The sequence below is a fragment of the Motilibacter aurantiacus genome (assembly GCF_011250645.1).
In the GTDB taxonomy this organism is placed as follows: domain Bacteria; phylum Actinomycetota; class Actinomycetes; order Motilibacterales; family Motilibacteraceae; genus Motilibacter_A; species Motilibacter_A aurantiacus.
On the sequence record NZ_JAANNO010000002.1, the window covers coordinates 155,081 to 212,467 of the forward strand.

Below are 57,387 nucleotides of genomic sequence, written 5' to 3' on the forward strand. Positions count from 1 at the left end.
CGTACAAGTTGACGGGCGGAGGGAAGTCCAGCCCCTTCCTTCATATCTCTGAGTGTGTTAGGGTAGGTAGTAACACGTGGACGCCGGAGCCGCTTATTTGAGTTCCGCCCATGAGAGACATCTGTGCTATACTAGTAGTTAGTTCGGAAGTGAGGACCAGTCACCAAGGAGAACCCGAGACTTACAAGTTTGCGATCCCCCGGAATTGGTTACTGGTCCTGACCTCTTCCCGGGGGATTTTTTTTGGGTGATTGAACGTGGTTGGCCGGGAGGCGTACCCACTATTAGACGCTAGTCCATAAGGGCAAGGACTGTAAGAAAGAGCACCTGGGTAGGCTTAACCCACGTACAACAGCCTCCACGTCAGCACTCGGCTATACCACTAGGGCCACTGTAGCGAGAATATGGGAGTGACACCCGCTGACGTGTCGGAAAGAAGCGCATGTTACATACAACCTCTGTAACACGAAAGCCTAACAGCCTGGAAAGCGATCTACTGTTGTTCCCCCCGCCCTCTCGGAAGTAATGCCCCGAGGCTCACGCTATTGAGCAGGTCCCTCAGAACATAGCCCAGTCTGTTGACTGGTTCTGAGGGAGGGGGGATTGAGGTGTATCTCAAACTAGAGAAGAGAGGGCAAGTAGAGTAGGTTCGCTTCGCTCACAACGACTCCCTACGGTCGTCGTCTGGTGAGGATGTCGCTGAGCAAAGGAAGAGCATACTCTTCATTGGAGAGTCTGTCGCGCCACCCACAGAAGTTAGGCTACTTCTCACCCCTTGCCCAGAGTAAAGGAAATCCCTCGATGAGACTCTATGACCCCGCACGGGTTGGATTTCTATTCGATTAGGTGGCTGTCCCCTTTGGTTAGTTACTTTCCGCCGGCGAGAATGTTAAAGTTGGTCGTGCATGCTTGATAGCTGCCTCATGCCTGCTCCGTCGGTAATTAGCGCGCCCATTTGAGGATCCTCCTTGGGCTACAGAACGTATCCATGCAACCAAGTGGGAGGTCTGTTGTCGGGACTCGACCTGATACGGAGTCGAACCCGACCAGACGTGCACACGGTCCGGCTCCTACCTTGGTTGTAGCAAACGGTCCTTTGCTATAAACTGAGAACATGCGTAAGCGGTCCGAGAGAGTCCTTGGTTACCTGCGAGTCTCCACTGAGGAACAGGCTGCTTCGGGCCTTGGTCTAGCTGACCAGCGCGCGGTCATCGAGACAGAGGCTCAGCGACGCGGTTGGCACGACCTTCATCTCCTCATGGACGACGGCTACAGCGCGAAGAACCTGCAACGTCCCGCCATCGGAGAGGCACTGGCAGCCCTTGCCAGCGGTGACGCCGGAATCTTGGTGGTCAGCAAGCTGGACCGTCTCTCCCGCTCTCTCCTGGACTTCGCCACGCTGATGGACCGTGCTCGGCGTGAGGGTTGGCAACTCGTAGTCCTAGACCTGGCGCTAGACACCACGACACCCAGCGGGCAACTCATGGCCAACGTCATGGCCTGCTTTGCCCAGTACGAACGGCAGTTGATCGGGCATCGAACTAGCGCTGCCCTGCAGCAGAAGAAGGCCCAAGGGGCACGCCTGGGGCGCCCTAGGAGCCTCCCCGCTTCCGTCGTGAGAAGAATTGTGGAGGAGCGTGCCGGCGGGGCGACGCTTACCGCTATCGCCGCTGGTCTAGACGCAGACCATGTCCCCACAGCCCAGGGCGGCGTTCGCTGGTACCCGGCAACCGTAGCTGCCGTGCTGCGCTCGCACAGCCTCGACGTCTATACGGCAGCGGCAGCGCCGGTTGGGGATGGCCAGGTAGATCAGACAACGGCGAGGTTGTGAGCTTGGTGGTGCCGCCGACGATGCAAGAGTGCCCTGTCAAGCACGCACACATGCGACTCTTGGATTGTCATGTGCAATGGCACGCGCTCGAGAACGCGTACATGACGCCCGATGACTTTCGACTGCAGTTGAACAATCTCATACAGAATCTCCGAAACGTCAGTTGGCTCGTCCAAAAACAGAAAAGCAGCTTCCCGGACTTCGGCTGGTACAACGCCTGGGTTGAGGCTATTGCAGACGACGCACTCATGAGGTGGGTCAAGAAGTCGAGAAATCGGATCGTGAAAGAGGCAGACTTAGAACTGCTTAGCCAGGCTAAAGCGTCGCTGATCCTAGATTGGCTGAACGAGGTGGTCGTCACTCTCGACGTGCCTCCCCGGAGGACGACCCAGGAGATACTAGCGCTGCTGCGAACGCGTTGGAATGGGATGCCCGGCGTGCTGACCGTCGAACGCCAATGGATCGACAAGGCGTTGCCAGGCATAGAACTCTTGCGAGCTACTGCGCATGCGTATGGTCAGTGCGCTCACCTGCTGGCAGCAGCGCACGTGAATAGTGGCGCCACTTCATGCAATGTGGCGGGTCGGACCCGTGAGTGCGTGACGGGGGGTGTACCTGACGGGGGATCGCCTGACTGCATGCTCAACGTCCCCGGGAGCCGGCGTCTACACGTCGCGCTGGCGACGGGAACAGAACTGGAAGAGTCGCACGTGCGAATAAGTGCTGAGTCGAAACCGACGGAAGATCCCTACGGAGCGCTAGACATTAGAGGCGACGCCATCAGAAGTCTTCCGGCGGTCTTCGAGTATGGCCAGAAGGTTCTCCGCAAGGACGGCTACCATCACACTTACGGCTGGATCTTCCGCGGGGACAGCGTCGTGTCGGTGGTTGCGCTAATGTTTGGGGACCAGAACGGCAAGTACCTCTCGTTTAGGGACCTTGCCGACGAGGTGAGGCTTCGAAGGGGCGACAGTGTGCTGGTAGTTGGCGAGACGTGGATGGCTCTACTTGACAATGCGCACACTGCTGGAATCCCTGCGCGGGAGCGTCCAGACAGGATTGAGGCCTTGGGGGCCACTGCTGTCAGCAGAGACGGCCGGGTTCTCTCCTGGACTCAACCGTTTTTCCGGGACGAGTCGGGAGAGATTATCTTCGAAGACCACACTGTCAAAAGCGACAGTATGCAGACAAACAGCCTGATGCCAGTGATCCGTATGTGGGAGCAGGGCTTGTAACTTCCTGTCACTGCCGCTACGCACAGTGACTCGACGCTTCGCTACCGGCCTCGTAGGATGAACCTCCACGCTAGATGGCGCTCGGAGTCGTGGACGTTCATCTGGCACCCGTAGGTGCGCACCTCGTACGTCCGGGCCACGATCCCCCAGGGTACGGCGCGGCGCGGCTCCGGCCGGCCCCGTCGCCAGGTTGATCGTGGGCTCGTGGCCGGTCGCTGCGGCGAGCCGGTCACCACGGGTGGGCACAGGCACGCCCCGCTGCGCAAGCGACACGCCGAGGGAAACCTCCAGTAATCCTCAAGAACATTGACCTCGGGCGACTTTCAGGCGTTGTGTCCCCTTCGTCCCGTCATAAGAACCAATGGAGGCTCTTGTGCGACGAAGGATCACCGTTCCCCTGACGCTCACGCTGGCCGCGGGCGTCCTCACCCCGGTCGGCGCGACCGCTGAGGAGCCCCTACCGACACCGGAGTCGGTCATCGGCTGGGCTCCCTGCGCCGACTACCGGATCACGACGTACGAGCGGACGATGGAGTACTTCCGCGCCCTCGACGCCGCGAGCGACCGCGTCCAGCTCGTCGACGTGGGGACCACCACCGAGGGCCGCCGTCAGCAGATGGCGATCATCTCCTCGGAGGAGAACCTCGCGAACATCGACGAGCACAAGGCGACCGCGGAGCGGCTCGCCCGGGCCGAGGACGTCGACGAGGCCGAGGCCAGGACGCTCTCCTCCGACGGCAAGGCCGTCGCCTGGGTCGACTTCGGCATCCACACGACCGAGATCGCCCCGCACCAGCTGGCGCCGCGGTTCGCGTACAACCTGGCCAACTCCGAGGCTGCCGACGTCCGCCGCATCCGCGACAACGTGATCACGATCGTCGTGCCGAGCATCAACCCGGACGGCCAGACCTACCTCGCCGACTGGTACGCCGCGAACCGCGGCCGGGCGTGGGAGATGCGGCTGCCCGAGCTGTACCAGCACTACGCCGGGCACGACAACAACCGCGACTGGTACATGTTCAACCTGGACGAGACGCGCAACATCGGCAACCAGCTCTTCAACGAGTGGTACCCGCAGGTCATGCACAACGCCCACCAGACGGCCCCGAACCCCGCGCGCATCTTCATCCCGCCGTTCGAGGACCCGGTCAACCCGAACATCGACCCGCGCGTGACGCGCGGCGTCAACCTCATCGGCAGCGCGATGTCGCGCCGGCTCGACGACGAGGGCAAGGCCGGCGCGGTGTCCAACGTGCAGTTCGACATGTGGTGGAACGGCGGGCTGCGCTCGACGCCGTACTACCACAACATGATCGGCATCCTCACCGAGACCGCGCACGCCAACCCGAACCCGGTGGTGAACAACCCGGCCAACTTCCCGGCGACGTTCGCCAACGGGGAGTCGACGCGGATCCCGTCGATCTTCTACCCGAGCCCCTACCTGGGCGGCGAGTGGCACCTGGCCGACAGCTGCGCGTACATCGAGTCCGCGACGCTCGGGATGCTCGACGTCGTGGGCGAGAAGCCCGACGAGTTCCTCTACAACATCTGGGCCATGGGGTCGAAGGCCATCGCCGACGGCTCCGACGAGCTCTACGTCATCCCGGCCGACCAGGCCGACACCGGCACCGCCGCCCGACTGGTGAACGTGCTGCGCCACGGCGGCATCGAGGTCGAGGCCGCCACCCGGGCCTTCACGCTGAACAACACGACCTATCCGCGGGGCAGCTGGATCGTCCGCGGCGCGCAGGCCTTCCGCGCGCACCTGACCGACATGCTCAACCCCCAGGAGTACCCGCTGCGGCGGACCGGCCCGGGCGGGCCGATCGACGCGCCGTACGACATCACCGGCTACACGCTGTCGTTCCAGATGGGCGTCGACGTCGACAAGATCGAGGGCGACATCAGCGGCGTGCGGATCCGCACCGAGCCGGTCGACGTGGCCGTCCCGCCCCCGGGCACCGTCGACGCCAACCCGGGCTTCGCCTGGGCGCTCGACCCGCGCGACAACGCGACCTTCACGGTGGTCAACCGGATGCTCGAGGCCGGCGAGACCGTACGCCGCGTCCCGACGCCGATCTCCACCTCGCTCGGCAGCTGGCCGGCCGGGGCCTTCCTCGTCGAGGAGGACCGCGGCACCCGCGGCCGGCTGCGCGCGGCGGTGCGCGAGCTCGGCGTGACCACGGCGAACGTCGCCACGGACCCCGGTGGCACCACCGTCGTCGAGAAGCCGCGCGTCGGGCTGTACCACGCGTGGGGCGGCAACATGGACGAGGGCTGGACGCGCTACCTGCTCGAGGACTTCGAGCTGGACTACACCCGGCTGCACGACGCCGCCGTCCGCGCCGGCAACCTGCGGGCGAGCTACGACGTCATCGTGCTGCCGGACGCGACGCTGTCGAGCATGCAGAACGGCCTCGCCGCCAACGCGATGCCGGCGCAGTACACCGGCGGCATGACGGCGGCCGGCGTGCAGAACCTGCGCACCTTCGTCGAGCAGGGCGGGACGCTGCTGACGTTCGACACGGCCTCGCAGCTGCCGATCCGGGCCTTCGGGCTCCCGGTCACCGACGTGACGACCGGCGTGGACGACGAGGAGCTCAACATCCCCGGCTCCGTCCTCGGGATCGACGTCGACAACACGCACCCGGTCGCGTACGGGATGCCGGCCGACGCGTCGGCCTTCTACGACGCGAGCCACGCGTTCACCTCGACCGACCCCTCGGTCCGCACGGTCGCGACGTACGCCCCGGCCGACGAGCTGCTGAGGAGCGGCTTCGCCATCGGCGGCGAGCTCGTCGCGGGCAAGGCCGCGGTCGTCGAGGCCTCGCTCGGCGAGGGCCAGGTCGTGATGCTCGGCTTCCGCGCCCAGCACCGCGCCCAGGCCCACGGCACGTTCAAGCTCATCTTCAACTCGCTCTACCGCTGAGCGGGCTGGACCGGCAGTGACACGGCTCGGGGCCGGGAGCGCCACGGCGGCGCTCCCGGCCCCGAGGCCGGTCAGGGGTGGGACGTCAGGGCGTGGTGCAGGTGGTCGTCGCCGTGGCGTTGACCGGGGAGTACAGCGCCCGCGTGTCGAGCAGCAGCGGGATGACCGAGGCCGACTCCTGGGCCATCGAGACCCGGGCGCCGCCGTTCTCCAGCGGGGTCACGGCGACGCCGTGCCGCTCGAGCAGGCCGCCAACCTCGGCCAGCTGCGCGCCCGTCAGGGTGTACGCGCAGGGCGGGGTGAGCGCGATCTCGTTGGTCGCCGGCAGCTCGTTGTCCGCGCCCGCGAAGGCGAACGCGTCGATGTTGCTCGCCCAGCGCGTGGTGGCGCTGGCCCGCGACAGGTCCGTGGCCGCGGTGATGTCGCGGCGGGTGCGGTTCTTCGCCACCATGGCCAGCGTGCCGTCGATCGCCCGCGCCTGGGTCTCCACCCGCCGCTTGCGGTTCAGCGTCGGGTCGGCCTGCTCGGCCGCGTTCTGGTTGGCGGTGTAGGACTCGACGAGGATGCCCAGCGCGTGGTGCAGGCCAGTCGCGTTGCGCAGGATGCGCTCGTCACCGTCCCCGGCGCTCTGCGCGACCTGCTTGCCGTTCTTCACCGTGATGCCGTACTGGTTCGTGGTGAAGCCGCCGGCCTCGACGCTCGGCGCGACCCACTCGACGTTGAGCTCGTGGGCCAAGTCGTGCACGGCCTCGTGCACGTTGCGGTTGCGCGGCCACATGTACGTGATGTCGGTCCGCGGCGCGCTGGAGTACTCGTGGGTGTCGTGCACGAGGTCGGGCTTGCGCTCGCGGAACAGCTTCGCGATCGTCTGGGCCTCGAGGCTCTCGAGCTCGAGGTGGTCGCGGTTGATGTCGATCCCGTCGGAGTTGGCCCGGGTGTTGGCGGCCCGGCCGTCCGGGTTCACGGTCGGGACGAACAGCACGGTGACGTCCTGCAGCATCTTCACGACCGCGGGGTCGTCGGCCAGCGCGAGGTCGCGCAGCTTGACCAGGCAGCCCTCACGGGCGGCGGGCTCGTTGCCGTGCTGCAGGCAGGTGAACAGGACCGTGGCGTGGTCCTTCATGCTGCTGTTCTTGGGCGTGCCCTTGATCTCCACCAGCTGGATCGGCCGGCCCTGCTTGGTCGTGCCGACCTGGCTGATGCTCGTGCGCGGGCTCGCCGCGTCGAGCGCGGAGAGGAAGGACTGCTCCTCGGCAAGGCTCGTCCAGTTGGTGGCCCCGTTGGCCTCGAACGGGGTCGGGTACTGGGCGGCGAGGGACGGGACGCTGAAGCTGGGCGCCGGCGTGTCCGCACTGCGGACGCCGTAGGCGACGCCGGTGCTGACCGAGGCGGCCAGGGTGGTTGCGAGCGCGGAGACGGCTAGGGCACGAGGTCGCACGGTTCCTCCGGAACAGGTCTGTGGATGGACGGCACGGACGGTCGGCGGAGCGGAGCACGATGAGGCCCACACGGCGGCGCCGCTGCGCGGGGATCGGCAGCGGCGTCGAGGGGCCGCCTCCCCCTCCGGTCGGCCAGGACGGCCCGGAGCGAGAGGCTGGGGCGGACGGTAGACCGGATAAATCCGGACTCCCACGAATCTGAGGAAAGCCTGAGGGTGGAAGCTGAGAGGATCGGCCCCGTGCCAGAGCCGCCGCGTGCCGCGCCCGGGGCGCGCCGGCTGCTCCGTCGCACCCTGCGGGGCGTGCGCCTCCACCCCGGCCGCACCGCCTTCCTGCTGCTGCCGCTCGCCCTGCTCGCGCTCGCGGTCCGGCTGCTCGTCCCCCCCTCGTCCCCGGAGGCCGGCGGGGCGCTCGTCATCGCCACCGGGGGCGTCAAGGGCGTCTACTTCGAGTACGGCCGGGCCGTCGCCGCTCTCGCCGAGTCCGAGCTGGACGGGGTGTCCGCGCGCGTGGAGCCCACGACCGGCTCGGTCGAGAACATCCGCGGGCTGGTGGCCGGGCGGTTCACCGTCGCGTTCAGCGCCTCGGACGTCGCGGCCGACGCCGTCCGCGGCCGCCCGCCCTTCACCGCGCCGCTGCCGCTGCAGGCGCTCGGCCGGATCTACGACGACTACGTCCACCTCGTCGTGCCGGCGTCGTCGCCCGCGCAGTCGGTGCGCGACCTGGTGGGCCAGCGCGTCTCGCTCGGGTCGCCGGGCTCCGGGACCGAGGTCATCGCCGACCGGGTGCTGGCCGCGGCGGGGCTCAGCCGGGACGACGTGCGCGAGCGCCACCTGAGCCTCAGCGACTCGGCGGACGCGCTGCGCGCCGGGAGGCTCGACGCCTTCTTCTGGTCCGGCGGCCTGCCCAGCGGCGGGGTGACCGAGCTGGCGGCCTCGCTGCCGATCCGGCTGCTCCCGCTCGGCGACGCCGCCGAGCAGCTGCGCGAGCGCTACGGGGCGTCCTACCGCACCGCCCGCACCCCCGCTGCGACCTACCGCGGGGTCGAGCCGGTCGAGACCATCGCCATCGCGAACTACCTGCTGACCCGGCCCGACGCCCCTGCCGGGCTCGTCGAGGGGCTGACCCGGCTGCTGTTCGACCTGCGCGACGACCTCGCCCGCGACGTCCCGCTCGCCGCGCGGCTCGACCGCGGCGCCGCGATCTTCACCGAGCCGGTCCCGCTGCACGCGGGGGCCGAGCGCTACTACCGGCGGGTCAAGGCCTGACCGGCCCGGCTGGGGACCGAGCTGCGAGCACCCCGGCCGGTGCCGCGTCCACCGACCGGCGGTGGCCGGGCACGGCGGGCGCCGCCGGCGCGTCGACCGTCACGGCCAGCCCGCCCTCGGGCCGGTTCGCCACCGTGAGCCGCCCGCCGGACCGCTCGAGCAGGGCCCGCGCGATCGCGAGGCCGAGCCCGGAGCCCGGCACGTTCTGGTGGCCCGGGCTGCGCCAGAACCGGTCGGTCGCCCGCCCGACCTCGTCCGCCGCGAGCCCCGGGCCCTCGTCGAGGACGGCGACCCCGCACCGGCCGCCCGCGCACTCCACCCGCAGCGTCACCGTCGCGCCCGCGGGGCTGAACTTCAGCGCGTTGTCGATGACGGCGTCGAGCGCACTGGCGAAGGCGGTCGGGTCGAGCACGGCGTACGCGTCGGCCTGCGTCCGCACGTCGATGCCCAGCTCGCGGGAGTCCGCGACGACCTGCCAGCAGTCGGCCCGGGCCGCGACCAGCGGCGCGAGCGCGACCGGCTCGGGCGCCGCGACGGAGCGTTCGGCTCGGGCCAGCGCCAGCAGGTCGTCGAGCAGCACGGTGAGCCGGCGCCCCTCGTCGCGGGCCTGCTCGAGGTCCTCCTGGCACCCCTCGGGCAGTTCGAGGCCGAGCCCCTCGATCCGCAGCAGCAGGGCGCTCAGCGGGTTGCGCAGCTGGTGCGAGGCGTCCGCGACGAACGCCCGCTGCTGCTCGACGTACGCCTCGACGTGGTCGGCCATGTCGTTGAACGCCAGCGCGAGCCGGCGCAGCTCGGGCGGGCCGTCGTGCGCCGGCGTGCGCGCGTCGAGCCGGCCGTTCGCGATGGCGTGCGCCACCCCGTCGAGCTCGTCGACCGGCCGCAGCACCCAGCGGGCGGCCCCCAGCGCCAGCCCGACGGCGACGACGAGCGCCGCGATCGCCCCCGCGGCCAGCGCGGCCCACGAGCGCAGCACCGCGGCGTCGGCCCGGCCGGTCGGGGCCACGACGACGACTGCGCCCACCGTGTCGCCCGCGTCGATGACCGGGGAGGCCACCACGATCGGACGGTCGTCCCACGGCCAGCGGAAGCCGACCCCCGCCGACGTGCGTCCGGACAGCGCGGCGTCCAGCGCCGGCCGGGCCACCTCGGCGTCGAGCACCGTGCCGGGCGCGGAGCCGATCGCCACGCGCCCGGCCGGGTCGACGACGGCGATCGTCCCCGCGTACACCTGCTCGTAGCGCTGCAGGTCGGCCGCGAGCGCCCGGGCGTCGGCGGGCGTGCGAGCCTCCCGGGCCAGGCTGACCACGCGGGCCACGTCGTACGAGCGGTCGAGGAACACCGCCTGCAGCGCGTTGTGCGCGAGACTGCGACCGAGCGCCACGCAGGGCACGACGAGGGCGCCGGCCAGCAGAGCCAGCAGGACCGCCAGGAGCCGGGCGCGCACCGTGGAGCCGGGTCAGGCCAGCACGCGGTAGCCGACCCCGCGGACCGTGACGATGGCCTCCGGGACGCCGAGCTTGGCCCGCAGCGAGGCCACGTGCACCTCCAGCGTCCGCTCGGTCCCCTTCCAGCTGGTGTTCCACACCGCGCCCATGAGCTGCTCGCGGCGCACGGCGATGCCGGGAGTGCGGGCCAGCACGGCCAGCACCTCGAACTCCTTGCGGGTGAGGAGCACGTCGCGCCCATCGACGCTGACCGTGCGCGCGTCGAAGTCGAGGACGATCCCGCCACCGAGGGTGACCGTCGCGGCGCGCGGCGTCGGGACGGCCGCGTGCTGCGCCCGCCGGGTGACCGCGTGGATGCGGGCGATCAGCTCGCGCAGGTCGTACGGCTTGGACAGGTAGTCGTCGGCGCCGATCGAGAGCCCCCGCAGCCGGTCGGCGACCTCGGACCGCGCGGTCACCATGATGATCGGCACGTCGCTGCGGTGGCGCAGCCGCTCCCCCACCACGAAGCCGTCGACGTCGGGCAGCCCGAGGTCGAGCAGCACGACGTCGGTGTCGGTGCCGGCGCCGAGCGCCTGCTCGCCGTTGCAGGCCCGCCGGACCTCGAACCCGTGCCGGGCGAGGACGCTGCACAGCGCTCCGGCGACACGGTCGTCGTCCTCCACCACCAGCACCCGCAACACGCCACCTCAAGTTCGGCTCAAACAGGTGACAGGAGCGTATAGCCGGGCTTAGCGTCCGTCAGCATGCTGAGCGGACAAAGCAGCGTGCGATGACGGCGCTCGAGAAGGAGCCCACCGTGGTGCCCGGCGCGCCGCCCCTCGTGACGCTTCGCGGGGTGCAGAAGCACTTCGGCGCGCTCCACGTCCTCAAGGACATCGAGCTGTCCGTGCAGCCCGGGGAGGTGGTCGTGGTCATCGGGCCGTCGGGCTCCGGCAAGTCGACCCTCTGCCGCACCATCAACCGGCTCGAGCCGATCGACGAGGGCACGATCGAGGTCGACGGGCGGCCGCTGCCGCAGGAGGGCAAGGAGCTCGCCCGGCTGCGCAGCGACGTCGGCATGGTCTTCCAGTCGTTCAACCTCTTCCCGCACAAGACGGTCCTGCAGAACGTGACGCTCGGGCCGGTCAAGGTGCGGCGGCGCAAGCAGGAGGAGGCAGAGCGGCGGGGGCGGGAGCTGCTCAAGCGCGTCGGGGTGGCCGACCAGGCCGACAAGTACCCGACGCAGCTCTCGGGCGGCCAGCAACAGCGTGTGGCGATCGCACGGGCCCTGGCCATGGAGCCGAAGGTGATGCTCTTCGACGAGCCCACCTCGGCGCTGGACCCCGAGATGGTCAACGAGGTCCTGGACGTCATGACCAGCCTCGCCCGCGAGGGCATGACCATGATCGTGGTCACCCACGAGATGGGCTTCGCCCGCCGGGCGGCCAACCGGGTCGTCTTCATGGACGCCGGGCGCATCGTCGAGGAAGCGCCACCGGAAGAGTTCTTCACCTCCCCCCGGTCGGACCGGGCACGCGACTTCCTCTCGAAGATCCTCACTCACTGACCCTCGCCGGCGGGCCGTGCGCCCGCCTCGACGTAGGAGGCACCACACCATGCGGATGCGCAGAATGGCCGTCCTGGCCATCGCGAGCGCGCTGGCCCTCTCGGCCTGCGGCAAGGACTCCGAGGAGGACGAGGGCGGCGCCGCGGCGCCGGCGCCCTCGGCCGCCACGGGCGTGACCCTCGAGGGCTCGCCGACGTTCGACAAGATGACCGCCGCCGGCAAGGTCGTCATCGGCGTCAAGGAGGACCAGCCGAACCTGGGCTTCAAGGACCCGACGACCGGCGAGTACTCCGGCTTCGACATCTCCGTCGCCAAGTACATCGCCTCCAAGCTCGGGTTCGGCGAGGACAAGATCGAGTTCACCGCTATCCCCTCGGCCAACCGCGAGACGGCGATCCAGGGCGGGCAGATCGACTACTACGTCGGCACCTACTCGATCACCGACAAGCGCAAGGAGCAGGTCTCCTTCGCCGGCCCGTACTTCATCGCCGGCCAGGACCTGCTCGTCCGCAAGGACGACACCTCGATCACCGGCCCGGACTCCCTCGACGGCAAGACCGTCTGCTCCGTCACCGGCTCCACCCCGCTGCAGCGGATCCGCGAGGAGTACGCGGGGGCCAAGACGATCGAGTTCCAGAAGTACTCCCAGTGCGTCGAGCAGATGCTCGCGGGCCAGGTCGACGCCATCACCACCGACGACGCCATCCTGCTCGGCTACGCGGCCCAGCAGCCCGACGAGCTCAAGGTCGTCGGCGCGCCGTTCAGCGAGGAGAAGTACGGCGTCGGGCTCGCGAAGGACGACAAGGTCCTGCGCGACAAGATCAACGACATCCTCGAGGAGATGGAGACGTCCGGGGAGTGGCAGCGCGCCTACGACGCCACGCTCGGCCAGTCCGGCTCCACGGCGACGCCGCCGGCACTCGAGCGCTACTGACCCCTCAGCAGCTGCGAGGCGTCCACGGGCGGGCCCACCTCTTGACGGAGGTGGGCCCGCCCTATGGCGCGAAGAACGCTTCTGTGTAGGCCATTTCGGCCATAGCTTCGCGAGAGGAGCCGCCCGGTGCTGGAGACCCTCACCGACAACTGGGACCTGTTCATCGAGGCGTTCCGCACCACGGTCGTGCTCCTGATCATCTCGGGAGCCATCGCGCTCGTGGCGGGCACGCTGCTGGGCGCCATGCGTGTGTCACCGGTCCCCGCGCTGCGCGCGGCCGGGACGGTGTACGTCACGCTGCTGCGCAACACCCCGCTGACGTTCGTGTTCTTCTTCGTCGCGTTCGGCTTCCCGCGGCTCGACATCCGGTTCAGCTACTTCGCCTTCGCGGTCATCGCGCTGTCGTCGTACACCTCGGCCTTCGTCTGCGAGGCGGTCCGCTCCGGCATCAACACCGTGCCGCTCGGGCAGGCCGAGGCGGCACGCGCCATCGGCATGACCTTCGGGCAGACGCTGCGCGAGGTCGTCCTGCCGCAGGCGCTGCGCAACGCAGTCCCGCCGCTGATGAGCGTGATCATCGCGCTGGCCAAGAACACGACGATCGCCTCCGGCTTCGGCGTCATGGAGGCGGGCGCCATCGGCGCCACTCTCAACGAGCGGGGCTATCCCGCCTTCGACGCGATGATCTGGGTGGCGGTCGGCTTCATCATCGTCGTGCTGCCGCTGTCGCTGACCCAACGCCGGCTCGAGCGGAAGGTGGTGCGGTCGCGATGAGCACCGTCCTGTACGACGCGGCCGGCCCGCGCGCCAAGTCGCGCTACCGGCTCTACGGGCTCCTGACCACGGTCCTCGTGGCGGCGGCCCTGGCCTACGTGGTCTGGAAGCTGCAGCAGACCGGGCAGTTCTCCGGCCGCAAGTGGTCGATCTTCCAGTACGAGCAGGTCCAGCGGACGCTGCTCAGCGGGCTCGGCAACACGCTCAAGGCCGCGGCGACCGGCGCCGTCCTCGCCCTCGCCTTCGGCATCGTGTTCGCCTTCGCCCGGCTCTCGGACCGGGCGTGGGTCCGGGTGCCGGCCGGGCTCGTCGTCGAGCTCTTCCGGGCGCTGCCGGTCGTCGTCATGATCTTCCTGATCTACTACGGCACCCTCGCCAACGCCGGGTCGGCCTCGACGTTCTGGTCCGTGGTCGCAGCGCTGACTGTCTACAACGGCTCGGTCCTGGCCGAGGTCTTCCGCGCCGGGCTGGAGGCCGTGCCGCGCGGGCAGTCCGAGGCGGCGTACGCGATCGGCCTGCGCAAATCCCAGGTGCTGCGCATGATCCTGCTGCCGCAGGCGGTCCGGGCGATGCTGCCGGCGATCATCAGCCAGGTCGTCGTCCTGCTCAAGGACACCGCGCTCGGCTTCCTCATCACCTACCGCGAGCTGCTCACCGAGGCGCGCCAGCTGGCCAGCGCGCAGCGCTTCGAGTTCCCGACCATCCCGGTCGCGCTCGTCGTCGGGGCCGTGTACATCGCGATCTGCCTGGCGCTGTCGCTGTTCGCGACGTGGCTGGAGCGGCGCAACCGCGAGCGCGGGCGGCGCCGGACGGCGGGCAAGGCGGTGCAGATGGGTGCCGGCGAGCCCGACGCGGGGGCCTGACCCCGCTCCTGGACCGACCCGAGGCCCTTCCGCCGCCGACCTACCGGTCGGGGCGGGAGGGCCTCGTCGCTGTCAGCGGGCGACCTCGGTGGCGCGGCTCTCGCGCACGACGACGACCCGGATCTGGCCGGGGTAGGTCAGCTCGTCCTCGATCTGCTTGGCGATCTCGCGGGCCAGGACCTGGGCCTGGATGTCGTCGATCCGGTCCGGCAGCACCATGACGCGCAGCTCGCGGCCGGCCTGCATGGCATAGACCTTCTCCACGCCGTCGCGGCCGGCGGCGATCTCCTCCAGCCGCTCCATGCGCTTGACGTAGGCGTCGAGCGGCTCGCGCCGGGCGCCGGGGCGGCCGCCGCTGACGGCGTCCGCCGCCTGGACGAGGACGGCCTCCACCGTGCGCGGCTCGACCTCGTTGTGGTGCGCCTCGATCGCGTGCACGACGTCGGGCTCCTCGCCGTACTTGCGGGCGAGGTCGGCGCCGACGAGGGCATGACTGCCGAGGCTCTCGTGCGTGAGGGCCTTGCCGATGTCGTGCAGAAAAGCGCAGCGGCGCAGCAGGCCCGGGTCCAGGCCCAGCTCGGCGGCCATCAGCCCGGCCAGGTGAGCGCTCTCCACGAGGTGCTTGAGGACGTTCTGGCCGTAGGACGTGCGGTAGTGCAGCCGGCCGAGGATCGTGACGAGCTCGGGGTGCAGGTCGTGCACGCCGACCGAGACGACGGCGTCCTCGGCCGCCCGCAGGCAGCGTGCGTCGACGTCGCGCTGCGCCCGCTCCACGGACTCCTCGATGCGGTGGGGCTGGATGCGGCCGTCGAGCACCAGCGCCTCGAGCGCGGTCCGGGCCACCTCCCGGCGTACCGGGTCGAAGCTCGACAGCAGCACGGCCTCGGGGGTGTCGTCGACGATGAGGTTGACGCCGGTCGCCGCCTCGAAGGCGCGGATGTTGCGCCCCTCGCGGCCGATGATCCGGCCCTTCATGTCGTCGCTGGGCAGGTGGAGGACGGTGACCACGGCCTCCGTGGTCTGCTCCGTGGCGACCCGCTGGATGGCCGAGGTGATGACCTCGCGGGCGCGCGCGTCGCCCTCCTCCTGCGCCACCCGTTCGATCTCGCGCACCCGGATGACGGCGTCGCGCTTGGCCCGCTGCTCGGCGCCGGCCACGATCTGGGCGCGGGCCTGCTCCGCGGTCAGCCCCGCCGCCCGCTCGAGGATGCGCTGGCGCTCCTCGGCGACGTCGCGCAGCGCCTCCTCGCGGGCCGCCAGCTCGCTCTCCAGGGCGCGCAGCGCCCGCTCACGGGCCTCGGCCGACTCCAGCGCCCGTTCCAGCCGTTCCTCGCGCTCGTGCAGCCGCGCGGAGCGGCGCTCGAGGTCGTCGCGCTGGCGGCGCAGGTCCTCGCGGGCCGCCTTCGCGTGCTCCTCGGTCGCCTGCCGGTCACGCGCCGCGGCGGCGGCCGTCGACTCGGCGAGGGCGAGCTTGGCCGCGACGTCGGCCTCGGCGCGGGCGCGTACCTGCGCCGCCTCGGCCTGCGCCTCGGCCAGCAGGTGCGCGGCGCTCCGGTCGGACGCGCGCCCGCGCAGCACGAGCATCCCGAGGGTCACCAGCGCGGCGAGGGTGAGCACTGCGTAGACACCGAGCGCGACGTCGCTGTCCACCACAGCCGTCCCCCGTCCCTGTGCGGCCCCGGCGGCCAACGTGAGGGACCACGGTACGCCGGGTCACGGAAAGGTTGCGGTAGGACGTACCGCTCTGCGTGGTCACGTCCTCCACGGGGCGTGCCGGCCCCGGCAGCGACTCCCGCCCGCCGGGTCAGTCCTCCGCCTCGGGTCCGTCCGTCCTCATGCCCTCTCCGTCGACGAGGTCCGCGCCCTCCGCGGCGAGGCCCTCACGGGCGAGCCGCAGGGCGAGGCCCGGCGGGTGCCCCTTGCGGGCGAGCATCCCCACGACCCGGCGGAGGCGTACGTCGGGGTCGAGGCCGCGGGTGCCGGCGAGCTTGCGCGCGACCAGCCGGCGGACCGCGTCGTCGGCGGCCTCGGGGTCGAGCTCGTCGAACGCGGCCGTCACGGCCTCGTCCGCCACCCCGCGCGTGCGCAGCTCCTCGGCCAGCGCCCGGCGGCCGAGCCCGCGCCCGGCCGAGCGGCTCGTCACCCAGGCCCGGGCGAAGGCGGCGTCGTCGATGTAGCCGAGCTCGGTGAACCGGTCGAGCACCTCCCGGCCGGCGGCCTCCGGGACGTCACGCCTGGCCAGCGCCGCCTCGAGCTGCGCCCGCGTACGGGGCGCCGCCGCGAGCTGGTCGAGGACGACCTTGCGGGCGACGGAGACCGGGTCCGCCTCCGGCCCATCGACGGCCGGGGAGTCGGGGGCCGGCTCCTGCTGGTGCCGGCCCGCCCCCCGTCGGCGGTGCGTCGCGCGCGCCCCAGTCAGAAGTCGACCTCGGGCACGACGGCCTCGGCGGGCGCGTCGACGCGCGGCCCGACGCCGAGCTTCTCCTTGATCTTCTTCTCGATCTCGTCGGCCAGGTCGGGGTTGTCGCGCAGGAACGCGCGGGCGTTCTCCTTGCCCTGCCCGAGCTGGTCGCCCTCGTAGGTGTACCAAGCGCCGGACTTGCGGACGAAGCCCTGCTCGACGCCCATGTCGATGAGGCCGCCCTCCCGGCTGATGCCGATGCCGTAGAGGATGTCGAACTCGGCCTGCTTGAACGGCGGGGCCATCTTGTTCTTCACGACCTTGACCCGGGTGCGGTTGCCGACCGGCTCCGCGCCGTCCTTGAGCGTCTCGATGCGCCGCACGTCCAGGCGGATCGACGCGTAGAACTTGAGCGCCTTGCCACCGGTGGTCGTCTCCGGGCTGCCGAAGAACACGCCGATCTTCTCGCGCAGCTGGTTGATGAAGATCGCGGTCGTGCCGGTGGAGTTGAGCGCACCGGTGATCTTGCGCAGCGCCTGGCTCATGAGACGTGCCTGCAGGCCGACGTGCGAGTCGCCCATCTCGCCCTCGATCTCGGCGCGCGGCACGAGCGCGGCGACCGAGTCGATGACGATGATGTCGAGCGCCCCGGACCGGACGAGCATGTCGGCGATCTCGAGCGCCTGCTCACCGGTGTCGGGCTGGGAGACCAGCAGCGCGTCGGTGTCGACGCCGAGCTTCTTCGCGTACTCCGGGTCGAGCGCGTGCTCGGCGTCGATGAAGGCCGCGATGCCGCCCGCGCGCTGGGCGTTGGCCACCGCGTGCAGGGCGACGGTCGTCTTGCCCGAGGACTCCGGGCCGTAGACCTCGACGATGCGGCCGCGCGGCAGCCCACCGATGCCGAGGGCCACGTCCAGCGCGATCGCGCCGGTCGGGACGACCTCGACGGGCGCGCGGCCCTCGTCGCCGAGGCGCATGACCGAGCCCTTGCCGAACTGGCGCTCGATCTGGCCGAGCGCCGCGTCGAGTGCCTTGCCGCGATCGGCTCCGCGGTCTGCTGCTGGTGCCATGGGGGTCCTCCCGGGTCGAGCCATCGTCTTAGCCACGTCTCCAGACGCTAGGGCCGACCACCGACAACGCAGGCTGGGCGAGTGCGAGCTGTGGACAGACCGCGCCCCGGCGCCCCCTGTGGACGGCCGGCTGGGGTGCCGGCTCCCGTGCAGCGGGCGGCCGGCGGAGCCGCGCCCGAGCGGGAGCCCGAGCGCATCCAGTGAACCCGAACACGTGTTCGATCGCCAGGCAGACACGCCGCCCGGCCGCGACGGCTCCTCACCCGTCGCCGAGCGCCTGCGCGCCGGCCGCCGCGACGCGCTCGAAGGCGCCGACCATCGGCCGTGACTCCCCCTCCCGGTGCACGAGCGCGACCTCGCTGGAGACCCGGGACTCCGGCAGGGCCAGGCAGCGGACCTCCGGGCCGGCGATGGTGCGCACGCAGTCGGGGGCGATCGTGACCCCGAGCCCGGCGCCGACGAGCCGCAGGATGGTCAGCCAGTGCGTCGCCTCGTGGGCGGCGACCGGACGGAAGCCGTGCTCCTCGCAGATGCTCATCGGCTTCTCGTAGGCCCGCGCCCCGGCGCTGCGCGGCGGGAGGACGAAGGCGTCGTCGCGCAGCGCGCTGACCGAGGCGGACGGGGCGGCGGCCGCGGGATGCCCCGCGCCGACCACGGCGACGAAGGGCTCCCGGTGCAGGGGTGCCGCCACCAGGCCCGGGACGGGCTCGACGTCACGGACGACGCCGACGTCGACGGTGCCGTCGAGCAGCCCCTCCACCACCCGTGACGTGAAGGACTCGTGCAGTCGCAGCTGGACGCCCGGACTGGCCTCGAGGCTGCGGCGCAGGACGTCCGGCAGCAGCGTCATCATGACGGACCCGACGTAGCCCACGTTCAGCACGCCGGTCTCGCCGCGCCCGATGCTGCGAGCCTCGTGCACGTCGCGCTCGACGTTGCGCAGCGTCCGGCGGGCGCGGTCGAGGAACGCCTCGCCGGCGGGCGTGAGGCGTACCGACCGCGAGCTGCGGGCCAGCAGCGCGCACCCCACGATCTCCTCGAGCCGACGGACGGCCTGCGACAGCGGCGGCTGGGCCATGTGCAGCCGTCGTGCCGCCCGGCCGAAGTGCAGCTCCTCCGCCACGGCGACGAAGTAGCGCAGGTGGCGAAGCTCGATGTCCATATGCGCAGCGTCTCACTCGAGACGAACAAGATCCTGGACGTCCCGCAGCTGCGCCGGATGTCATGGAGGCATGGAGATCTCGACCCGCCCCCTGCAGACCGAGGCGGACGCCGCGGCCTTCCGCTCCCTGAACGAGGAGTGGATCAGCCGGTACTTCACGATCGAGCCCGAGGACCGGCGCCAGCTCGACGACCCCTTCGGCGTCATCGTGGAGCCCGGGGGCGAGGTGCTCGTGGCCGAGCTGGACGGTGAGGTCGTGGGCTGTGTCGCGCTGCGGCCCGCCGGCGACGGGGTCTACGAGCTGTCGAAGATGGCGGTCGCGCCCGCGCGGCGTGGCCGGGGCATCGGCCGGCACGTCATCGCAGCGGCCGTGGAGCGCGCCCGCGCGCTCGGGGCGACGTCGCTGTTCCTCGGCAGCTCCACCAAGCTCGCGCCGGCGGTGCACCTGTACGAGTCGTTCGGCTTCGTCCACGTTCCGGCGCAGACACTGCACATGCCGTACGCCCGGGCGGACGTGTTCATGCGGCTGGAGCTGGAGCCTCCGGCCGGCGGCGCGCCCGCGAGCCCGTCCACACCGTCCGCACCGGACGTCACGCGCTGACCCGCCGGGGCAGCGAGGTCAGCGCAGGCGCGGCGGAAGCCGCATCTCGGTGTGCACGACGCGCCACACGTCCTTGGCGTCCTCGCCCTGCTCGAGCGCCTCGTCGACGGTCCGCTGCCCGAGCCCGGCGAAGACGTGGTCGCGCGCCAGCCAGCCGGCCTGGGCCGCGCCGAAGGCCTCGACCATCCGCTCCCGGAACTCCGTCATCCGCACCCGTCCAGCATGCCTGCCCCCGGCAAACAGGCACGGGCGCTACGCCCAGAGCGAGCCGGCACCCCGGTCGAGGGGCCGTTGTCGGTGGTGCGGGGCATGCTGGCCGGGTGACCCGGAAGAAGGCGGCCGCGCAGGGCCCCGAGGACGTGCTCGCACGGTTCTCGGAAGCGACCCGCGCCTGGTTCACCGGTGCCTTCGCCGCCCCCACCGCGGCCCAGGCCGGGGCCTGGGAGGCGGTCAGCGGGGGCAAGGACGCGCTCGTCGTCGCGCCGACCGGGTCCGGCAAGACGCTGGCGGCCTTTCTCTGGTCGCTCGACCGCATCGCTGCCGCGCCCGTTCCCGACGAGCCGCTCAAGCGGTGCCGGGTGCTCTACGTCTCGCCGCTGAAGGCCCTCGCCGTCGACGTGGAGCGCAACCTGCGCGCCCCGCTCACCGGGATCCGGCAGGCGGCCGTCCGGCTGGGCCTGGACGAGCCGGACATCCGGGTCGGGGTGCGCTCGGGGGACACCCCCGCCGAGGAGCGCCGCGCGTTCGGGCGCCGCCCGCCGGACATCCTCATCACGACGCCGGAGTCGCTCTTCCTCATCCTCACGAGCCGCGCGCGCGAGGCGCTCGCCGGCGTCGAGTGCGTCATCGTCGACGAGGTGCACGCGGTCGCGGGCACGAAGCGCGGCGCGCACCTGGCGCTGTCCCTGGAGCGGCTGGACGCGATGCTCGACCGCCCGGCCCAGCGGGTCGGCCTGTCGGCGACCGTCCGCCCCATCGAGGAGGTCGCGCGGTTCCTCGGGGGGCGCCGCACCCCCACGGTGGTGCGCCCGCAGAGCTCCAAGCGGTTCGAGCTCGACGTCGTGGTGCCGGTCGAGGACATGGCCGACCTCGCCGAGACGGTGCAGGAGCACTCCGGGTCGGCGGCTGGCGCCGAGCGACGGGCCTCCATCTGGCCGCACGTCGAGGAGCGCATCGTCGACCTGGTCGAGGCGCACCGGTCGACCATCGTGTTCGCCAACTCGCGCCGGCTGGCCGAGCGGCTCACGGCCCGGCTCAACGAGATCGCCTGGGAGCGCAGGTCCGGGGAGGAGCTGCCCGCGGCAGGTGAGCTGCGGCCGGCCGAGATCATGGCGAACGCCGGCGCGTCCCGCGGCGTCGACGTGGAGATCGCCCGCGCGCACCACGGCTCGGTCAGCCGCGAGCAGCGCGCGCTGACCGAGGAGGCGCTCAAGGAGGGCCGGCTCCCGGCGGTGGTCGCCACCAGCAGCCTCGAGCTGGGCATCGACATGGGCGCGGTCGACCTCGTGGTCCAGGTCGAGTCCCCGCCCTCGGTGTCCAGCGGGCTGCAGCGCGTGGGACGGGCAGGCCACCAGGTCGGCGCGGTCAGCAAGGGAGTGATCTTCCCGAAGTACCGGGGCGACCTGGTGCAGACCGCCGTCGTCGCCGAGCGGATGGTGTCCGGCGACATCGAGGCGCTGCGCATCCCGCGCAACCCGCTCGACGTCCTGGCCCAGCAGATCGTCGCCATGTGCGCGCTGGACACCTGGGACGTCACCGAGCTGCTCGACCTCGTACGCCGCGCCGCCCCGTTCGCGGAGCTGCCCGCATCGGCCTTCGACGCGGTGCTCGACATGCTGTCCGGCCGCTACCCCAGCGACGAGTTCGCCGAGCTGCGCCCGCGCGTGGTGTGGGACCGCACCGCCGGCACCGTCACCGGCCGCCCCGGCGCACAGCGGCTCGCGGTCACCAGCGGCGGCACGATCCCGGACCGCGGGCTGTTCGGCGTCTTCCTCGCCGGCGGCGAGGGCCCGGCTCGGCGCGTCGGCGAGCTCGACGAGGAGATGGTGTACGAGTCCCGCGTCGGCGACGTCTTCACGCTGGGCTCGAGCAGCTGGCGCATCGAGGACATCACCCACGACCGGGTGCTCGTCTCCCCCGCCCCGGGCCAGCCCGGCCGGCTGCCGTTCTGGCACGGTGACGCGATCGGCCGCCCGGTCGAGCTGGGGCGGGCGATCGGCGCCTTCATCCGGGAGGTCGGCCGGCTCGACGCCGACGCCGCCCGCGCACGGGTCACCGCGGCGGGGCTGGACGAGCTCGCGGCGGGCAACCTGCTGGCGTACCTCGAGGAGCAGCGCGCGGCGACCGGCCACGTGCCGGACGACCGCACGATCGTGGTCGAGCGCTTCCGCGACGAGCTCGGCGACTGGCGCGTCTGCGTGCACTCCCCCTTCGGCGCGCAGGTGCACGCGCCGTGGGCGCTCGCGCTCTCGGCGCGGATGCGGGAGCGGCACGGCGTGGACGTGCAGGTCATGCACGCCGACGACGGCATCGTGCTGCGGCTGCCCGACATGGACGTGCTTCCCGCTGCGCTGCTCGAGGACGACGGCCCGGTGCGCAACGCCCCGCCCGCGGGGGCCGAGACCGCCGTCCTGGCTCCGGACGAGGTCGAGCCGATCGTCACCGCCGAGGTCGGCGGGTCGGCGCTGTTCGCCGCGCGCTTCCGCGAGTGCGCCGCCCGGGCGCTGCTGCTGCCGCGCCGTGACCCGGGGCGGCGTACCCCGCTCTGGGCGCAGCGCCAGCGCTCGGCGCAGCTGCTCTCGGTGGCCAGCCAGTACGGCTCGTTCCCGATCGTGCTGGAGGCCGTGCGCGAGTGCCTGCAGGACGTGTTCGACGTGCCCGGCCTGGTCGAGCTGATGCGGGGCGTGGAGTCCCGGCAGATCCGGGTCGTGGAGGTGGAGACCCCGGCCCCGTCGCCGTTCGCCCGCTCGTTGCTCTTCGGCTACGTGGCGCAGTACCTCTACGAGGGCGACTCACCGCTGGCCGAGCGCCGGGCCCAGGCCCTGTCGCTGGACCAGACGCTGCTCGCCGAGCTGCTCGGTGCCACCGAGCTGCGCGAGCTGCTCGACGCCGACGTCGTCGAGCAGCTCGACCGTGAGCTGCAGCGGCTGACCGAGGACCGGCGTGCCCGCGACCTCGAGGGCGCCGCGGACCTGCTCCGCCTGCTCGGGCCCCTGCAGACCGCTGCTGCGCAGGAGCGCGGCGTCGACCCGTCCTGGCTGGTGGAGCTGGAGGGGCGGCGCCGGGTCATCCGGGTGCGGATCGCAGGTGAGGAGCACTGGGCGGCGATCGAGGACGCCGGGCGGCTGCGCGACGCCCTCGGGGCCCCGCTGCCCGTCGGCGTCCCGGAGGCGTTCCTCGAGCCGGTCCGCGACCCGCTCGGGGACCTCGTCGCGCGCTACGCCCGCACGCACGGGCCCTTCGCCGCCGCCGACGCGGCCGCCCGCTTCGGCCTCGGCCCCGCCGTCGTGGTCGACGCCCTGCGCCGCCTCGCCGCGGCCGGCCGCGCTCTCGAGGGCGAGTTCCGCCCGGGAGCCAGCGGCACCGAATGGGTCGACGCGGAGGTGCTGCGCACGCTGCGCCGCCGCTCGCTGGCGGCGCTGCGCAAGGAGGTGGAGCCGGTCCCGACCCGCGCGCTGGCCCGCTTCCTGCCGGCCTGGCAGAACATCGGCTCGCCGCTGCGCGGCGCGGACGGCCTGCTGACCGTCGTGGAGCAGTTGCAGGGCGTCGCGCTGCCCGCCTCGGCGCTCGAGACCCTCGTCCTGCCGACGCGCGTCGCGGGCTACACCCCGGCGCTGCTCGACGAGCTGTGCGCCACCGGGGAGGTGCTCTGGGCCGGCGCGGGGGCGCTGCCCGGGGGCGACGGCTGGCTCTCGCTCCACCTGGCCGACAACGCCCCGCTGACGCTCGCCCCCGTCCCGGCGGACGCGGCGTCCACGCCGCTGCACGAGACCGTCCTCGACGCCCTGTCCCGCGGTGGAGGGTGGTTCTTCCGCCAGCTGTCGGACGCGGTCGGCTCGACCGACGACACCGCGCTCGCCGCCGCGCTCTGGGACCTGGTGTGGGCGGGCGCCGTCACCAACGACACCGTCGCGCCGCTGCGCACCCTGCTCGGGGGAAGCGGGGCCCGGCGGGCCCGCAAGGCCGCGCCGTCGAGGAGCCGCTACGGCCGGCCGCGTCCGGCGCTGCCCGCGCGCAGCGGGCCGCCGTCTGCCGCGGGCCGGTGGTCCGTGCTGCCCGGCCGCGAGATCGACCCCACCCGGCGCGCCACCGCCGCCGCCGACCTGCTGCTCGAGCGCTACGGCGTCGTCGTGCGCGGCGCAGTCGCCGCCGAGAGGTCCGAGGGCGGCTTCGCCGCGGCGTACCGCGTCCTCTCGGCCTACGAGGAGGCCGGCCGCTGCCGCCGCGGCTACTTCGTCGACGGGCTCGGCGCGGCCCAGTTCGCGCTGCCCGGCGCCGTCGACCGCATGCGCGCGCTGCAGGCGGCCGCCGAGCGCCGGGAGTCCGGCGTCGGCCCGACCGGCTGGGGCGCGGTGGGCGTGCGCCCCGGCGACCGGGCGTCGGACGGCCCGCAGGCGCTCGTCCTGGCCGCCGCCGATCCTGCCAACCCCTACGGCGCGGCGCTGCCGTGGCCGGACCGTCCCGGGGAGACCGCCGCCGGGCACAAGCCGGGGCGCAAGGCGGGCGCTCTCGTCGGCACTGTCGACGGCGAGCTGGTGCTCTACGTCGAGCGCGGCGGCCGGTCGCTGCTGACCTGGACCGAGGAGCCGTCGCTGCTGCAGCCGGCGGTGGACGCGCTGGCGCTCGCGGTCCGCGAGGGCGCGCTCGGGCGCATCACCGTCGAGCGCGCCGACGGGGCGGCGGTGCTGGCCGGGCCGCTCGTCTCCGCGCTCGAGTCCGCCGGGTTCGTGGCCACGCCGCGCGGCCTGCGGATCCGGGGCTGAGGAGGACGTCGTGCCCGAGGGGGACACCGTCTGGCTCGCGGGCAAGCGCCTGCACGAGGCGCTCGCCGGCCGAGTGCTGACCCGGAGTGACTTCCGGGTGCCGCAGCTCGCCACCGCCGACCTGTCCGGCCGCACCGTGACCGAGGTCGTCTCTCGCGGCAAGCACCTGCTGACCCGGCTCGACGACGGGCAGGCGCTGCACACCCACTTCCGCATGGACGGCACCTGGCACCTCTACCGGCCGGGCGAGCGCTGGCGCGGCGGCCCCGCCTGGCAGGCCCGCGTCATCCTCGAGAACGCCGAGTGGCAGGCGGTCGGCTACCGCATGCCCGTGGTCGAGCTGCTGGCGCCCGGCGGCGAGCCGGACGCGGTCGGGCACCTCGGCCCGGACCTGCTCGGGCGCGACTGGGACGCCGAGGAGGCGCTGCGCCGGCTGCGGGCCGAGCCGCGCCGCGAGATCGGGCAGGCCCTGCTCGACCAACGCAACCTCGCCGGCATCGGCAACCTCTACAAGGCCGAGTCGCTCTTCCTGCACGGCACGTCCCCGTGGGCCGCCGTCGAGGACGTCCGCGACCTGCCGGCGCTGGTCGAGCGCGCCCGGGCCCTGCTCGAGCGCAACAAGGGCCACCCCGAGCAGTCCACGACCGGTGAGGTGCGGCGCGGGCGCCAGCACTGGGTCTTCGAGCGGGCGGGGCAGCCCTGCCGGCGCTGCGGCGCCCAGGTGCTCCTCGCCGAGCAGGGCGACGCGCCGTACGCCCGGCTGACCTACTGGTGCCCCCGGTGCCAGCCCGGGCCCGCACCGACGCCGATGCGCCGGTCCGACGTGGCCCGCCCCAGCGGGCGGACCCGCTACCGGCCCTGACCCGGTGCCCGGTCCCGCCCGGTCACCTCGGAGCGGAGGCCGAGGGCCGGGCCCCTGCGGCGGCCGGCCGCCGGCCCCGGGCGAGGACCTGCGCTGGAACGCGCGGACCGCGTGGCAGAGTTGTCGGCTCGTGTCGACCCTTCGCATTCCCCCGCCCCGACCGGCCACGACCGCCGGCGGCCCGGGTACCGGCGCACGCCGGCCCGCGGCCGGACGCCGCGACCGGACGGAGAGCTGAGACGTGGCTGCCCCCGGATTCCTCGACCGGCGCACGGCGATCGCGGCCGCGGCGGGCGCAGCCGTGGCCGCCGTCGTCCTCGTCCTCGCGCTCCTGCTCTGGCCGGGCTCGGACTCCGACGACGCCGCCCCCGCCTCCCCGGCCAGCCCGAGCCCGGCCGCGACGGAGCAGCTGCCGCCCCCCGCCGAGCCGTCGGAGGAGCCGACCGAGCTGCCGAGCGGGGAGCCGGCGCCCGAGCCGACGGGATCGGCGCCGGCGGCCGGCGGAGGGACGTACGAGCTGCGCGCCGACGGCAGCGACCTCGACGGGGCGACGGTCGCCGGGCCGCTGACCGTCACCGTGCTCGACGAGGACGTGGAGAGCGTGACCTGGACGATGGACGGGACGTACCTCGAGAAGGACACCAGTGCGCCGTACGAGCTGACGGTGGACCCCGACCCGGGCGAGCACGAGCTGCGGGCGCGGGTCGAGGCGGGCGGCAACCGGTCCCGACGGGAGGTGTCGTTCACGGTGTCGGCCGACGGGTCGACCGGAGCGGCGCCGGGGGCCAGCGCCGGCAGCGCGCCGGCAGCCGCGCCCAGCGCGGCGGCCGGCGTCCCCCCGGCCCCCAAGGCCAGGCGGGTGGTCCAGGTGTCGACCGCGGACGAGCTGCGCGACGCGCTGTCCTCCGCCCGCCCCGGCGACCGCATCGAGCTGGCCGACGGCACGTACGTCGGGGACCCGCAGTTCGAGGCGCCCGCGGACGGCACGGCGTCGGCGCCGATCACGCTGCACGGGTCGCGTGCCGCCGTGCTCACGACCGGCTCGACCGACAACGGCGGGTACGGCCTGCACGTGACCGGCAGCTACTGGCGGCTGGACGGCTTCACGGTCCGCACCGCCAAGAAGGGCATCGTGCTCGACGGCTCGGTCGGGTCGGTCCTCGTCGGCCTCGACGTCGGCCGGATCGGGCAGGAGGCCGTGCATTTCCGCTCGGGCTCCTCGCGCGGCGTCATCGCCAACAGCGACGTGCACGACACCGGCCTGAAGTCCCCGCAGTTCGGCGAGGGCGTCTACGTCGGCTCGGCGACCTCGAACTGGGGCGAGTACGGCTCGGACGGCGGCCCCGACCGCTCGGACAGTGTGCTCATCCAGGGCAACCGCATCTGGAACACCGCCGCCGAGGGCATCGACATCAAGGAGGGCACCCGCAACGGCCGGATCGTCGGCAACCGCTTCGAGCGGGCGGGGACGAGCGGGGAGAACTCCGCCGACTCCTGGGTCGACGTCAAGGGCAGCGGCTGGCTCGTCGAGGGCAACACCGGCACCGGCACCCTGCTGGACGCCTTCCAGACCCACGTCATCAACGGGGCGCCCGGCTCCGGGGAGGACAACACCTTCCGCGCCAACAAGGTGCTCGGCGGGGTGAAGGGCTACGTGGTGGCCGTGTCGCCCGAGCCGGACGCCCACGGGAACGTGGTGACGTGCGACAACGTCGCCGGCCCCGGCGGCAGGGGCGTCAGCAACATCGACTGCTCCGGCTGACCGTCACCCGGCCCCAGAACGCGACGTGGCCGTGCCCCGGGCTTCCCGGGGCACGGCCACGACTGGGCTCACCGGCTCGTCGGAGGCTGCTCGATCGCCGCTCGGCCGCACAGGGCCGGCTGGGCGGCCACGGTCAGGCCGCGACCTCCACGGCCACTCGGCCGTCGACGGCACCGGCCCGGCCGGCCGGCGGCTGGCCCGGGGGGATGACGGTGGACAGCGAGCTGCGCTCGGGCAGGGCCGTCTCGCGCAGGGCGGCGTCGCGCACGGCAGCCTCGGCCTCGGCGAGGATGAGGCCGTCGCTCACTTCACGCAGGACCTCCGACATGGGGACGTCCAACGCGGCGCAGATCGACGCCAGCAGCTCGGACGAGGCCTCCTTCTGCCCACGCTCCACCTCGGACAGGTAGCCGAGGGAGACGCGAGCTGCGGCGGAGACCTCACGCAGGGTGCGGCCCTGGTCCTGGCGCCGCGTCCGCAGCACGTCCCCGAGCAGGCGACGGAGAATAATCATCGCGGGGCTCTCCCTCCTGGGACGGTGATTACCCACCGTACCCGTACCGTTCCCTCTCCGCAGCCAGCGAACGCCCCGAAGAGGCCGCGCGTTGTCCCGAAGTCCGACGCGAGACCCGCAACGGCGTTCCGGATGTCCCCGCGTGTGTGGTGCAACGCTGTAATCAACCTAGTCGTTCCCGCAGCGACGCCAAGGCCGCAGCGACCGCAGACGCCCGGACACCCTCACGCTCTGCGCGAAATCGAAGCGACTGCGCGCCCCGGGCGCCCGGCCCGACGACCCCCACGTGGACCTCGCCGGCCGGCTTGCCCTCGGAAGGTCCCGGGCCGGCGACGCCCGTGGTCGAGACTCCCCAATCCGCGCCCAGCAATGCACGGACGCCCTCGGCCATGGCGAGCGCCACATCCGGGTCCACAGCGGTGCGCTCGGCCAGCAGCCCCGCGCCGACCCCGAGGACGTCGGCCTTGACCGGCGTGGCGTACGCGACCACCCCGCCACGCAGGACCGCCGACGAGCCCGGCACCGAGGTCAGCGCCCCTGTCACGAGCCCCCCGGTCAGGGACTCGGCCACCGCCACGGTCTCGCCCCGGGCCGTCAGCCGGCGCACCACCCCGACTGCGAGCGGGACGTCGTCCACGATCGGGGAGAGCGTCGCAAGGGCCGATCGGGCGGACGCCAGGACCGGGGCGAGCACCTCCTCGGCCGCCGCGGGGGACGCGGCGGCGGCCGTCAGCCGGACCTCGACCTCGGCCCGGCTGGCGAGGTACGCCACCCGCACCCCCGCGGGCAGGGCCGCCTCGAGGCGGGCCAGTGCCGTCCCGACCGCCGACTCCGCGACCCGCGGCACGTGCAGCGTGCGGGTCACCAGCCCGGCCGCGCCCGCCAGCCCGGGAAGGACCGACTGCTCGGCGATCGCGCGCACCTCCGCCGGCACCCCCGGCAGCAGGACGACCTGCGCCCCGCCGACCCGCCCGCGCAGCCCGGCAGCGGCGCCGGCCGGGTTGGGGAGCACCTGCGCGCCCTCCACGACGTCGGCCATCCGCAGCGACCCGACCGGGGGCTCGGTCCCCCGGTCGGCGTAGCGGCGGCGCAGCGCCTCCTCCAGCGCGGGGTCGCGCACCACCCGGGAGCCGGTGAGCACGGCCAGCGCGTCCCGGGTGAGGTCGTCGCTCGTGGCCCCGAGGCCGCCCGTCACGACGACGAGGTCGGCCCGGGCCGCGGCGGCTCCGATCGCGTCGACGATCGCGGTGACCTCGTCGGGGACCGCCGTGCTGCGCAGGACCGGGACGCCGTGCTCGGCGAGCCGGGCGCCCAGCCACGCGGCGTTGGCGTCGGGCACACGCCCGGACAGCAGCTCGTCGCCCACGCAGACGACCTCGGCCCGCACGGCGCTCAGCGACCCGACGGGCGGCGCGAGCGGGCGTCCCGCCGGAGGCGCACGGCCCGGGCGACGTAGTCGACGCCCGTCACGAGGGTCACCACGACGGCGGCGCCGAGGACGGCGGCCGCCACCCACGCCCAGGGCCCCGGGTGCGGCAGCAGGTAGAGCCCGATGCCCACGCCCTGCAGGACGGTCTTGAGCTTGCCGCCGCGGCTGGCGGGGATCACGCCATGCCGGATGACCCAGAGCCGCAGCAGTGTGACCCCGACCTCGCGGACGAGGATGACGACGGTCACCCACCACCACAGCTCGCCGAGCAGCGACAGCCCGACGAGCGCGGCCCCGATCAGGGCCTTGTCGGCGATCGGGTCGACCAGCTTGCCGAAGTCGGTGACGATGCCGTAGCGCCGGGCGATGTCGCCGTCGACGTAGTCGGTGATGGAGGCGACCGCGAACACCACGCAGGCCGCCACCCGCGAGGCGGTGTCGTCGCCGCCGGCGCGCAGCAGCAGCCAGGCGAAAACGGGCACGAGCAACAGCCGCAGGACGGTCAGCGCATTCGGGACGTTCCACGCCCCGGGCGCCTCGCCGGGCCCGGGCGCGCCGCCGGCGCCCGCGCCGGCGGCGAGCGGGCGGCGCAGCGGCTCGGTCCCCGACATCGGTCGGGGTCAGGCCGGCCGGGCGGCGGTGTCGAGGGAGCCGGCGGCAGCGAGCGCGGGCTGCAGCGGCTCGGCGACCAGGTCGGCCCCCGCGGCGGAGACGACGCGGGCGGGGACCAGCGACCCGACCGGCGCGTCACCGGCCAGCACGGTCACACCGTCCACGTCGGGGGCCTGGTGCTCGGCCGGGCCCTCCGGCCCGTCGTCCCCGCGGCGCTCGACGAGCACCTCCACCCGCTCCCCCACCCGGTCCTCGGCGCGCTGCGCGACGAGCTCCTCCACGAGCGTGGAGAACCGCTCGAGCCGGTCCGCGACCTCGCCCTCGGGGAGCTTGCCGTCGAGGGTCGCGGCCTCGGTGCCCTCCTCGTCGCTGTAGCCGAACACGCCCATCGCGTCGAGCCGGGCCTCGACCAGGAAGCGCTCGAGCTCGGCCAGGTCGGCGTCGGTCTCGCCGGGGAAGCCGACGATGAAGCTGGACCGGGCGCCGGCCAGCGGGGCGCGCTCGCGGATCGACGCGAGCAGCTCGAGGAACCGGTCGGCGTCGCCGAAGCGGCGCATGCGGCGCAGCAGCGGGCCGGACGCGTGCTGGAAGGACAGGTCGAAGTAGGCCGCGACCTTGTCCGTGCCCGCGATCACGTCGAGCAGGCCGGGGCGCACCTCGGCCGGCTGCAGGTAGCTGACGCGGACCCGCGAGACGCCGTCGACCGCCGCCAGCTGCGGCAGGAGCTTCTCCAGCGCGGTCAGGTCACCGAGGTCCTTGCCGTAGGAGGAGGAGTTCTCGCTGACCAGCACGAGCTCGCGGACGCCCTGCTCGGCGAGCCAGCGGGCCTCGGCCAGCACCTCGTCCGGGCGGCGCGAGACGTACGCCCCGCGGAAGGCCGGGATCGCGCAGAAGGCGCACCGCCGGTCGCAGCCGGACGCGAGCTTCAGCGGGGCGACCGGGCCGGAGCCCAGCCGGCGGCGCAGCACACGCGGGCCGGACGCGGGGGCCAGGCCCACCGGCAGGTCCTCACCGACCGGGGTGGGCGTGACGACCGTGGTGCCCGCGCCGTGCCCGGGGACGGCGACCGAGCGGGCTGCGGCCCCGCGCTCGACCGGCGAGATCGGCAGCAGCGCGCGACGGTCCCGCGGGGTGTGGGCGACGTGCTTGTCACCCGCGAGGATCGAGCGCAGCCGGGTCGAGACGTCCGCGTAGTCGTCGAAGCCCAGCACGGCGTCGGCCTCCGGCAGCGCCGTCGCGAGCTGGTCGCCGTAGCGCTCGGCCATGCAGCCCACGGCCACGACGGCCTGCGTGCGCGCGGAGCCCTTGAGGTCGGCGGCCTCCAGCAGCGCGTCGACCGAGTCCTTCTTTGCGGCCTCGACGAAGCCGCACGTGTTGACGACGGCGACGTCGGCCTCGGCCGCGTCCTCGACCAGCAGCCAGCCGTCGGCGGCGAGCCGGCCCGCCAGCTCCTCGGAGTCGACCTCGTTGCGGGCGCAGCCGAGGGTCACGAGGGCGACCGAGCGTGGAGCGGCAGCCGCGGCCGGGGCGGCGGCCCCCGGCGCGTCAGGGAAGGAACTCACCGTCCCAGCCTAGGTGCTCCCGCCCGCGCCCGGCCGCCCGCGTGGGGCCGGTCACTCCGCGGGCGGGCCCACCGGCACGGTCACGGGTCCTCGGGGGTGAACTGCGCGCGCGCGATCTCGCCGCGCGCCCCCGGCGCGCCGATCTGCTTGCCGTTGACCGTGAGCGACACGGCCCCGGCGTCGCCGACGAGCAGGCTCACGACCTCGGCGTCGGTGAACTGGCGCGACTCGCCCTTGGCGACGATGCCCTCGAAGAGCCGCTTGCCGTCCTCGCCGGTCGCCCGCAGCCAGCACTGCCCTGCGGTCGCGGCCACGACGACGCGTACGCCCGCGTCCGGGTTGGCGGCGACGACCGGCGGCTTGCGGGTGGGCGTGGCGGCCGGCGCCGCACCGCTCGGGGTGGGCGTGGCCCCAGGGGTCGGGGCGCCGGTCACGCCGGCGGGGGCGGCGTTGCCTGCGGGGGCCGTCCCCGTCCCGCCGTCGCTCGGGCGCAGCAGGGAGAACCCGGCGTAGCCGACGACGACGACGAGCGACGCGACGAGCACGTTGGACCAGTTGACCGCGTGGCGGCGACGGCCGACGGCGGCGTCGAGGTCGACCACCTCGCTCGGCGGCCGCGGGGCCGACTCCGCGCTGGCGATCTCGTCGTCGTACTGCCGGACGACGGCCTCGGCGTCGGCCCCCACGGTGCGCGCGATGGTCCGCAGGTGCCCGCGGGCGTAGAAGTCGCCGCCGCAGTGGCTGAAGTCGTCGTGCTCGATGGCCGCCACGACCGTGCGGCGGATGCGTGTGCGCTCGGCCACCTGCTCGAGGCTGAGCCCGGCAGCCTGGCGGGCGGAGGCGAGCGTCTCGCCGATCGTCACGGCGTGTCCTCCGTCGTCTCGAGGTGCGGCGTTCCGGACGTGCTGGCAGTGCGGTCGACGGGACCGGCGTAGGCAGGGCCGAGTCTACGGCCCTGCCCGACAACGGGGGATACGCCCGGGTGCGGCCGGAGGTTCCCGACTACTCCCCGCGCAGGGTGAACATGACGCCGTCGAGCTCGTCCGGCTTGACGAGCACGTCGCGAGCCTTGCTTCCCTCGCTGGGCCCGACGATGCCTCGGCTCTCCATGAGGTCCATCAGGCGCCCGGCCTTGGCGAAGCCCACGCGCAGCTTGCGCTGCAGCATCGACGTCGAGCCGAACTGCGTCGTGACGACGAGCTCCACCGCCTGGCACAGCAGGTCCAGGTCGTCGCCGATGTCCTCGTCGATCTCCTTCTTGGCCGCGACGGCGGTCACGTCCTCGCGGTACGTCGGCTGCAGCTGGGTCTTGCAGTGCTCGACCACCGCCTCGACCTCTGCCTCGGTGACCCAGGCTCCTTGGATGCGCATGGGCTTGCTCGCGCCCATCGGCAGGAAGAGGCCGTCGCCCTGGCCGACGAGCTTCTCCGCGCCCGGCTGGTCCAGGATGACCCGGCTGTCGGCGAGGCTCGAGGTCGCGAACGCGAGCCGGCTCGGCACGTTCGCCTTGATGAGGCCGGTGACGACGTCGACGGACGGGCGCTGGGTCGCGAGGACGAGGTGGATGCCGGCCGCGCGGGCCAGCTGCGTGATACGGACGATCGAGTCCTCGACGTCGCGGGGGGCGACCATCATGAGGTCGGCGAGCTCGTCGACGATCACGAGCAGGTAGGGGTACGGGCGCAGCACCCGCTCGCTGCCCTCGGGCGGCCGCACGGTCCCCTCGCGGACGGCCCTGTTGAAGTCGTCGACGTGGCGGAAGCCGAACGCGGCCAGGTCGTCGTAGCGCATGTCCATCTCGCGCACGACCCACTGCAGCGCCTCGGCGGCCTTCTTGGGGTTCGTGATGATCGGGGTGACGAGGTGCGGGATGCCCTCGTACGCCGTCAGCTCCACCCGCTTGGGGTCGACGAGCACCATGCGGACCTCGTCCGGCGTGGACCGGAGCAGGATCGAGGTGATCATCGAGTTGACAAAGCTCGACTTGCCCGAGCCCGTGGCGCCCGCGACGAGCAGGTGGGGCATCTTGGCCAGGTTCGCGACGACGAAGCCGCCCTCGACGTCCTTGCCCAGGCCGACCACCATGGGGTGCGGCGTGCCCGTGGCCGCCCGCGACCGGATCACGTCGCCGAGCGCGACGATCTCCTTGTCGGTGTTCGGGATCTCGATGCCGATGGCCGACTTGCCGGGGATCGGCGAGAGGATCCGCACGTCGGCGCTGGCGACGGCGTACGCGATGTTCTTGGACAGGGCGGTGACCCGCTCGACCTTGACGCCCTGGCCGAGCTCGACCTCGTAGCGCGTGACGGTCGGGCCGCGGGTGTAGCCGGTGACGGCGGCGTCGATGTCGAACTGCTCGAGCACTCCGGTCAGCGAGTCGACGACGGCGTCGCTGGCCGGGGTGCGGGCCTTGTGGACCGAGCCGGCGCGCAGCATCGTCGGCGCCGGCAGCTCGTAGGTGACGTCGCCGGAGAGCAGCAACTGCTCCACACGCGGCGGCATGTCGCCGCCGGTCAGCTGCTCGAGGACGGCGGTGGCCGGCTCGGCCGCCTCGGCGGGCGTCGGCCGCGGGAAGACGTCGGTGGCGTCGGGGTCGACGGCCGGCACGTCCTCGCCGGCCGCGGGGACCCGCCTGCGGCCCTTGCCTGCGGCGGCCCGGCCGGGTGCCAGGCCCATCGCCTGCTCGGCGTCGAAGACCTCCTGGCCGGTGGGATCGTCCGGCGCCGCCACGGGGGCCACCGCTACCTCGCCGACCCGACGGCGCCGGCGACCCGCCGGCAGCGCCCCCTCACGGCCGGAGGCGTCGTCGAAGGCGTCCTCGGGGGCGGCGTCGGGCGTGACGACCGGGGTGTCGTACGCCGGGTCGCCCGCGCGGGGCTCGCGGCCGCGCCGGCGGCGACGGTCGGGCGGCCCGGCCTCCCGGCGCAGGGCCGTGTCGCGCAGCCCGCGCAGCCGCTCGGGCACCGCGTTGACCGGGGTGGCCGTCACGACCAGCAGGCCGAAGCCGACGAGGAGCAGCAGCAGCGGCACGGCCACCCAGGCGCTGGCGGCATCGACCAGCGGGCTGGAGGCCAGCCAGCCGCCGTAGCCGCCGGCGTCACGGATCGCCTCCACCCCGTCCGGGGGCTGCGGGGTGCCGCGGGCGATGTGCAGCAGGCCGAGCGAGCCCGCGGAGAGGGCTGCCCAGCCGACGGCCGCGCGGCCGAGCACGATCTCGCGGTCGGGGTGGCGCAGCAACCGGTACGCCAGCAGGAGCAGCAGCGGCGGCACCAGCACGTCCGCGCGGCCGACCGCCCCCGCGACCAGCCACGTCGCGGCCTCGCCGAGCGCGCCGTCGACCCGGAACCACGCGGCGGCGAGAGTCACGATCGCGAGCCCGACCACGGCCAGGCCGACGCCGTCGCGCCGGTGGGCCGGGTCCAGGTCGCGCGCGCTGCGCCCGAAGGCGCGCACCGAGCCGCCGACGACGTGCGCGACGCCCAGCCAGAGCCCGCGCAGCGCGATGCCGAGCGCCCGGACGAGCCGGACGCCCATCCCGGGCTGGGGGCGCGCCGGTGCGGCCGCCCGGGACCGGGCCTGCCCGCCGCCGCGCCCGCCCGCCGGCGCCCCGCTGGAGCGCGGACGGGTGCCCCCCGTCGTCCGTGTCGCCATGGGCGGAGAGTACCGCTCCCGTCCCAACAGCCACAGCCGTCACACGAGTTAGGCGCGTCCGGATCTTGTGCCGCACCCCGCCGTGATAACGGTGAGCGCTCCGGCCGCGGCCGGCGGCCGGCCCGTATCTGGCTCGCTCACCCGCGCTCTGCCTTCCGGTGCCCGACGGACGGGGCGCCCGCGCCGACAGGGCCGCAACGCCGAAGGAGACCTCCGTGAGCACCACCGCCCGCCCCTCCCCCACCCCCGCCGACCAGCGCGCCCTGCTCGCGCGGCTCGAGGGGCCGACCGCCCACCGCGCCCACCCGCCGGCGCCCTGCGCGGCGCTGTGCACGCCCTGGTGCCACGGGGGCTGAGGTGCGGGCCAGGACTCCCGTCGCCGCCGCGCTCGGTGCCGCCGTCGCCCTCGTCACGCTCGTCGCCGCCGCCCCGGGCAGCCTGGGCGGCGCCGTCGCCCGCGCGGCCGTCGAGCCGCCCGTCGCCATCGCGCTCGACGTCAGCCGCCCGGTGCACGTCTTCACCCGGGCCACGCCGGTCACCGAGACGCTCGTGCTCCGCTTCAGCACCCCGGTCGACGGCTCGGTGACCGGGACGCTGCGGCCGCCGCGCGGCCGGGGGGCGCCCGTGAAGTTCGCCCTCGCCGACGAGTACGGCCTGGCCTGGCGGGCGTCGCTCGTGCTGCAGCCGGCGGGGCCGCTCGGCACCTGGGAGCTCGCCGACGTCCGCTACACCTACACCGACGACCGGGGCGTGCCCACCACCGACGTCGTGCCCGACACGTCGGCCTTCTCGCTGCGCCAGGCCTCGACCGTGACCGCGCGCGTCGACCGGCCACGGGTCAGCTCGGGCCGGTCGGTCACCGTGCACGCCCGGGCCGCGGGGCTCGACGGGCGCCCGCTGGCCGGTGCGCCGCTCGTGCTCGAGGGCCGGACGGGGAGCGGGCCGTGGAAGCGGCTCGGGGCGTACCGGGCGGCGGCGGACGGGCGCGTGACGGCGCAGCAGCGGGCCACCGGCCCGCTCCGGCTGCGCTGGCGGATGCCGGGGACGGAGACGGCCGCCGCGTCCGTATCCGCGGCCGTGCTCGTCACCGTCACCTGACGCGCGCCGGGCACGCGCGACGGCGGCGGCCCCCGTCGGGGAGCCGCCGCCGTCGCGTGTGCCGGAGGCCGGTCAGCCGGCGATGGTCGACGCGTCGATCACGAACCGGTAGCGCACTTCGCTCGCCACCACCCGGTCGTAGGCCTCGTCGATGCGGTCGGCCGCGATGACCTCGACCTCGGCACCGATGCCGCGCTCGGCGCAGAAGTCGAGCATCTCCTGGGTCTCCCGGATCCCACCGATCATGGAGCCGGCGAGGCTGCGCCGGCCGCCGATGAGCGCGAAGGCCGGGACCGACAGCGGGTGCTCGGGCGCGCCGACGTTCACCAGGGCGCCGTCCAGGGTGAGCAGCCCGAGGTAGGCGCCCATGTCCACCGTCGCGGAGACCGTCGAGACGATGAGGTCGAAGGAGCCGGCGAGCGTCTCGAAGGTGCCCTCGTCGCCGGTGGCGTAGTAGTGGTCCGCCCCGAGCCGGAGGCCGTCCTCCTGCTTCTTGAGCGACTGCGACAGCACGGTCACCTCGGCGCCCATGGCCTTCGCGAGCTTGACGCCCATGTGGCCCAGCCCGCCGAGCCCGACGATCGCGACCTTCTTGCCGGGGCCGGCGCCCCAGCGGCGCAGCGGGGAGTAGAGCGTGATGCCCGCGCAGAGCAGCGGCGCCGCGACGTCGAGCGAGATGCCCTCGGGGATGCGCAGCGCGAAGTCCTCGTCGACGACGATCTTCTCGCTGTAGCCGCCCTCGGTGGGGCGCCCGTCCTTGCCGATCGCGTTGTAGGTGCCGATGTTGCCCTTGACGCAGTACTGCTCCTCGCCTGCGCGGCAGGGCCCGCACTCGCGGCAGGAGTCCACCATGCAGCCGATCCCGGCGCGGTCGCCGACGGCGAGCTTGGTGACCTCGGAGCCGACCGCGGAGACGACGCCGGCGATCTCGTGGCCGGGCGTCAGCGGGAAGAGCGTCTCGCCCCACTCACCCCGGGCGGTGTGGATGTCCGAGTGGCAGATGCCGGCGTACGCGACGTCGATCAGCACGTCCCTCGGGCCGAGGTCGCGGCGCTCGATGGTCCTCTTCTCGAAGGGGGCGCCGGGGCCGGAGGTGGATCGGGCGTGGACGGGGATCACAGGCAGGTCGTTCCTCGTGCTCGGGGGTGCGGCGCGCGGGTCACGGCCACGAGCAGAGGGAACGGTGGACGGGCGCCGGTCCTTCCGTGACGCCCGTCACCGCGTACCGGCCCGGGGTCAGACCTCGACGACCACCGGCACGATCATCGGCCGGCGGCGCAGCGACTCGCTGACCCATTTGCCGACGACCCGCCGGACGAACTGCTGCAGCTGGTACGTGTCGTTGACACCGTCCTGGGCGGCCTTGGCCAGCGCGTCCTCGATGCGCGGGCGGACCTGGTCGAAGACGGCCTCGTCCTCGACGACGCCGCGCGCCGAGATCTGCGGGCCGGCCACGATCTTGCCGCTCGAGGAGTCGACGGCCACGAAGACCGAGATGAAGCCCTCGTCGCGCAGGATCCGCCGGTCCTTCAGCGACGCCTCCGTCACGTCGCCCACGGTGGAGCCGTCGACGTAGACGTTGTGGCACGGGACGGCGCCGGTGACGCGCGCGACGCCCTCGACCAGGTCGACGACGACGCCGTCCTCGGCGAGCACGATGCGGTCGCGCGGCACCCCGGTGGCGACCGCGAGGTCGCCGTTTGCCCGCAGGTGGCGCCACTCGCCGTGCACCGGCATGACGTTGCGCGGCTGGACGATGTTGTAGACGTAGAGCAGCTCGCCGGCGGCCGCGTGCCCGGAGGTGTGCACCAGCGCGTTGCCCTTGTGCACGACGTTCGCGCCCCAGCGCGAGAGCCCGTTGATGACGCGGTAGACGGCGTTCTCGTTGCCGGGGATCAGGGAGGACGCGAGCAGGACGGTGTCGCCCTCGCTGATGCGGATCCAGTGGTCCCGGTTGGCGATGCGCGAGAGCGCCGACATCGGCTCGCCCTGCGAGCCCGTGCAGATGAGGACGACCTGCTCGTCGGGCATGTCCTCGAGCTGGCGGGAGTCCACGACCAGCCCGTCGGGCACGTTGAGGTAGCCGAGCTCGCGGGCCACCCCCATGTTGCGCACCATCGAACGGCCGACGAAGGCGACCTTGCGCTTGTGCTTCGCCGCCGCGTCCAGCACCTGCTGCACGCGGTGCACGTGGGATGCGAAGCAGGCGACGACGATTCGCCGCTTGGCGTTCGCGAACACGCGGTCCACCACGGGCGCGATGTCACGCTCCGGCGTCACGAAGCCGGGAACCTCGGCGTTGGTCGAGTCCGAGAGGATGAGGTCGACCCCCTCCTCGCCGAGCCGGGCCAGCGCCCGCAGGTCGGTGACCCGGCCGTCGAGCGGCAGCGGGTCGATCTTGAAGTCGCCGGTGTGGATGACCAGCCCCGCGGGGGTGCGGATGGCGACCGCCAGCGCGTCCGGGATCGAGTGGTTGACCGCGACGAACTCGCAGTCGAACGGGCCGATCCGCTCGCGCTGCCCCTCGCGCACCGTGAGGGAGTACGGGGTGATCCGGTGCTCGCGCAGCTTCGCCTCGACGAGGGCGAGCGTGAGCCGCGAGCCGATCAGCGGGATGTCCGGCTTCTCGCGCAGGAGGTACGGCACGGCCCCGATGTGGTCCTCGTGGCCGTGGGTGAGCACGATCCCGTCGACCTTGTCGAGCCGGTCCCGGATGAAGTCGAAGTCCGGAAGGATCAGGTCGACGCCGGGCTGGGCGTCCTCGGGGAAGAGGACGCCGCAGTCGACGACGAGCAGCCGGCCGTCGTACTCGTAGACCGACATGTTGCGGCCGATCTCGCCGAGGCCGCCGAGCGCGACGATGCGCAGCCCTCCGGTCGGGAGCGCGGGCGGCGGGCCGAGCTCGGGGTGCGGGTGGCTCATGCGGCGACCTCGACGCGGGCCGCGGCGAGGTCCTTGCGGAGCTGGCGCATCTCATCCTCCGTGGCGTCGGGCAGCGGCGGGCGTACCGGCCCGGCCGGCAGGCCCAGCAGGGTCAGCGCCGCCTTGGCCAGGATCACGCCCTGGGTGCGGAACATGCCGGTGAACACCGGCAGCAGCTGCCGGTGCAGCGCGAGCGCGCGGGCGGGGTCGCCGGCGGCGTACGCGTCGATCATCTCGCGGGTCTCCCGGGCGACGACGTGGGTGACCACGCCGACCACGCCCACCGCCCCGACCGAGAGCAGCGGCAGCGTGAGCGCGTCGCTGCCGGAGTAGTAGGCCAGCGACGTGCGGGCGAGCACCTCGCTCGTGGCCGCCAGGTCGTCCTTGGCGTCCTTGACCGCCGCGATGCGCGGGTGCTCGGCCAGCCGCAGCAGGGTGTCGGTCGCGATGGCCTGGCCGGTGCGCACCGGGATGTCGTACAGCATCACCGGCAGCCCGGTCGCGTCGGCGACCGTCCCGAAGTGCGCGAGCAGCCCGGACTGCGGCGGGCGGCTGTAGTACGGCGTCACCACGAGCAGGCCGTGCGCGCCGGCCTTCTCGGCCTCGCGGGCCAGCTCGCAGCTGTGCGCGGTGTTGCTGGTGCCCACCCCGGCGACCACCGTCGCGCGGTCGCCCACGGCCTCGACGACCGCCCGGACGAGGGCCTCCTTCTCCGCGTCGCTCGTCGTGGCCGACTCCCCCGTGGTCCCGTTGACGACCAGGCCGTCGTTCCCGGCGTCCACCAGAGCCGTCGCCAGGCGCTGCGCCCCGGGCAGGTCGAGCGCGCCGTCGGCGGTGAAGGGGGTGACCATCGCGGTCAGGACCGTGCCGAAGGGCCGGCCGGGCGATGTCGACGAGGGCATGCCGCAACGGTACCGGGCAGCGGCCGGCGGCCCGTGTGACGGCCGGTCACCAGGTGCCCGGGCCGGCCCCCGGGAGGCCTGCCGACGGCCTCACGGCTGGAGGATGTCGGCTCATCTGCGGTGTGATGTGATTGCGGACGGTGACTCACGGTCAAGCATCCGGCCGATTTTCACAGGGTTCCCTGCACGCGAGACAGGAGAGGCGTGGACCTCAGCACCTGGAAATCGGAGCGCGACGGCAAGCGGGCGATCGTCCACGTGACGGGCGAGATCGACCTCGAGACCGGTCCCCGGCTGCGTGAGTTCCTGACCTCAGAGCTCAACCAGCTGTCGGCCCCGTCGGGCGAGCTGGTGCTCGACCTCACCGCCGTGACGTTCTGCGACTCCAGCGGGCTGCAGGCGCTCATCGCCACCCTGCGCCGCGCCCGGCTGCTCGGCGTCCGCCTGGTGCTGCGCGTCATCCCCGACAGCCGCTTCGCCCGCTTCCTCGCGCTCGCCGGGGTCAGCGAGCTGTTCGAGCTCGAGGACGGCACGGCGCAGGCCTGACGGCCGCGGGGACGGCCGGCGGTCAGCCGACCCGCGTCAGCAGGCAGAACTCGTTGCCCTCCGGGTCGCGCCAGACCTGCCAGGGGCTGACATCGCCCCGCTCGTGGAGCGGCCCGGCGGGCCGGGCGCCCAGCATCGCGGCCCTGCGGCCGGCGGCCTCCACGTCGGGCACGGTGATGTCGAGGTGGAGACGGTTCTTGACCTGCTTGCGCTCGGGCACGCGCTGGAACGACAGGGCCATCCCACCGCCCGGCAGGGGCTCGAGGTCCACCCAGTGCTCGTCGCTCTGCGTCACCTGCAGCCCGAGCAGCCCGCCCCAGAAGCGGCTGACCACGGCCAGGTCGCTGCAGTCGACGATCAGGTTGCTCACGACCCCGTCGACGAGGGCCGGGGCCGCGCTCACGCCCGCGCCCCGGCCGCCGCGCGCCAGCACATGACGTCCCCGCCCGACGGGCCGGCAGCTGCGCGGGGCCGCCGGCCGCGGCCCGCCCGGCGACTGGACCGCGGGGGCGCCGCCGCCCGGTCGCGGCGCTGCTCCTGCGCCGCGTTGCGCAGCCCCATGAGGTAGGCCTGTGCGACCACGTAGGTGGGATCCATCGCTCCTCCTCGTCGGTGAGTGGCCCGTCGAGCATGTCACTGGTGTAGACGTTATGCCGGTTACACATTGGGCGCAACCACCGAAACAGTTACGCTGGTGTCATGAGCGACCACGGGCCCGCGGCAGGCGATGTCGTCCCGGAGCACGCCTCGCTCGTCCGCGCCTTCGCCAACACGCTCGACGTCGACGAGGGCACCGATGAGCTGGCCGACGTCGCGCGCCTGCGGGCGTGGCTCGTGTCGGCACGCCTGCTGGCACCGGACGCGGCGGCGGACGAGGCCGACCTCGCGCTCGCCCGGGACGTGCGCAGCGGGCTGCGCGCCGCCCTCGTCGGCCACGGCGAGGCCGCGCACGGGCCGGTCGACCCCGCGGACGCCGCACGCGCCGTCGCGCGGCTCGACGGCCTCGCCGCCCGACTACCGCTGCACGTCGCCTTCACGACGGGCTCGCCCCGGCTCGTGGCGGGCGGGGACGGCGTGCGCGCAGCGCTCGCACAGGTGCTCGTCGCGGCCGCGCGCAGCGGCGCGGACGGCTCGTGGCAGCGGCTGAAGATCTGCCCGGACGACAGCTGCTCATGGGCGTTCTACGACGAGTCGCGCAACCGCTCACGCGCCTGGTGCGGGACCGGCTGCGCGAACAAGAACAAGGTGCGGGCCTACCGCTCCCGCCGGCGGGCGGCCGACGCGGCGGCGCGATGACGCTTCCTCCTGAGCGCCGCCGGGCCGTGCTGCGCACCTCGCTGGGCGTCGGCGTGGCCACCGGCGCGTACGGGGTGTCGTTCGGCGCCCTCGCCACCGCGAGCGGGCTCGACGTGCTGCAGGCGTGCGCCCTGTCCCTGCTCGCCTTCAGCGGCGCCTCCCAGTTCGCCTTCGTCGGGGTCGTGGCCGGCGGCGGCGCGCTGCTGTCGGGGACGGCGACCTCGGTCCTGCTCGGCGCCCGCAACGGGTTCTACGGGCTGCGCATCGCCGAGATCCTGCGCGTGCGCGGCGTGCGCCGGCTGGCAGCGGCACAGCTGACGATCGACGAGTCCACCGCAGTGGCGGTCGCGCAGCCCGAAGAGCCCGCCGCCCGGCTCGGCTTCTGGTCCACCGGGCTCGCGATCTACGTGCTGTGGAACCTCGCCACCCTCGTCGGCGCGATCGGCGGCACGGCCATGGGCGACCCGGCGGAGTGGGGCCTCGACGCCGCCGCGCCGGCCGCGTTCCTCGCCCTCGTCGCGCCGCGGCTGCAGGGGCGGCGCACCGTCCTCGTCGCGGTGGTCGCCGCCCTGCTGGCGCTCGCCCTCGTGCCCGTCTCCCCTGCCGGGGTCCCGGTCATGGCCGGCGCGCTGCTGGCCGTCACCGGCGCCGTCCTCGTGCGCGCGTCCGCGCAGGTGCCCCGGTGACCGTGTGGGCCGGCATCCTGCTCACCAGCGCCGGGGTCTACCTGCTCAAGCTCGCCGGCCTGCTGGTCCCGCCCAGGGCGCTCGAGCCGCCCCGCGTCCGCCTCGCGGCCACGCTGCTGCCGGTCGCCCTGCTCTCGGCGCTCGTCGCGGTGCAGACGCTGTCCACCGGGCGCGAGCTGGCCGTGGACGCCCGGCTGGCCGGCGTCGCGGCGGGCGGCGTCGCGCTGCTGCTGCGCGCGCCCTTCCTCGTGGTCGTCGCGGTCGCCGCGGGGACGGCCGCGCTGCTGCGCGCCGTCACCTGACCCGGCCACCGGCCGAAGTCGACATAACGGAAGTCATCCGCGCGCGCGGCGGGCCGCCCCTAGCGTGGACGGCCAGCCCGGCAGGAGGAGACGCGCGATGGCGGCCGACGACGACGCGACGGCGCACGGCCCGGCGACGGGTGCGGGCTCTGCCCCGGAGGCGCTGCGCCGCGTCGCGCGTGCCGAGCCGGGCCGGGTCGCGGTCTGCGTGACGGGGAGCGACGGGCCCGAGCTGACGACGTACGCCGAGCTCGACCGCGCCGTCGACCGGCTCGCGCAGGCGCTGGCCGCCGAGCTCGGGCCGCCGGTGCACGGGGCGCACCGCGTCGCCGTGCGGCTGCACGGCCCGCTCGAGGTCGTCGTCGCGACCCTCGCCCTGGAGCGGGCCGCCCTCGCGGTCGTGCCCGTCGACCCGAGCGCGCCGATCGAGCGCGTCGAGGCGATCCTCGCCGACGTCGAGGCGGCCCTGCTGCTCAGCGACGTCCCGGGGGACGCCGACGAGGTGGGCCGGCGGGTCGAGCACCCCCTCGGGCTGGGCGTCGAGCCGGTGGCCGGGTTGCCGGCGGCCCAGCCCTCCCCCGACGCGCTGGCGGCGGTGATGTTCACCTCCGGCTCGACCGGCACCCCGAAGGGGATCGTCGTCCCGCACGCCCAGCGTCAGGCCTTCGCCCGCTGGGTCGACCGCTTCTGGGCGCTGCCGGACGGCGCCCGGGTCGGCACGCTCTCGGTCGGCACCGTGGGGTTCTACGAGGCGCTCGTGCGCGGCACCGTGATGTGCGGCGGCACCCTGCACGCCTATCCGGTACGCCGCCTCGGCCTCGGCGCGCTGGCCCCCTGGCTGCTGGAGCACCGCATCCAAGCCCTGCCGCTCGTGCCGACCCTGCTGCGCGCGCTCGTGCCGGCGCTCCCGCCCGGCCTGCGGTTCCCCGACCTCACCACCGTCGTGCTGGGCGCCGAGGCCCCCACCTGGGAGGACGTCCGGCTGCTGCGCACCGTCCTGCCGCCCGGCGCCACGGTCTACAACCTCTACGGCACCACCGAGACCGGGTCGGTCGCCGGCCTCGCGCTGCCGGGCGACGCCCCGCTCGGCGAGGGCCGGCTGCCCGCGGGCCGGGCCATCGACGGCTGCCGCATCGAGATCACCGGCGAGGACGGCACCGTGCTGCCCGCGGGGGTGCGCGGCGAGGTCACGGTGGTGACGGCGTACGGCGGCACCGGATACTGGAACCGGCCCGAGCAGACCCGGGCGGTGTGGCGGGCACGCCCGGACGGCACGGTCGGCTGCCGGACCGGTGACGCGGGCACGCTCGGCGCCGACGGCGTGCTGCAGTGCCACGGCCGCATGGACCACGTCGTCAAGATCGCCGGCAACCGGGTCGAGCTCGGCGAGGTCGAGTCCGCCCTGCAGGCGGCCGACGGCGTCGCCGGAGCCGCCGCGGTGGGCCGGCCCGATGCGGAGGGCGACGTCCGGCTGCACGCCTTCGTCACCGCCGCCGCGGACGCCGTCCTGCACCCGGCCGCGCTGCGCGGACGGCTGGCCCGCCGGCTGCCCGGCTACATGCTCCCGGACTCGATCACCATCCTGGACGAGCTGCCCGGGCTGCCCGGGGGCAAGGTCGACCGCAGCGCGCTGCCCGAGCCGGCTCTCCGGCGCGAGCGACCGGCCGCCGCGGCCTCCTCGCAGCTGGAGGCCGCGCTCGTCGCGGTCTGGCAGGAGGTGCTCGGCCGCGAGGTCGGGGCGGACGACGACTTCTTCGACCTCGGCGGCGACTCGCTGCGCGCCGCCCGGGCCTTCGCGCTCATGAAGGCGCGGCTCGGCTACGACCGGCCGATCTCGCTGCTGCTGGACGCCCCGACGGTCGCGCTGCTCGCCGCCGCGCTGGAGGCGGGCGTCGACGGCTGGGAGCCGCTGGTCCCGGTGCGGGTGGCCGGCGAGAAGCCGCCGGTCTTCCTCGTCCACGGCGGCGGGGGCAACGTGCTCTTCGCCCGCCGGCTGGCCCAGGGGCTGCCCGACGGCCACCCGGTCTACGCCTTCCAGGCGCCGACCCTCTCCGGCCGGGCCTCCGAGGAGCGCACGCTGGAGGAGCTGGCCGCGCGGTACGTCGCCGAGGCCCGGCGCTGTGCCCCGGACGGGCCGTACCTGCTGTTCGGCTACTCCCTCGGCGGCGTCATCGCCTTCGAGATGGCGCTGCAGCTGCAGGCAGCGGGCGCGCAGGTGGGCCTGCTCGCGATGGGCGACAGCGACCTGCCGGCCGTCGCGCCGGCCCCGTCGATCCCGCTGGCCCGGCGCGCCGCCGACCGGCTCGGCGAGCTGCGCGGCCTCCCCCCGCAGCAGGCCCTGCGCCGCGCGGCCCGGCTGCCCGGCAACCAGGCCCGCAACCTCCCCGCTGCGCTACGCCTGCGCGGCCTGCGCCGCCAGTGGCGCGAGCAGCTCGCACAGGTGGCGCCGGGCGCGCCGGTCGACGTCGAGTTCCGGGTCGCGTGGAGCCTGCAGGAGAGCGGGAGGCTGCTGGCGGCGTACGCGCCGGCCCGGGCTTTCGACGGCTCGGTGGTCATGGTGAGCGCCAGCGAGTCCCGGCGCGACCATGCCGGTGAGTGGGCGCCGTACGTCACCGGGAAGGTGCACGTCGAGCAGGTGGACGGCCGGCACGAGAGCCTGCTGCAGGGCGAGCGGATCGACGCGGTCGCCGCGGCGCTCGCGGCAGCCCTCGGCCGGGTGGGGGCCCTGCGCAGCTGAGCAGCCTGCCGGCGCGGATGACCGGGCCTCGGCGGCGGCGCCGTCGTCGCAGCCGGCAGGACGCCGGCGCAGCTGCCGGCACCGGCGCGCTCAGTCGGCGGGGCGGCCCTCGTGCACGGCGATCGCGCGCCGCATCGTGCGCCGGGCGCGGGCCCGGTCCCCCGCCGCGTCGTAGGCCAGGGCGAGGCGGAACCACGCGCGCCAGTCCTCGGGAAACGCCCTGGCCTCGGCGCTGCGCCGCTCGAACAGCTCGTCGGCGGCCGCTCGCTCGGGCCGGCCGCTGGGGCGGCGCGGCAGGTCGTCCACCGGCAGCCCGCCCTCGGCGTCGAGCTCGCGGCCGAGCACCTCGACCTGTCGGCCGAAGCGCAGCTCGGCCCACACCAGCCAGAGCCCGACGACGGGCAGCAGCAGCACGGCCACGCCGAGCACGACTGCCGCGGGACGCCCGTCGGCGACGAGCACGACCCCGCGCCAGCCGATGAAGGCCGCGTAGACGAGGACCAGCGCCGCGAGCAGCAGCGCTGTCCGGCGGGCGCTCACGGCAGGTCGAGGTAGGCCTCGAGCCCCACGGTCAGGCCCGGGGTCTCGCGCACGCGCCGGACCGCCAGCAGCAGGCCGGGCATGAACCCCTCGCGGTCGTGGGAGTCGTGGCGCAGGGTGAGGGTCTCGCCCCGTGCGCCGAGCAGGACCTCCTCGGACGCGACGAGCCCGCGCAGGCGTACGGCGTGCACGGGGATGCCCTCGACGCTCGCGCCGCGGGCGCCGTCCAACGCCTCCGTGGTGGCGTCCGGCATGGGCGGGAGCCCGGCCTCCGCGCGCGCCGCCGCGACCAGCTCCGCGGTGCGGCGGGCGGTGCCGCTGGGCGCGTCCGCCTTGCCGGGGTGGTGCAGCTCGACGATCTCGACCGACTCGTAGAAGCGGGCCGCCTGCGCGGCGAAGCGCATGAGCAGCACGGCGCCGACGCTGAAGTTCGGGACGACGAGGACCGCGACCCCGGGGGCGTCGGCCAGCCAGCCGCGCACCTCGTCCAGGCGCTCGGGGGTGAAGCCGGACGTGCCCGTGACGACTGAGATGCCCTGCTCGACGCAGGACCGCAGGTTCGCCATCACGGCGTCCGGGCGGGTGAGCTCCACCGCGACGTCCACCCCGTCGGCGCGGAGCCGGGTGAGGTCGTCACCGCGCCCGAGACGGGCCACGAGGTCCAGCCCGTCGGCGGCCTCGACCGCCCGGCAGGCGGTCGCGCCCATGCGGCCCTGGGCGCCGATCACGGCGACTCTGGTCATCTCGTCACGTTCCCCTTCAGCGGGCGGAGCCGGCGGTGATCACGGGGCTCGGCTCCGGCGGACCGGCGGGCCGTGCGCCGAGTCCCGTGATCACCGCCGGGGGAGCAGCGGCGGTGCCGCAGGGCGGCGGAAGCTAAGCGACGGCGGAGAACTCGCGCCCCGCGTCGAACGGGCCGACGACGGCGAGCGTCGGCGTCACCGTCAGCAGGTCCTGCGCCACGGCCTGCACGTCGTCGAGCGTCACGGCCGAGATCTGGGCCAGGACCGCGTCGATCCCGGCCAGCTCGCCGTAGACCAGCTCGGCCTTGCCCAGCCGGCTCATCCGGGCGCCGGTGTCCTCCAGCCCGAGGACGAGGCCGCCGCGCAGCTGGCCCTGGCCACGGACGAGCTCGTCGCGGGTGATCCCGCTCGCGGCGACCAGCTCGAGCTGCTCGCGGCAGACGGCCAGCACGTCGTCGACCTTCTTGGGCAGGCAGCCGGCGTAGATGCCGAAGACTCCCGCGTCGGCGTACTGGGCGTTGTAGCTGTAGACCGAGTACGCCATGCCGCGCTTCTCGCGCACCTCCTGGAAGAGGCGCGAGCTCATCCCGCCGCCGAGCGCGGCGTTCAGCACGCCGAGGGCGAAGCGGCGCTCGTCCGTGCGCGAGACGCCGGGCACGCCGAGCACGAGGTTCGCCTGCTCCGTGCGGCGCTCCTCGACCCGCGTGCCGCCGAGGCCGCGCGGGGCCTTCGTGGCGCCCAGGCGCGGCGGGGCCGGCACGTCGTCGCCGCCGAGCGCCCCCGCCTTGTCGAAGGCGGAGCGGACCAGGCGGACGACCTTGGCGTGGTCGACGTTGCCCGCCACCGTGACGACCATGGCCGAGGGCTTGTAGCGCCGCTTGTAGTAGCCGTGGATCGCCGAGCGCGACAGCGCCGACACCGAGTCGACCGTGCCGGTGACCGGGCGCCCGAGCGGCGCATCGCCGAAGATCGCCTCGCTGAAGAGCTCGTGCACCGCGTCGGTCGGGTCGTCGTCGTGCATCGCGATCTCTTCGAGGATCACGCCTCGCTCCTGCTCCACGTCCGCCGTGCTGACGGTCGAGGAGGTGACGAGGTCGCACACCACGTCGACCGCCAGCGGCAGGTCCTCGTCGAGGACCCGCGCGTAGTAGCAGGTGTATTCCTTCGTGGTGAAGGCGTTCATCTCGCCGCCGACCGCGTCGATCGTCGAGGAGATGTCCAGCGCGGTGCGCCGCTTCGTGCCCTTGAAGAGCAGGTGCTCGAGGTAGTGCGAGGCGCCGGCCAGGGACGGCGCCTCGTCGCGCGAGCCGACGCCGATCCAGATGCCGACGGTCGCGGAGCGCACCCCCGGCAGGGCCTCGGTCACGACGCGCAGACCGCCGGGGAGGACGGTGCGGCGGACAGTGCCGCCGCTCCCGTCCTCCCCGGTCAGCGTGCGCGTGGTGCCCGGGCGCTGCGGTCGCAGAGCGTTCGTCCGGGCAGCCACTCTCAGGCCTTGGAGTCGGCCGCGGCCTCGTCGGCCGTGCCCTCCGCGGAAGCGCCCTCAGCGGCGCCCTCGGCCTCGTCGACGACCGGCACGAGCGAGAGCTTGCCGCGCGGGTCGATCTCGGCGATCTCGACCTGGACCTTCTGGCCGACCTTGACGACGTCCTCGACGTTGTCGACCCGCTTGCCGCCGGCCAGCTTGCGCAGCTGGGAGACGTGCAGCAGGCCGTCGCGGCCGGGGACGAGCGACACGAAGGCGCCGAACGTCGTGGTCTTGACGACGGTGCCGAGGTAGCGCTCGCCGATCTCGGGCATCGTCGGGTTGGCGATGCCGTTGATCGTCTGGCGCGCGGCCTCGGCGGACGGGCCGTCGACGGCGCCGATGTAGATCGTGCCGTCGTCCTCGATCGTGATCTCGGCGCCGGTCTCGTCCTGGATCTGGTTGATCATCTTGCCCTTCGGGCCGATGACCTCGCCGATCTTGTCCACCGGGATCTTGACGGTGATGATGCGCGGCGCGAACGGCGACATCTCGTCCGGGACGTCGATGGCCTCGTTCATCACGTCGAGGATGTGCAGCCGGGCCTCGCGGGCCTGGGTCAGCGCACCCGCGAGCACCGACGCGGGGATGCCGTCGAGCTTGGTGTCCAGCTGGATCGCCGTCACGAACTCCTTGGTGCCGGCCACCTTGAAGTCCATGTCGCCGAACGCGTCCTCGGCGCCGAGGATGTCGGTGAGCGCGGCGTACTCGGTCTTGCCGTCGACCTCGTCCGAGACCAGGCCCATCGCGATGCCCGCGACCGGCGCCTTGAGCGGCACACCGGCGTTGAGCAGCGACATCGTCGAGGCGCAGACCGAGCCCATCGACGTCGAGCCGTTGGAGCCGAGCGCCTCGGACACCTGGCGGATCGCGTAGGGGAACTCCTCGCGCGTCGGCAGCACCGGCACGAGCGCCCGCTCGGCGAGCGCGCCGTGGCCGATCTCGCGGCGCTTGGGCGAGCCCACGCGCCCCGTCTCACCCGTGCTGTACGGCGGGAAGTTGTAGTTGTGCATGTAGCGCTTGCGCGTCTCGGGCGAGAGCGTGTCCAGCTGCTGCTCCATGCGGAGCATGTTCAGCGTCGTGACCCCCAGGATCTGGGTCTCGCCGCGCTCGAAGAGCGCCGAGCCGTGCACGCGCGGGAGGACCTCGACCTCGGCCGAGAGCTGCCGGATGTCGGCGAGCCCACGGCCGTCGATGCGGACCTTGTCGCGCAGGATGCGCTGGCGGACGAGCTTCTTGGTCAGCGACCGGTAGGCCCCGGACAGCTCCTTCTCGCGGCCCGCGAACTGCTCGCCGAGGCGCTCGCTGACGAGCCCCTTGACCCGGTCGAGCTCGGCCTCGCGCTCCTGCTTGCCGGCGATCGTCAGCGCGGCGGAGAGCTCCTCGGTCACCGCGCCCTCGACGGCCTCGAAGGCGTCGGGCTGGTAGTCCGGGTAGAGCGGGAACTCGCGCGTCTCCTTGGCGGCCTTGGCGGCGACCTCGGACTGCGCCTCGCACAGCGTGCGGATGAAGGGCTTGGCGGCCTCGAGGCCCTCGGCGACGATCTCCTCGGTGGGAGCGCCCTGGCCCTCCTCCTTGACCAGGCGCCAGGCCTGGTCGGTGGCCTCGGCCTCGACCATCATGATCGCGACATCTGCCGAGGCACCGTCACCGACGACGCGGCCGGCGACGACCATGTCGAACACGGCGCCGGCGAGCTGCTCGTGCGTCGGGAACGCGACCCACTGGCCCTCGATGAGGGCAACGCGGGTGGCGCCGATCGGGCCGCTGAAGGGCAGGCCGGCCAGCTGGGTCGACAGCGACGCGGCGTTGATCGCCACGACGTCGTAGAGGTCGTTCGGGTTGAGCGCCATGACCGTGACGACGACCTGGATCTCGTTGCGCAGGCCCTTGACGAAGGACGGGCGCAGCGGCCGGTCGATGAGGCGGCAGGTGAGGATCGCGTCCTCGCTGGGGCGGCCCTCCCGGCGGAAGAACGAGCCGGGGATGCGGCCCGCGGCGTACATCCGCTCCTCGACGTCGACGGTGAGCGGGAAGAAGTCGAACTGCTCCTTCGGGCTCTTGGACGCGGTCGTCGCCGAGAGCAGCATCGTCTCTTCGTCGAGGTACGCCACGGCGGAGCCGGCGGCCTGGCGGGCGAGGCGCCCGGTCTCGAACCGGACGGTGCGCTTGCCGAAGCGGCCGTTGTCGATGACGGCGGTGGCCGTCGTGATGTCGGAACCCTCCACGGGTCCTCCTGTTCGTGTGGGGAGCAGGAGGCACGGAAGGTGTCGGGGGCCGGTCTTCGAGAGAAGCGCCCGGAGCTGCTCTGCCGCTCCGGAGGCCACTACCGAGGACCGACGTCGACGTCCTCGTCGTGCGTCCCGCCCACGGGCTGGGCGTTGGGGGTGCGCTCGCGGGGTCGGCCCCGCGAAGCAGCGAGGGGAGCGACCGGATGGCCACTCCCCTCGGGGCCGCTATCGGCGCAGGCCGAGCCGCTCGATGAGCGAGCGGTAGCGGTTGATGTCCTTCTTCGCCAGGTACTGCAGCAGGCGGCGGCGACGGCCGACCAGGAGCAGCAGGCCACGGCGGCTGTGGTGGTCGTGCTTGTGGGTCTTGAGGTGCTCCGTGAGGTCACGGATGCGCTGGCTGAGCAGCGCCACCTGGGCCTCCGGCGAGCCGGTGTCGCCCGGCGTCAGGGAGTACTCGTCGAGGATCTTCTTCTTCGTCGCTGCGTCGAGGGACACAGGGCTCCTTCCGGGGGTTCGCTGCGCGGTGCCCCGGGCTGATCCTTCGGGGCGCTCTCGAGTCCGCGGCCGGTTCACACGGCAACTTCGAGGCTACCAGCCGGTGACCGTGCGTCCCGCCACCGGCCGCTCAGCGCAGCAGCTCGCGCACCCGGTCGACGTCGAGCGCCATCTGCGCGACCAGCTCCTCGACTCCGGCGAACTTCTCGGTGTCGCGGACCCGGCCCACGAAGTCGACGGCCACGTGCTCGCCGTACAGGTCGAGGTCGGTCCGGTCCAGGACGTACGCCTCCACCCGGCGCTTCTCGCCGCCGAACGTGGGGTTGGTGCCGATGGAGATCGCGGCGGGCAGCCGGGTCTCGCCCTCGGCGGAGAGGTTGTGCGGGAGCCCGCGGACCAGCCAGCCGGCGTAGACGCCGTCGGCCGGCACCACGGTGCGCGCCGGCACGTCGAGGTTGGCCGTCGGGTAGCCGAGCTCGCGGCCCCGCTTGTCCCCGTGGACGACGACGCCCTCCACCCGGTGCGGCCGGTCGAGCGCGCGCGCCGCCGCCTCCACCTCGCCGAGCGCGACCCGGTCGCGGACGAAGGTGGAGGACCAGCGGTGGCCCGCCTCCTCCACCAGGCCGACCGGGCAGACGGTGAACCCGGACCTCGCGCCCAGGGTCGACAGCAGCGCGGCGTCGCCCGCGGCCTTGTGCCCGAACCGGAAGTCCGCCCCCACCACGACCTCCGCGGCGTGCAGCGCGTCGACCAGCACGCGCCCGACGAACTGCTCCGGGGACCAGGAGGCCAGCTCGGCGTCGAAGGGCAGGACGCACACCGCGTCCACGCCGAGGTCGCCGAGCAGGGCGGCCCGGTGCGCGACGGTCGTCAGCTGCTTGGGCGCGATCTGCGGGCGCAGCACGTCCAGCGGGTGCGGGTCGAAGGTCACCACGACCGCCGGGATGTGCGCCGAACGGCTGCGGGCGACCGCCCGGCCGACCACGGCGCGGTGGCCGCGGTGCACGCCGTCGAAGACACCGATGGAGACGACCGAAGGGCCCCAGTCGGAGGGGATCGCTCCGAGCCCATGCCAGACCTGCACGCGGTGCAGCCTGCCAGACGCCCCGCGCGCGCCCGGCGGGCCGGGTCAGGCGGCCGCGAACACCGCGAGCGGCCTGGCGCGCCCGCCGCGCTCCTCGACCAGGGCCAGGAAGGCGCCGTCCGGGCCGAAGACCGCCACCGGCCCCGCCGTGCCCTCGGCCGGGAGCAGCGCGCCGTGGGCGAGCCGGGCCGCGTCCTCCGCGCCGACCTCACGGCGGGGGAAGGCACGCCCCGCGGCGGCGGCCATCGGCAGGACGTCCACCTGCTCCTCGAGCTTCTCGAGGGTGCGGGCGTCCTCAAGCGTCCACGGGCCGACGCGGGTGCGCCGCAGCATCGTCAGGTGGCCGCCCACCCCGAGCGCGCGTCCGAGGTCGCGGGCCAGGGCGCGGACGTACGTGCCGCTGGTGCACGCGACCTCGACGTCGAGGTCGAGCAGCGCCCCGTCGTCCGAGCGCCGGGACTCCCCCACGACGAACGCGGACACGGTGACGGGCCGCGCGGCGAGCTGGACCTCCTCGCCCGCCCGGGCCAGCGCGTACGCCCGCTTGCCGTTGACCTTGATCGCGCTGACCGAGCTGGGGACCTGCTCGATGTCACCGGTGAGCGCCGCGACGGCCTCAAGGAGCGTCTCGGCCGGCACGTCCCCGGCCGGGGCGCCGCCGGCCGGCTCGCCCTCCGCGTCGTCGGTGGTGGTCGCCTGCCCCAGCCGGACCGTCGCCGAGTACGCCTTGTCGGCCCCCGCGAGGTGGCCGAGCAGGCGCGTGGCCCGCCCCACGCCCAGCACGAGCACGCCCGTGGCCATCGGGTCCAGCGTGCCGGCGTGCCCGACGCGGCGGGTCCCGGCGAGCCGGCGCATGCGGCCCACGACGTCGTGCGACGTCCAGCCGCCGGGCTTGTCGACGACGACGATGCCCTCGGGCGCGGTCTCGGTCACGGGCACATTGTCGCCTGCACGTGACCGAGTCCTGGTGCGGGCCGCGTCGAGGTCAGGGCGAGTCGACCTTGCCCCCGCGCGAGGCGCGGACGAGGATCCCGCCGCCGCCGCTGCCGAGGCCGAAGTTGTAGACCCAGTCGGTCAGCGTCTTGAGCCGGTTGCGGAAGCCGACCAGGTAGACGATGTGCACGCCGGCCCAGAGCGCCCAGGCCGGGAAGCCCTTCGCCTTGATCCGCTTGCCGCTGCTGCCGGGCAACGGCAGCTCCGCGACGGCGTCGCCCTTGGCGATGACGGCCAGGATCCCCTTGTCGAAGTACTCGAACGGCGCAGGCTGCTGGCCGGCGACGAGCTTGGCGATCTGCTTGCCGGTGTGCTTGCCCTGCTGGATGGCGTTGGGCGCCACCAGCGGGAACGGGCGGGCGCCCTCGGGCCGCTTCGGGGAGGCGATGTCGCCGATGGCGAAGACGTTGTCCCGGCCCGGCACCCGCAGGTCCGGCTCGACGACGATCGAGCCGCCGCGCCCGAGCTCGAGGCCGAGCTTGCGGCCCAGCGGGCTGGCCTGCACGCCCGCGCCCCACACGACGGTGCGCGTCTCGATGCGCTGGCCGTCGCTGAGCTCGACGCCCTTCTCGTCCGCCGACTTCACCGAGGTGTTGAGCAGGATCTCGACGCCGCGTTTGCGCAGGTCCTTGAGCGTCTGCTCACCGGACTGCTCGCTGAACGTGTTGAGCAGCCGGGGCATCATCTCGACCAGGACCACCCGCAGGTCCACCTCGCCGCCGATGTGGTGGCAGCTCATCTCGGCGAGCGAGCCGGCCGTCTCCACGCCGGTGGGGCCGCCGCCGACCACGACCACCGTCTCGTGCGAGCGGTCCGAGCTCCGGTCCCGCGCCGCCTGCTCGATCTCCTCGAGCAGGTGCAGCCGGAGGCGTACGGCGTCGCTCATCGTGTAGAGCGGGTACGCGTGCTCGTCCATTCCGGGGATGCCGAAGAAATTGGTCGTCGCGCCCGCGGCGAGCACCAGGTAGTCGTAGGGGACGGTCGTCCCGTCCGTGAGCTCGACCGTCTGCGTGTCCCACTCGACGCCGGAGACCTCTCCGACCCGCACCTTGACGTTCTTCTGCCGACGGAAGATCGTCCGGATCGTGGAGCCGACCTGCTCCGGCGGCAGGTAGGAGGTCGCCACCTGATAGAGCAGCGGCTGGAAGGTGTGGAAGTTGTTCCGGTCGATGATCGTGATGTCGACCGGGGCGCCGCGCAGCTCGTGGACCGCGTTGAGCCCGGCGAACCCGGCTCCGATGACCACGACGTGGGGCCGCCCGGAGGCGTGGGGGAAGGCAGAGGTCACCTTGGATCGACTCCCCGGTTGCTCGGTGCTTGTAACTCCCGGCCGACGATTCGGCCACGCCAGGCTGCACTACCGCTGGTGCGACGGCGTCACCGGCGCCCGCGTCGCCTCCGCTGGCACGGCACCGCCGCGGCCTGCGCGCGGCAGGCGCCTCGGGCTCGGCGGCCGTGGGCGAGCCGGCCGTCCGGCCGACGGAAGGGGGGCGGGCCCCGGCCGGCACCTGGGAGACTCGCCCGCATGGCGTGGCTCTTCCTGGCCCTGACGGTGCTCTGGCTGGCGGCGACGGTAGTGCTCGTACGCCGGCTCGAGCTGTCGCCGGGGGCGCAGGCCGGCGCGATCGCCGCGGCGGGCGTGGGCTGCCTGGGCGGGCTGATCCTGGTGGTCGACAGCCTGGCCTGAGGGCCGGGTCAGCGGCCGGAGGCCGCGCGCAGCCGGCCCCGGTGGAGGACGTGCTGGTGCAGGGAGCCCGGGTGCAGGACGACGAGTGACGGCAGCCGCCCGGCCGTCAGAGCGCGGCCTCCAGAGCCTCGCGGACCCGCCCGAGCACATCGTCCGCGCTCCCGTGGGCGGTGAGCCCCGCTGCGGCCCGGTGACCGCCGCCGCCCAGCGACACCGCAGCGCGGGACACGTCGACCCGGCCCTTGGAGCGCAGCGAGACGCGCCAGGTGCCGGGGTCGTCCTCGTAGAGCACGCAGGCCACGTCGGCCTCCTCGGCCCGCCGCACGGTGTCGAGGACCGGCGTCACGTCGTCGACCGCGAGGCCGGCGTCCCGCCGGGCCTGCCCGGGGACGACCGCGGTCACGAGGCCGGCCCCGGCGAGCGCGTGCCCGTCGAGCACGACCCGTTCCAGTGCCGCCCCGAGCACGGGCAGGAAGGATGCCGGCACGTCGTCGACCAGCGACCGGACGAGCGCCGAGTGGTCGAACCCGACGTCGAGCAGCCGTGCGGCGAAGCGCAGGGTGTCCGGCCGGGTGTTGGAGAACCGGAAGGACCCGGTGTCGGTGACGAGGCCGGCGTAGAGGCAGGCCGCGATGGCCGGCGTCAGCTCGACGCCGAGCGCGTCGATCAGCCCCGCCGCCAGCACGGTCGTCGCGGCCGCGGCGGGGTCGACGAGCCGGACCGCGGCGAACGGCTCGTGGCTGCTGTGGTGGTCGAAGGCCACCGCCACCTGCGAGCTGTCCAGGACCGGCGCGAGGACACCCAGCCGGTCGGCCCGGGCGCAGTCGAACGCGACCGTCACCGCGCCGCTGGCGGCGAGCCGCGACGGGGGCACGAGGAAGCCGTCCTCCGGCCCGGCGCCGGGCAGCGCGCGCAGCGCACGCGGCACCTCGAACGGGTCGTCCCCCCAGGACACCTGGCAGGGGCGGCCCAGCTCGCGCAGCGCGTGGGCGACGGCCAGCGCCGAGCCGAGCGCGTCCGCGTCCGGGCTGACGTGCGCCAGGAGCACGACCGGGCCGGCCTCCCGCAGGAGGCCGGCCACCGTGCCGAGCACGTCGGCAGGCGTGCCGGGCGCCGCGGCCGCGCCGTTCCCGTCCGGCGGCGAGGCCCCTGGGCCGGGGGACGTCAAGGCCGCTACTCCGCGTCCTCGTCGTCCTTGGTCCGGTACGCGTCCGGCCCCGCGGCGTAGGTCGCCCCGGCGGCGACCCGGGACACCTCGGCGTCCGCCGCGGCGGCGCGGGCCAGCAGGTCCTCGATGTGCTTGGCGTTCTCCGGGATGGCGTCCGCGGTGAAGGTGAGGGTCGGGGTGTGCCGGACGCCGGTCTGCCGGCCGACCTCGCTGCGCAGCACGCCCTTGGCGCTCTCCAGCGCCGCCGCCGTCGCCGCCCGCTCCTCGTCCGACCCGTAGACCGTGTAGAAGATCTCCGCCTGCTGGAGGTCGCCGGTCATCCGGACGTCGGTCACGGTCACGAACCCGAGGCGCGGGTCCTTGACCCGGGTCTCGAGCATCTCCGCGACGATCACTCGGATGCGGTCACCAAGCTTGCGCGCACGTGCCGCGTCAACCATGGCCGGGCTCCTTCCTGAAGGCTCTTCCGTGGGTCGAAGAGAACCGGTCTGACAGGGTCAGCCGCCGTCGGGGTACGCGTCCTCGACGGCGGCCAGGTCGTCCTCGGGGCGCAGGACGCGGTGCTGGGCGGAGAGCAGGTCGACCTCGGGCCGGCCGGCCACGAGCCGCTCGCAGGACTCGAGCACCTCGCGGCAGTGGCGCGCGTCCGCCGCCACCACGGCGACGCCGACGACCGCCCGCCGGTGCAGGTCCAGCGCACCGGCCTCGGCCACCGAGACCCCGAACTTGCGGGCCAGCTCGGCGACGATGGGCCGCACGACCGAGCGCTTGGCCTTGAGCGAGTGGACGTCACCGAGCAGCAGGTCCAGGCGGAGCGTTCCGACGAACACGGCCTCCCCCTCCCCTCCCGTGAAAGACGACAGTCCACCAGTGGGCCGGGTTCTCCGCCTGCTGGTGGACTGACGATCATGCCCTCTGACGCGCCGGGTGATGCGGAGGCCGCCCGCTGGCGGGCGGCCTCCGCATCCTGGCCGGAGCCTCAGACGCGCGGCTTCTCGCGCATCTCGAAGGTCTCGATGACGTCATCGACCTTGATGTCGTTGAACGACCCGAGGCCGATACCGCACTCGAAGCCCTCGCGGACCTCCGTCGCGTCGTCCTTGAAACGGCGCAGCGACTGGATCTGCAGGTTGTCCGCCACCACGACGCCGTCCCGGATGAGGCGGGCCTTGGAGTTGCGGCGGATCTCCCCGGAGCGGACCAGGCAGCCGGCGATGTTGCCGAACTTGCTCGAGCGGTAGACCTCGCGGATCTCCGCCGTGCCGAGCTGGGCCTCCTCGTACTCCGGCTTCAGCAGGCCCTTGAGCGCTGCCTCGACCTCCTCGATCGCCTGGTAGATGACCGAGTAGTAGCGGACGTCCACGCCCTCGCGCTCGGACAGCTCGCGCGCCTTGCCCTCGGGCCGGACGTTGAAGCCGATGATGACCGCGTCCGACGCCACGGCGAGCATGACGTTGTTCTCGGTGATCGCGCCCACGCCGCGGTCGATGATCCGCAGGTCGACCTCGTCGCCGACGTCGAGCTGCAGGAGGGCGTCCTCCAGGGCCTCGACCGAGC

Annotated in this window: 50 protein-coding genes and 3 pseudogenes (1 of these 53 running past the window's edge); 20 read left to right on the forward strand and 33 right to left on the reverse strand. The window is 73.7% G+C overall.

All coding sequences use genetic code 11. The annotated features are described in order from the left end of the window. Window positions 1–1,114: 1,114 nt before the first annotated feature. Both G9H72_RS04665 and G9H72_RS04670 read left to right on the forward strand, forming a co-directional pair. Window positions 1,115–1,831: a recombinase family protein gene (locus tag G9H72_RS04665; protein ID WP_166168262.1), complete on the forward strand. Its 717-nt coding sequence runs from the start codon at window positions 1,115–1,117 to the stop codon at window positions 1,829–1,831. Window positions 1,832–1,932: 101 nt separating this feature from the next. Then, entirely contained in the window at window positions 1,933–3,066 is a 1,134-nt protein-coding gene (locus G9H72_RS04670) for a hypothetical protein (protein WP_166168265.1), read from the forward strand. A gap of 77 nt (window positions 3,067–3,143) precedes the next feature. Here G9H72_RS04670 and G9H72_RS23350 read toward each other — a convergent pair. Next, a pseudogene (locus tag G9H72_RS23350) lies at window positions 3,144–3,332 on the reverse strand (hypothetical protein); the annotation flags it as partial. Between the two features lie 107 nt (window positions 3,333–3,439). Between G9H72_RS23350 and G9H72_RS04675 the strand changes: the two are divergent. Next, the gene (locus tag G9H72_RS04675; protein WP_166168268.1) at window positions 3,440–5,995 is read left to right on the forward strand and encodes a M14 family zinc carboxypeptidase; all 2,556 of its coding nucleotides are present in this window, start codon (window positions 3,440–3,442) and stop codon (window positions 5,993–5,995) included. A gap of 85 nt (window positions 5,996–6,080) precedes the next feature. On the opposite strand, the gene G9H72_RS04680 is transcribed toward G9H72_RS04675, so the two are convergent. Further along, window positions 6,081–7,433: a M14 family metallopeptidase gene (locus G9H72_RS04680; protein WP_166168271.1), complete on the reverse strand. Its 1,353-nt coding sequence runs from the start codon at window positions 7,431–7,433 to the stop codon at window positions 6,081–6,083. A 240-nt stretch (window positions 7,434–7,673) separates the two neighbouring features. On the opposite strand from G9H72_RS04680, the gene G9H72_RS04685 reads away from it, so the two are divergent. Next, entirely contained in the window at window positions 7,674–8,702 is a 1,029-nt protein-coding gene (locus G9H72_RS04685; RefSeq protein ID WP_166168274.1) for a TAXI family TRAP transporter solute-binding subunit, read from the forward strand. Here G9H72_RS04685 and G9H72_RS22785 read toward each other — a convergent pair. Beyond that, window positions 8,692–10,146 (reverse strand): sensor histidine kinase, encoded by a 1,455-nt coding sequence (locus G9H72_RS22785; RefSeq protein WP_166168277.1) that lies wholly within the window; start codon window positions 10,144–10,146, stop codon window positions 8,692–8,694. The genes G9H72_RS04685 and G9H72_RS22785 overlap by 11 nt on opposite strands. 12 nt (window positions 10,147–10,158) lie before the next feature. Then, window positions 10,159–10,827 carry a response regulator transcription factor gene (locus tag G9H72_RS04695; RefSeq protein ID WP_166168960.1) on the reverse strand — a complete coding sequence of 223 codons (669 nt, stop codon included), beginning with the start codon at window positions 10,825–10,827 and terminating at the stop codon, window positions 10,159–10,161. A gap of 92 nt (window positions 10,828–10,919) precedes the next feature. Here G9H72_RS04695 and G9H72_RS04700 point away from each other — a divergent pair, with 92 nt between their 5' ends. From G9H72_RS04700 to G9H72_RS04715, 4 genes are all read left to right on the forward strand, one after another. Then, window positions 10,920–11,696, forward strand: coding sequence for an amino acid ABC transporter ATP-binding protein (locus tag G9H72_RS04700; protein ID WP_166168280.1), 777 nt, complete (start codon window positions 10,920–10,922; stop codon window positions 11,694–11,696). A gap of 49 nt (window positions 11,697–11,745) precedes the next feature. Next, window positions 11,746–12,630 carry a glutamate ABC transporter substrate-binding protein gene (locus G9H72_RS04705; protein ID WP_166168283.1) on the forward strand — a complete coding sequence of 295 codons (885 nt, stop codon included), beginning with the start codon at window positions 11,746–11,748 and terminating at the stop codon, window positions 12,628–12,630. Window positions 12,631–12,759: 129 nt separating this feature from the next. Beyond that, window positions 12,760–13,404, forward strand: coding sequence for an amino acid ABC transporter permease (locus tag G9H72_RS04710; RefSeq protein WP_166168962.1), 645 nt, complete (start codon window positions 12,760–12,762; stop codon window positions 13,402–13,404). Further along, window positions 13,401–14,267, forward strand: coding sequence for an amino acid ABC transporter permease (locus G9H72_RS04715; protein ID WP_166168286.1), 867 nt, complete (start codon window positions 13,401–13,403; stop codon window positions 14,265–14,267). The genes G9H72_RS04710 and G9H72_RS04715 overlap by 4 nt, the downstream gene beginning before the upstream one ends. Before the next feature lie 72 nt (window positions 14,268–14,339). On the opposite strand, the gene rny is transcribed toward G9H72_RS04715, so the two are convergent. The 5 genes and pseudogenes from rny to G9H72_RS04735 all read right to left on the reverse strand — a co-directional run bounded on the left by rny (window position 14,340) and on the right by G9H72_RS04735 (window position 18,900). Continuing rightward, window positions 14,340–15,917 (reverse strand): ribonuclease Y, encoded by a 1,578-nt coding sequence (rny, locus tag G9H72_RS04720; protein ID WP_331271985.1) that lies wholly within the window; start codon window positions 15,915–15,917, stop codon window positions 14,340–14,342. A gap of 154 nt (window positions 15,918–16,071) precedes the next feature. Beyond that, window positions 16,072–16,470, reverse strand: a complete 399-nt coding sequence (locus tag G9H72_RS23355; RefSeq protein WP_407939552.1) for a regulatory protein RecX — start codon at window positions 16,468–16,470, stop codon at window positions 16,072–16,074. Next, window positions 16,471–16,686 (reverse strand): annotated as a pseudogene (locus G9H72_RS23360) (RecX family transcriptional regulator); the annotation flags it as partial. A 23-nt stretch (window positions 16,687–16,709) separates the two neighbouring features. Beyond that, window positions 16,710–17,738: pseudogene (recA, locus tag G9H72_RS04730) on the reverse strand (recombinase RecA); the annotation flags it as partial. Between the two features lie 259 nt (window positions 17,739–17,997). Further along, the gene (locus tag G9H72_RS04735; RefSeq protein ID WP_166168292.1) at window positions 17,998–18,900 is read right to left on the reverse strand and encodes a LysR substrate-binding domain-containing protein; all 903 of its coding nucleotides are present in this window, start codon (window positions 18,898–18,900) and stop codon (window positions 17,998–18,000) included. Window positions 18,901–18,970: 70 nt separating this feature from the next. On the opposite strand from G9H72_RS04735, the gene G9H72_RS04740 reads away from it, so the two are divergent. Beyond that, complete coding sequence (locus G9H72_RS04740; RefSeq protein ID WP_166168295.1) at window positions 18,971–19,501, forward strand: GNAT family N-acetyltransferase; 531 nt, start codon at window positions 18,971–18,973, stop codon at window positions 19,499–19,501. Window positions 19,502–19,519: 18 nt separating this feature from the next. Here G9H72_RS04740 and G9H72_RS04745 read toward each other — a convergent pair whose 3' ends face one another. Continuing rightward, entirely contained in the window at window positions 19,520–19,708 is a 189-nt protein-coding gene (locus G9H72_RS04745; protein ID WP_196790778.1) for a DUF3046 domain-containing protein, read from the reverse strand. A 113-nt stretch (window positions 19,709–19,821) separates the two neighbouring features. Between G9H72_RS04745 and G9H72_RS04750 the strand changes: the two genes are divergently transcribed. From G9H72_RS04750 to G9H72_RS04760, 3 genes are all read left to right on the forward strand, one after another. Beyond that, the gene (locus G9H72_RS04750) at window positions 19,822–24,483 is read left to right on the forward strand and encodes an ATP-dependent helicase (RefSeq protein ID WP_166168301.1); all 4,662 of its coding nucleotides are present in this window, start codon (window positions 19,822–19,824) and stop codon (window positions 24,481–24,483) included. Between the two features lie 10 nt (window positions 24,484–24,493). After that, window positions 24,494–25,345, forward strand: a complete 852-nt coding sequence (locus G9H72_RS22790) for an Fpg/Nei family DNA glycosylase (protein WP_166168304.1) — start codon at window positions 24,494–24,496, stop codon at window positions 25,343–25,345. Window positions 25,346–25,586: 241 nt separating this feature from the next. After that, window positions 25,587–27,107 carry a right-handed parallel beta-helix repeat-containing protein gene (locus G9H72_RS04760; protein WP_166168307.1) on the forward strand — a complete coding sequence of 507 codons (1,521 nt, stop codon included), beginning with the start codon at window positions 25,587–25,589 and terminating at the stop codon, window positions 27,105–27,107. 133 nt (window positions 27,108–27,240) lie between these two features. On the opposite strand, the gene G9H72_RS04765 is transcribed toward G9H72_RS04760, so the two are convergent. The 6 genes from G9H72_RS04765 to G9H72_RS04785 all read right to left on the reverse strand — a co-directional run bounded on the left by G9H72_RS04765 (window position 27,241) and on the right by G9H72_RS04785 (window position 34,875). Then, the gene (locus tag G9H72_RS04765) at window positions 27,241–27,621 is read right to left on the reverse strand and encodes a helix-turn-helix domain-containing protein (RefSeq protein WP_166168310.1); all 381 of its coding nucleotides are present in this window, start codon (window positions 27,619–27,621) and stop codon (window positions 27,241–27,243) included. A 163-nt stretch (window positions 27,622–27,784) separates the two neighbouring features. Continuing rightward, complete coding sequence (locus G9H72_RS04770; protein ID WP_166168313.1) at window positions 27,785–29,008, reverse strand: CinA family nicotinamide mononucleotide deamidase-related protein; 1,224 nt, start codon at window positions 29,006–29,008, stop codon at window positions 27,785–27,787. Between the two features lie 5 nt (window positions 29,009–29,013). Next, window positions 29,014–29,661 carry a CDP-diacylglycerol--glycerol-3-phosphate 3-phosphatidyltransferase gene (pgsA, locus tag G9H72_RS20910; protein WP_196790779.1) on the reverse strand — a complete coding sequence of 216 codons (648 nt, stop codon included), beginning with the start codon at window positions 29,659–29,661 and terminating at the stop codon, window positions 29,014–29,016. 9 nt (window positions 29,662–29,670) lie between these two features. Then, window positions 29,671–31,224, reverse strand: coding sequence for a 30S ribosomal protein S12 methylthiotransferase RimO (gene rimO, locus G9H72_RS04775; protein WP_331271986.1), 1,554 nt, complete (start codon window positions 31,222–31,224; stop codon window positions 29,671–29,673). 80 nt (window positions 31,225–31,304) lie between these two features. Further along, a complete protein-coding gene (locus G9H72_RS22795) occupies window positions 31,305–32,087 on the reverse strand; it encodes a helix-turn-helix domain-containing protein (RefSeq protein WP_166168316.1) in 783 nt (260 codons plus the stop codon). A gap of 139 nt (window positions 32,088–32,226) precedes the next feature. Next, complete coding sequence (locus G9H72_RS04785; protein WP_196790780.1) at window positions 32,227–34,875, reverse strand: DNA translocase FtsK; 2,649 nt, start codon at window positions 34,873–34,875, stop codon at window positions 32,227–32,229. A 215-nt stretch (window positions 34,876–35,090) separates the two neighbouring features. Here G9H72_RS04785 and G9H72_RS04790 point away from each other — a divergent pair, with 215 nt between their 5' ends. Then, complete coding sequence (locus G9H72_RS04790) at window positions 35,091–35,231, forward strand: hypothetical protein (protein ID WP_166168319.1); 141 nt, start codon at window positions 35,091–35,093, stop codon at window positions 35,229–35,231. Between the two features lies 1 nt (window position 35,232). Beyond that, window positions 35,233–35,973 carry a hypothetical protein gene (locus G9H72_RS04795; RefSeq protein ID WP_166168322.1) on the forward strand — a complete coding sequence of 247 codons (741 nt, stop codon included), beginning with the start codon at window positions 35,233–35,235 and terminating at the stop codon, window positions 35,971–35,973. Between the two features lie 72 nt (window positions 35,974–36,045). Here the strand turns inward: G9H72_RS04795 and G9H72_RS04800 are convergent, their stop codons facing one another. From G9H72_RS04800 to dapA, 3 genes are all read right to left on the reverse strand, one after another. Continuing rightward, on the reverse strand, window positions 36,046–37,092 hold the full coding sequence (locus tag G9H72_RS04800) for an NAD(P)-dependent alcohol dehydrogenase (RefSeq protein ID WP_166168325.1): 1,047 nt from the start codon (window positions 37,090–37,092) through the stop codon (window positions 36,046–36,048). 117 nt (window positions 37,093–37,209) lie between these two features. Next, window positions 37,210–38,895 (reverse strand): ribonuclease J, encoded by a 1,686-nt coding sequence (locus G9H72_RS04805; RefSeq protein ID WP_166168328.1) that lies wholly within the window; start codon window positions 38,893–38,895, stop codon window positions 37,210–37,212. After that, a complete protein-coding gene (dapA, locus tag G9H72_RS04810) occupies window positions 38,892–39,797 on the reverse strand; it encodes a 4-hydroxy-tetrahydrodipicolinate synthase (RefSeq protein ID WP_166168331.1) in 906 nt (301 codons plus the stop codon). Before dapA ends, G9H72_RS04805 begins: the two co-directional genes overlap by 4 nt. 204 nt (window positions 39,798–40,001) lie before the next feature. Here dapA and G9H72_RS04815 point away from each other — a divergent pair, with 204 nt between their 5' ends. After that, the gene (locus G9H72_RS04815; protein ID WP_166168334.1) at window positions 40,002–40,343 is read left to right on the forward strand and encodes an STAS domain-containing protein; all 342 of its coding nucleotides are present in this window, start codon (window positions 40,002–40,004) and stop codon (window positions 40,341–40,343) included. Window positions 40,344–40,365: 22 nt separating this feature from the next. Here G9H72_RS04815 and G9H72_RS04820 read toward each other — a convergent pair whose 3' ends face one another. After that, entirely contained in the window at window positions 40,366–40,746 is a 381-nt protein-coding gene (locus tag G9H72_RS04820) for a VOC family protein (protein ID WP_166168336.1), read from the reverse strand. Further along, window positions 40,743–40,940: a hypothetical protein gene (locus G9H72_RS04825; protein WP_166168338.1), complete on the reverse strand. Its 198-nt coding sequence runs from the start codon at window positions 40,938–40,940 to the stop codon at window positions 40,743–40,745. Before G9H72_RS04825 ends, G9H72_RS04820 begins: the two co-directional genes overlap by 4 nt. Window positions 40,941–41,042: 102 nt before the next feature. On the opposite strand from G9H72_RS04825, the gene G9H72_RS04830 reads away from it, so the two are divergent. The 4 genes from G9H72_RS04830 (at window position 41,043) to G9H72_RS04845 (ending at window position 45,364) form a co-directional block, all read left to right on the forward strand. Continuing rightward, a complete protein-coding gene (locus tag G9H72_RS04830; RefSeq protein WP_166168340.1) occupies window positions 41,043–41,639 on the forward strand; it encodes a CGNR zinc finger domain-containing protein in 597 nt (198 codons plus the stop codon). Beyond that, window positions 41,636–42,325: an AzlC family ABC transporter permease gene (locus G9H72_RS04835; protein WP_166168342.1), complete on the forward strand. Its 690-nt coding sequence runs from the start codon at window positions 41,636–41,638 to the stop codon at window positions 42,323–42,325. The genes G9H72_RS04830 and G9H72_RS04835 overlap by 4 nt, the downstream gene beginning before the upstream one ends. Then, window positions 42,322–42,627: an AzlD domain-containing protein gene (locus tag G9H72_RS04840; protein WP_166168344.1), complete on the forward strand. Its 306-nt coding sequence runs from the start codon at window positions 42,322–42,324 to the stop codon at window positions 42,625–42,627. The genes G9H72_RS04835 and G9H72_RS04840 overlap by 4 nt, the downstream gene beginning before the upstream one ends. Before the next feature lie 97 nt (window positions 42,628–42,724). After that, on the forward strand, window positions 42,725–45,364 hold the full coding sequence (locus G9H72_RS04845; protein ID WP_166168346.1) for an alpha/beta fold hydrolase: 2,640 nt from the start codon (window positions 42,725–42,727) through the stop codon (window positions 45,362–45,364). A 90-nt stretch (window positions 45,365–45,454) separates the two neighbouring features. On the opposite strand, the gene G9H72_RS04850 is transcribed toward G9H72_RS04845, so the two are convergent. The 8 genes from G9H72_RS04850 to G9H72_RS04885 form a co-directional block, all read right to left on the reverse strand. Then, window positions 45,455–45,904: a hypothetical protein gene (locus G9H72_RS04850; protein WP_166168348.1), complete on the reverse strand. Its 450-nt coding sequence runs from the start codon at window positions 45,902–45,904 to the stop codon at window positions 45,455–45,457. Further along, complete coding sequence (dapB, locus tag G9H72_RS04855) at window positions 45,901–46,647, reverse strand: 4-hydroxy-tetrahydrodipicolinate reductase (protein ID WP_166168350.1); 747 nt, start codon at window positions 46,645–46,647, stop codon at window positions 45,901–45,903. The genes G9H72_RS04850 and dapB overlap by 4 nt, the downstream gene beginning before the upstream one ends. A gap of 133 nt (window positions 46,648–46,780) precedes the next feature. Next, window positions 46,781–48,133 carry a M16 family metallopeptidase gene (locus G9H72_RS04860; RefSeq protein WP_331271987.1) on the reverse strand — a complete coding sequence of 451 codons (1,353 nt, stop codon included), beginning with the start codon at window positions 48,131–48,133 and terminating at the stop codon, window positions 46,781–46,783. Between the two features lie 2 nt (window positions 48,134–48,135). After that, window positions 48,136–50,400 (reverse strand): polyribonucleotide nucleotidyltransferase, encoded by a 2,265-nt coding sequence (locus G9H72_RS04865; RefSeq protein WP_166168352.1) that lies wholly within the window; start codon window positions 50,398–50,400, stop codon window positions 48,136–48,138. Between the two features lie 228 nt (window positions 50,401–50,628). Next, window positions 50,629–50,898 (reverse strand): 30S ribosomal protein S15, encoded by a 270-nt coding sequence (rpsO, locus tag G9H72_RS04870; RefSeq protein ID WP_166168354.1) that lies wholly within the window; start codon window positions 50,896–50,898, stop codon window positions 50,629–50,631. A 130-nt stretch (window positions 50,899–51,028) separates the two neighbouring features. Continuing rightward, the gene (locus G9H72_RS04875) at window positions 51,029–51,982 is read right to left on the reverse strand and encodes a bifunctional riboflavin kinase/FAD synthetase (protein WP_166168357.1); all 954 of its coding nucleotides are present in this window, start codon (window positions 51,980–51,982) and stop codon (window positions 51,029–51,031) included. A 45-nt stretch (window positions 51,983–52,027) separates the two neighbouring features. Then, on the reverse strand, window positions 52,028–52,921 hold the full coding sequence (truB, locus tag G9H72_RS04880; RefSeq protein ID WP_166168360.1) for a tRNA pseudouridine(55) synthase TruB: 894 nt from the start codon (window positions 52,919–52,921) through the stop codon (window positions 52,028–52,030). A 46-nt stretch (window positions 52,922–52,967) separates the two neighbouring features. Next, entirely contained in the window at window positions 52,968–54,263 is a 1,296-nt protein-coding gene (locus G9H72_RS04885; protein ID WP_166168363.1) for an NAD(P)/FAD-dependent oxidoreductase, read from the reverse strand. Window positions 54,264–54,500: 237 nt separating this feature from the next. On the opposite strand from G9H72_RS04885, the gene G9H72_RS04890 reads away from it, so the two are divergent. Further along, complete coding sequence (locus G9H72_RS04890) at window positions 54,501–54,662, forward strand: hypothetical protein (RefSeq protein ID WP_166168366.1); 162 nt, start codon at window positions 54,501–54,503, stop codon at window positions 54,660–54,662. A 106-nt stretch (window positions 54,663–54,768) separates the two neighbouring features. Here G9H72_RS04890 and G9H72_RS04895 read toward each other — a convergent pair whose 3' ends face one another. The 4 genes from G9H72_RS04895 to infB form a co-directional block, all read right to left on the reverse strand. After that, entirely contained in the window at window positions 54,769–55,830 is a 1,062-nt protein-coding gene (locus G9H72_RS04895) for a DHH family phosphoesterase (protein ID WP_166168369.1), read from the reverse strand. A 5-nt stretch (window positions 55,831–55,835) separates the two neighbouring features. Next, the gene (gene rbfA, locus G9H72_RS04900; RefSeq protein WP_166168372.1) at window positions 55,836–56,270 is read right to left on the reverse strand and encodes a 30S ribosome-binding factor RbfA; all 435 of its coding nucleotides are present in this window, start codon (window positions 56,268–56,270) and stop codon (window positions 55,836–55,838) included. 57 nt (window positions 56,271–56,327) lie between these two features. Then, window positions 56,328–56,660 (reverse strand): DUF503 domain-containing protein, encoded by a 333-nt coding sequence (locus G9H72_RS04905; protein ID WP_166168375.1) that lies wholly within the window; start codon window positions 56,658–56,660, stop codon window positions 56,328–56,330. Window positions 56,661–56,809: 149 nt separating this feature from the next. After that, on the reverse strand, window positions 56,810–57,387 hold the 3' end of the coding sequence (infB, locus tag G9H72_RS04910) for a translation initiation factor IF-2 (protein WP_166168378.1). Its footprint extends 2,602 nt past the window's final position; 578 of the gene's 3,180 nt are visible here — the last part of the coding sequence; the start codon falls outside the window, past its right edge; its stop codon occupies window positions 56,810–56,812.

What these genes read in the sequence shown, in the direction of transcription:
- G9H72_RS04735 (WP_166168292.1), bottom strand. Translation starts at nt 18,900, where the DNA reads ATGGACATCGAGCTTCGCCACCTGCGCTACTTCGTCGCCGTGGCGGAG.
- G9H72_RS04890 (WP_166168366.1), top strand. Translation starts at nt 54,501, where the DNA reads ATGGCGTGGCTCTTCCTGGCCCTGACGGTGCTCTGGCTGGCGGCGACG.
- G9H72_RS04835 (WP_166168342.1), top strand. Translation starts at nt 41,636, where the DNA reads ATGACGCTTCCTCCTGAGCGCCGCCGGGCCGTGCTGCGCACCTCGCTG.
- G9H72_RS04705 (WP_166168283.1), top strand. Translation starts at nt 11,746, where the DNA reads ATGCGGATGCGCAGAATGGCCGTCCTGGCCATCGCGAGCGCGCTGGCC.
- G9H72_RS04765 (WP_166168310.1), bottom strand. Translation starts at nt 27,621, where the DNA reads ATGATTATTCTCCGTCGCCTGCTCGGGGACGTGCTGCGGACGCGGCGC.
- G9H72_RS04700 (WP_166168280.1), top strand. Translation starts at nt 10,920, where the DNA reads ATGACGGCGCTCGAGAAGGAGCCCACCGTGGTGCCCGGCGCGCCGCCC.
- G9H72_RS04805 (WP_166168328.1), bottom strand. Translation starts at nt 38,895, where the DNA reads ATGAGCCACCCGCACCCCGAGCTCGGCCCGCCGCCCGCGCTCCCGACC.
- G9H72_RS04845 (WP_166168346.1), top strand. Translation starts at nt 42,725, where the DNA reads ATGGCGGCCGACGACGACGCGACGGCGCACGGCCCGGCGACGGGTGCG.
- G9H72_RS04665 (WP_166168262.1), top strand. Translation starts at nt 1,115, where the DNA reads ATGCGTAAGCGGTCCGAGAGAGTCCTTGGTTACCTGCGAGTCTCCACT.
- pgsA (WP_196790779.1), bottom strand. Translation starts at nt 29,661, where the DNA reads ATGTCGGGGACCGAGCCGCTGCGCCGCCCGCTCGCCGCCGGCGCGGGC.
- G9H72_RS04785 (WP_196790780.1), bottom strand. Translation starts at nt 34,875, where the DNA reads ATGGCGACACGGACGACGGGGGGCACCCGTCCGCGCTCCAGCGGGGCG.
- G9H72_RS04715 (WP_166168286.1), top strand. Translation starts at nt 13,401, where the DNA reads ATGAGCACCGTCCTGTACGACGCGGCCGGCCCGCGCGCCAAGTCGCGC.
- rbfA (WP_166168372.1), bottom strand. Translation starts at nt 56,270, where the DNA reads ATGGTTGACGCGGCACGTGCGCGCAAGCTTGGTGACCGCATCCGAGTG.
- G9H72_RS04830 (WP_166168340.1), top strand. Translation starts at nt 41,043, where the DNA reads ATGAGCGACCACGGGCCCGCGGCAGGCGATGTCGTCCCGGAGCACGCC.
- G9H72_RS04740 (WP_166168295.1), top strand. Translation starts at nt 18,971, where the DNA reads ATGGAGATCTCGACCCGCCCCCTGCAGACCGAGGCGGACGCCGCGGCC.
- G9H72_RS04825 (WP_166168338.1), bottom strand. Translation starts at nt 40,940, where the DNA reads ATGGATCCCACCTACGTGGTCGCACAGGCCTACCTCATGGGGCTGCGC.
- G9H72_RS04670 (WP_166168265.1), top strand. Translation starts at nt 1,933, where the DNA reads ATGACGCCCGATGACTTTCGACTGCAGTTGAACAATCTCATACAGAAT.
- dapB (WP_166168350.1), bottom strand. Translation starts at nt 46,647, where the DNA reads ATGACCAGAGTCGCCGTGATCGGCGCCCAGGGCCGCATGGGCGCGACC.
- G9H72_RS04745 (WP_196790778.1), bottom strand. Translation starts at nt 19,708, where the DNA reads ATGACGGAGTTCCGGGAGCGGATGGTCGAGGCCTTCGGCGCGGCCCAG.
- dapA (WP_166168331.1), bottom strand. Translation starts at nt 39,797, where the DNA reads ATGCCCTCGTCGACATCGCCCGGCCGGCCCTTCGGCACGGTCCTGACC.